At 56.2% G+C, this 55962-nt stretch carries 57 protein-coding genes, 2 tRNA genes and 1 pseudogene (1 of these 60 running past the window's edge); 25 read left to right on the top strand and 35 right to left on the bottom strand.

Features of this window, described 5'->3' with window-relative positions:
* From nusA to HMPREF1024_RS03705, 3 genes are all read right to left on the bottom strand, one after another.
* Positions 1–887: the 5' portion of a transcription termination factor NusA gene (nusA, locus tag HMPREF1024_RS03695; RefSeq protein ID WP_002918252.1), read on the bottom strand. It extends 601 nt beyond the left edge of the window; the window shows 887 of its 1488 coding nt (coding positions 1–887); its start codon is at positions 885–887; the stop codon falls past the left edge of the window.
* Positions 888–914: 27 nt separating this feature from the next.
* Positions 915–1367, bottom strand: a complete 453-nt coding sequence (gene rimP, locus HMPREF1024_RS03700; RefSeq protein ID WP_002918364.1) for a ribosome maturation factor RimP — start codon at positions 1365–1367, stop codon at positions 915–917.
* Between the two features lie 208 nt (positions 1368–1575).
* Positions 1576–1652, bottom strand: a tRNA-Met gene (locus HMPREF1024_RS03705).
* Positions 1653–1959: 307 nt separating this feature from the next.
* Here HMPREF1024_RS03705 and argG point away from each other — a divergent pair.
* The 3 genes and pseudogenes from argG to HMPREF1024_RS0127490 all read left to right on the top strand — a co-directional run bounded on the left by argG (position 1960) and on the right by HMPREF1024_RS0127490 (position 4996).
* On the top strand, positions 1960–3303 hold the full coding sequence (argG, locus tag HMPREF1024_RS03710; protein ID WP_004144895.1) for an argininosuccinate synthase: 1344 nt from the start codon (positions 1960–1962) through the stop codon (positions 3301–3303).
* Positions 3304–3472: 169 nt separating this feature from the next.
* Positions 3473–4102: a winged helix-turn-helix transcriptional regulator gene (locus HMPREF1024_RS03715; protein ID WP_015959057.1), complete on the top strand. Its 630-nt coding sequence runs from the start codon at positions 3473–3475 to the stop codon at positions 4100–4102.
* A 341-nt stretch (positions 4103–4443) separates the two neighbouring features.
* Positions 4444–4996, top strand: a pseudogene (locus HMPREF1024_RS0127490) (YfaZ family outer membrane protein).
* A 41-nt stretch (positions 4997–5037) separates the two neighbouring features.
* Here HMPREF1024_RS0127490 and HMPREF1024_RS31465 read toward each other — a convergent pair.
* The 7 genes from HMPREF1024_RS31465 to rlmE form a co-directional block, all read right to left on the bottom strand.
* Positions 5038–5286, bottom strand: coding sequence for a hypothetical protein (locus tag HMPREF1024_RS31465; protein ID WP_002918368.1), 249 nt, complete (start codon positions 5284–5286; stop codon positions 5038–5040).
* Between the two features lie 297 nt (positions 5287–5583).
* Positions 5584–5670: transfer RNA gene (locus tag HMPREF1024_RS03725), tRNA-Leu, on the bottom strand.
* Positions 5671–5679: 9 nt separating this feature from the next.
* Entirely contained in the window at positions 5680–6009 is a 330-nt protein-coding gene (secG, locus tag HMPREF1024_RS03730; protein WP_002918369.1) for a preprotein translocase subunit SecG, read from the bottom strand.
* A 229-nt stretch (positions 6010–6238) separates the two neighbouring features.
* Entirely contained in the window at positions 6239–7576 is a 1338-nt protein-coding gene (gene glmM / locus HMPREF1024_RS03735) for a phosphoglucosamine mutase (protein WP_002918370.1), read from the bottom strand.
* Positions 7569–8417, bottom strand: a complete 849-nt coding sequence (gene folP, locus HMPREF1024_RS03740) for a dihydropteroate synthase (protein ID WP_009309637.1) — start codon at positions 8415–8417, stop codon at positions 7569–7571. Before folP ends, glmM begins: the two co-directional genes overlap by 8 nt.
* 93 nt (positions 8418–8510) lie before the next feature.
* On the bottom strand, positions 8511–10445 hold the full coding sequence (gene ftsH / locus HMPREF1024_RS03745) for an ATP-dependent zinc metalloprotease FtsH (protein ID WP_002918372.1): 1935 nt from the start codon (positions 10443–10445) through the stop codon (positions 8511–8513).
* Positions 10446–10544: 99 nt separating this feature from the next.
* Positions 10545–11174, bottom strand: a complete 630-nt coding sequence (gene rlmE, locus HMPREF1024_RS03750) for a 23S rRNA (uridine(2552)-2'-O)-methyltransferase RlmE (RefSeq protein ID WP_002918373.1) — start codon at positions 11172–11174, stop codon at positions 10545–10547.
* A gap of 123 nt (positions 11175–11297) precedes the next feature.
* On the opposite strand from rlmE, the gene yhbY reads away from it, so the two are divergent.
* Complete coding sequence (gene yhbY / locus HMPREF1024_RS03755) at positions 11298–11591, top strand: ribosome assembly RNA-binding protein YhbY (protein ID WP_002918374.1); 294 nt, start codon at positions 11298–11300, stop codon at positions 11589–11591.
* A 152-nt stretch (positions 11592–11743) separates the two neighbouring features.
* Here the strand turns inward: yhbY and greA are convergent, their stop codons facing one another.
* Positions 11744–12220 (bottom strand): transcription elongation factor GreA, encoded by a 477-nt coding sequence (greA, locus tag HMPREF1024_RS03760; RefSeq protein WP_002918375.1) that lies wholly within the window; start codon positions 12218–12220, stop codon positions 11744–11746.
* Between the two features lie 235 nt (positions 12221–12455).
* Here greA and dacB point away from each other — a divergent pair, with 235 nt between their 5' ends.
* A complete protein-coding gene (dacB, locus tag HMPREF1024_RS03765; protein ID WP_004149937.1) occupies positions 12456–13889 on the top strand; it encodes a serine-type D-Ala-D-Ala carboxypeptidase in 1434 nt (477 codons plus the stop codon).
* A 51-nt stretch (positions 13890–13940) separates the two neighbouring features.
* Here dacB and cgtA read toward each other — a convergent pair whose 3' ends face one another.
* The 4 genes from cgtA to rplU all read right to left on the bottom strand — a co-directional run bounded on the left by cgtA (position 13941) and on the right by rplU (position 16783).
* Positions 13941–15119, bottom strand: a complete 1179-nt coding sequence (cgtA, locus tag HMPREF1024_RS03770) for an Obg family GTPase CgtA (RefSeq protein WP_002918377.1) — start codon at positions 15117–15119, stop codon at positions 13941–13943.
* 15 nt (positions 15120–15134) lie between these two features.
* The gene (locus HMPREF1024_RS03775; protein WP_004149938.1) at positions 15135–16100 is read right to left on the bottom strand and encodes a DMT family transporter; all 966 of its coding nucleotides are present in this window, start codon (positions 16098–16100) and stop codon (positions 15135–15137) included.
* 93 nt (positions 16101–16193) lie between these two features.
* Positions 16194–16451, bottom strand: a complete 258-nt coding sequence (gene rpmA / locus HMPREF1024_RS03780) for a 50S ribosomal protein L27 (RefSeq protein ID WP_002434222.1) — start codon at positions 16449–16451, stop codon at positions 16194–16196.
* A 20-nt stretch (positions 16452–16471) separates the two neighbouring features.
* Entirely contained in the window at positions 16472–16783 is a 312-nt protein-coding gene (gene rplU, locus HMPREF1024_RS03785) for a 50S ribosomal protein L21 (RefSeq protein WP_002918379.1), read from the bottom strand.
* A 260-nt stretch (positions 16784–17043) separates the two neighbouring features.
* Between rplU and ispB the strand changes: the two genes are divergently transcribed.
* A complete protein-coding gene (ispB, locus tag HMPREF1024_RS03790; protein WP_004144907.1) occupies positions 17044–18015 on the top strand; it encodes an octaprenyl diphosphate synthase in 972 nt (323 codons plus the stop codon).
* Between the two features lie 197 nt (positions 18016–18212).
* Positions 18213–18485 (top strand): DNA-binding transcriptional regulator SfsB, encoded by a 273-nt coding sequence (gene sfsB, locus HMPREF1024_RS03795; protein ID WP_002918381.1) that lies wholly within the window; start codon positions 18213–18215, stop codon positions 18483–18485.
* 55 nt (positions 18486–18540) lie between these two features.
* Here the strand turns inward: sfsB and murA are convergent, their stop codons facing one another.
* From murA to mlaF, 7 genes are all read right to left on the bottom strand, one after another.
* Positions 18541–19800 carry a UDP-N-acetylglucosamine 1-carboxyvinyltransferase gene (murA, locus tag HMPREF1024_RS03800; protein WP_002918382.1) on the bottom strand — a complete coding sequence of 420 codons (1260 nt, stop codon included), beginning with the start codon at positions 19798–19800 and terminating at the stop codon, positions 18541–18543.
* A gap of 53 nt (positions 19801–19853) precedes the next feature.
* Entirely contained in the window at positions 19854–20108 is a 255-nt protein-coding gene (ibaG, locus tag HMPREF1024_RS03805) for a BolA family iron metabolism protein IbaG (protein ID WP_004144910.1), read from the bottom strand.
* 136 nt (positions 20109–20244) lie between these two features.
* Positions 20245–20535, bottom strand: a complete 291-nt coding sequence (gene mlaB / locus HMPREF1024_RS03810) for a lipid asymmetry maintenance protein MlaB (RefSeq protein WP_004144912.1) — start codon at positions 20533–20535, stop codon at positions 20245–20247.
* On the bottom strand, positions 20536–21171 hold the full coding sequence (gene mlaC, locus HMPREF1024_RS03815; protein WP_002918386.1) for a phospholipid-binding protein MlaC: 636 nt from the start codon (positions 21169–21171) through the stop codon (positions 20536–20538).
* A gap of 18 nt (positions 21172–21189) precedes the next feature.
* Positions 21190–21741, bottom strand: a complete 552-nt coding sequence (mlaD, locus tag HMPREF1024_RS03820) for an outer membrane lipid asymmetry maintenance protein MlaD (protein ID WP_002918387.1) — start codon at positions 21739–21741, stop codon at positions 21190–21192.
* Positions 21742–21745: 4 nt separating this feature from the next.
* On the bottom strand, positions 21746–22528 hold the full coding sequence (gene mlaE, locus HMPREF1024_RS03825; protein WP_004150949.1) for a lipid asymmetry maintenance ABC transporter permease subunit MlaE: 783 nt from the start codon (positions 22526–22528) through the stop codon (positions 21746–21748).
* Positions 22529–22535: 7 nt separating this feature from the next.
* A complete protein-coding gene (gene mlaF / locus HMPREF1024_RS03830) occupies positions 22536–23348 on the bottom strand; it encodes a phospholipid ABC transporter ATP-binding protein MlaF (RefSeq protein ID WP_004150950.1) in 813 nt (270 codons plus the stop codon).
* 209 nt (positions 23349–23557) lie between these two features.
* On the opposite strand from mlaF, the gene HMPREF1024_RS03835 reads away from it, so the two are divergent.
* From HMPREF1024_RS03835 to npr, 11 genes are all read left to right on the top strand, one after another.
* Positions 23558–24535 (top strand): calcium/sodium antiporter, encoded by a 978-nt coding sequence (locus tag HMPREF1024_RS03835; RefSeq protein ID WP_009309636.1) that lies wholly within the window; start codon positions 23558–23560, stop codon positions 24533–24535.
* Positions 24536–24549: 14 nt separating this feature from the next.
* Complete coding sequence (gene kdsD, locus HMPREF1024_RS03840) at positions 24550–25536, top strand: arabinose-5-phosphate isomerase KdsD (protein WP_002918399.1); 987 nt, start codon at positions 24550–24552, stop codon at positions 25534–25536.
* 14 nt (positions 25537–25550) lie between these two features.
* Entirely contained in the window at positions 25551–26117 is a 567-nt protein-coding gene (gene kdsC / locus HMPREF1024_RS03845; protein WP_002918405.1) for a 3-deoxy-manno-octulosonate-8-phosphatase KdsC, read from the top strand.
* Complete coding sequence (gene lptC, locus HMPREF1024_RS03850) at positions 26114–26689, top strand: LPS export ABC transporter periplasmic protein LptC (RefSeq protein ID WP_002918413.1); 576 nt, start codon at positions 26114–26116, stop codon at positions 26687–26689. Before kdsC ends, lptC begins: the two co-directional genes overlap by 4 nt.
* Positions 26658–27203, top strand: a complete 546-nt coding sequence (gene lptA, locus HMPREF1024_RS03855) for a lipopolysaccharide ABC transporter substrate-binding protein LptA (RefSeq protein WP_002918415.1) — start codon at positions 26658–26660, stop codon at positions 27201–27203. The genes lptC and lptA overlap by 32 nt, the downstream gene beginning before the upstream one ends.
* A 6-nt stretch (positions 27204–27209) precedes the next feature.
* The gene (gene lptB / locus HMPREF1024_RS03860) at positions 27210–27935 is read left to right on the top strand and encodes an LPS export ABC transporter ATP-binding protein (protein ID WP_002918417.1); all 726 of its coding nucleotides are present in this window, start codon (positions 27210–27212) and stop codon (positions 27933–27935) included.
* Between the two features lie 47 nt (positions 27936–27982).
* Positions 27983–29416: an RNA polymerase factor sigma-54 gene (rpoN, locus tag HMPREF1024_RS03865; protein WP_002918420.1), complete on the top strand. Its 1434-nt coding sequence runs from the start codon at positions 27983–27985 to the stop codon at positions 29414–29416.
* A gap of 22 nt (positions 29417–29438) precedes the next feature.
* A complete protein-coding gene (hpf, locus tag HMPREF1024_RS03870) occupies positions 29439–29726 on the top strand; it encodes a ribosome hibernation promoting factor (RefSeq protein ID WP_002918423.1) in 288 nt (95 codons plus the stop codon).
* Positions 29727–29796: 70 nt separating this feature from the next.
* Positions 29797–30285 carry a PTS IIA-like nitrogen regulatory protein PtsN gene (gene ptsN / locus HMPREF1024_RS03875; protein ID WP_004144926.1) on the top strand — a complete coding sequence of 163 codons (489 nt, stop codon included), beginning with the start codon at positions 29797–29799 and terminating at the stop codon, positions 30283–30285.
* Positions 30286–30330: 45 nt separating this feature from the next.
* Positions 30331–31185, top strand: coding sequence for an RNase adapter RapZ (rapZ, locus tag HMPREF1024_RS03880; RefSeq protein WP_002918428.1), 855 nt, complete (start codon positions 30331–30333; stop codon positions 31183–31185).
* Positions 31182–31454 (top strand): PTS phosphocarrier protein NPr, encoded by a 273-nt coding sequence (npr, locus tag HMPREF1024_RS03885; protein WP_002918431.1) that lies wholly within the window; start codon positions 31182–31184, stop codon positions 31452–31454. The genes rapZ and npr overlap by 4 nt, the downstream gene beginning before the upstream one ends.
* 63 nt (positions 31455–31517) lie before the next feature.
* Here the strand turns inward: npr and mtgA are convergent, their stop codons facing one another.
* The 4 genes from mtgA to uxuA all read right to left on the bottom strand — a co-directional run bounded on the left by mtgA (position 31518) and on the right by uxuA (position 36677).
* Entirely contained in the window at positions 31518–32243 is a 726-nt protein-coding gene (mtgA, locus tag HMPREF1024_RS03890) for a monofunctional biosynthetic peptidoglycan transglycosylase (RefSeq protein WP_009309634.1), read from the bottom strand.
* Positions 32240–32893 (bottom strand): isoprenoid biosynthesis glyoxalase ElbB, encoded by a 654-nt coding sequence (gene elbB, locus HMPREF1024_RS03895; protein WP_009309632.1) that lies wholly within the window; start codon positions 32891–32893, stop codon positions 32240–32242. Before elbB ends, mtgA begins: the two co-directional genes overlap by 4 nt.
* Positions 32894–33126: 233 nt before the next feature.
* Positions 33127–35466, bottom strand: coding sequence for an aerobic respiration two-component sensor histidine kinase ArcB (gene arcB, locus HMPREF1024_RS03900; protein WP_002918444.1), 2340 nt, complete (start codon positions 35464–35466; stop codon positions 33127–33129).
* 146 nt (positions 35467–35612) lie between these two features.
* Positions 35613–36677 carry a mannonate dehydratase gene (uxuA, locus tag HMPREF1024_RS03905; protein ID WP_004174133.1) on the bottom strand — a complete coding sequence of 355 codons (1065 nt, stop codon included), beginning with the start codon at positions 36675–36677 and terminating at the stop codon, positions 35613–35615.
* A 296-nt stretch (positions 36678–36973) separates the two neighbouring features.
* Between uxuA and HMPREF1024_RS03910 the strand changes: the two genes are divergently transcribed.
* A complete protein-coding gene (locus HMPREF1024_RS03910; protein WP_002918451.1) occupies positions 36974–37990 on the top strand; it encodes a Zn-dependent oxidoreductase in 1017 nt (338 codons plus the stop codon).
* Between the two features lie 85 nt (positions 37991–38075).
* Positions 38076–39359 (top strand): MFS transporter, encoded by a 1284-nt coding sequence (locus HMPREF1024_RS03915; RefSeq protein ID WP_004889578.1) that lies wholly within the window; start codon positions 38076–38078, stop codon positions 39357–39359.
* 51 nt (positions 39360–39410) lie between these two features.
* On the opposite strand, the gene HMPREF1024_RS03920 is transcribed toward HMPREF1024_RS03915, so the two are convergent.
* Positions 39411–40343, bottom strand: a complete 933-nt coding sequence (locus HMPREF1024_RS03920; RefSeq protein ID WP_002918455.1) for a TIGR01212 family radical SAM protein — start codon at positions 40341–40343, stop codon at positions 39411–39413.
* A gap of 673 nt (positions 40344–41016) precedes the next feature.
* Between HMPREF1024_RS03920 and gltB the strand changes: the two genes are divergently transcribed.
* Complete coding sequence (gene gltB / locus HMPREF1024_RS03925; protein WP_002918458.1) at positions 41017–45477, top strand: glutamate synthase large subunit; 4461 nt, start codon at positions 41017–41019, stop codon at positions 45475–45477.
* Positions 45478–45486: 9 nt separating this feature from the next.
* Positions 45487–46905 carry a glutamate synthase small subunit gene (locus tag HMPREF1024_RS03930; RefSeq protein WP_002918461.1) on the top strand — a complete coding sequence of 473 codons (1419 nt, stop codon included), beginning with the start codon at positions 45487–45489 and terminating at the stop codon, positions 46903–46905.
* 54 nt (positions 46906–46959) lie between these two features.
* On the opposite strand, the gene HMPREF1024_RS03935 is transcribed toward HMPREF1024_RS03930, so the two are convergent.
* The 6 genes from HMPREF1024_RS03935 to zapE all read right to left on the bottom strand — a co-directional run bounded on the left by HMPREF1024_RS03935 (position 46960) and on the right by zapE (position 51466).
* Positions 46960–47664: an N-acetylmannosamine-6-phosphate 2-epimerase gene (locus tag HMPREF1024_RS03935; protein WP_009309628.1), complete on the bottom strand. Its 705-nt coding sequence runs from the start codon at positions 47662–47664 to the stop codon at positions 46960–46962.
* A gap of 124 nt (positions 47665–47788) precedes the next feature.
* A complete protein-coding gene (sspB, locus tag HMPREF1024_RS03940) occupies positions 47789–48283 on the bottom strand; it encodes a ClpXP protease specificity-enhancing factor (protein WP_009309627.1) in 495 nt (164 codons plus the stop codon).
* 3 nt (positions 48284–48286) lie between these two features.
* On the bottom strand, positions 48287–48925 hold the full coding sequence (sspA, locus tag HMPREF1024_RS03945) for a stringent starvation protein SspA (protein ID WP_002918467.1): 639 nt from the start codon (positions 48923–48925) through the stop codon (positions 48287–48289).
* Positions 48926–49236: 311 nt separating this feature from the next.
* Entirely contained in the window at positions 49237–49629 is a 393-nt protein-coding gene (rpsI, locus tag HMPREF1024_RS03950; protein WP_000829818.1) for a 30S ribosomal protein S9, read from the bottom strand.
* A gap of 15 nt (positions 49630–49644) precedes the next feature.
* A complete protein-coding gene (gene rplM / locus HMPREF1024_RS03955) occupies positions 49645–50073 on the bottom strand; it encodes a 50S ribosomal protein L13 (protein ID WP_002918559.1) in 429 nt (142 codons plus the stop codon).
* Positions 50074–50338: 265 nt separating this feature from the next.
* Positions 50339–51466: a cell division protein ZapE gene (gene zapE, locus HMPREF1024_RS03960; RefSeq protein ID WP_004144945.1), complete on the bottom strand. Its 1128-nt coding sequence runs from the start codon at positions 51464–51466 to the stop codon at positions 50339–50341.
* 190 nt (positions 51467–51656) lie between these two features.
* Between zapE and zapG the strand changes: the two genes are divergently transcribed.
* The 3 genes from zapG (at position 51657) to degS (ending at position 54742) form a co-directional block, all read left to right on the top strand.
* Positions 51657–52055, top strand: coding sequence for a Z-ring associated protein ZapG (gene zapG / locus HMPREF1024_RS03965; protein WP_002918565.1), 399 nt, complete (start codon positions 51657–51659; stop codon positions 52053–52055).
* Between the two features lie 173 nt (positions 52056–52228).
* Complete coding sequence (degQ, locus tag HMPREF1024_RS03970) at positions 52229–53596, top strand: serine endoprotease DegQ (RefSeq protein ID WP_004174125.1); 1368 nt, start codon at positions 52229–52231, stop codon at positions 53594–53596.
* Between the two features lie 87 nt (positions 53597–53683).
* A complete protein-coding gene (degS, locus tag HMPREF1024_RS03975) occupies positions 53684–54742 on the top strand; it encodes an outer membrane-stress sensor serine endopeptidase DegS (RefSeq protein ID WP_002918568.1) in 1059 nt (352 codons plus the stop codon).
* A 25-nt stretch (positions 54743–54767) separates the two neighbouring features.
* Here the strand turns inward: degS and HMPREF1024_RS03980 are convergent, their stop codons facing one another.
* Together HMPREF1024_RS03980 and HMPREF1024_RS03985 are read right to left on the bottom strand one after the other, a co-directional pair.
* Positions 54768–55478, bottom strand: coding sequence for a hypothetical protein (locus tag HMPREF1024_RS03980; protein WP_004181422.1), 711 nt, complete (start codon positions 55476–55478; stop codon positions 54768–54770).
* A gap of 59 nt (positions 55479–55537) precedes the next feature.
* A partial coding sequence (locus HMPREF1024_RS03985; RefSeq protein ID WP_009309626.1) for a sodium ion-translocating decarboxylase subunit beta occupies positions 55538–55962 on the bottom strand: 425 nt, incomplete at its 5' end.

Below are 55962 nucleotides of genomic sequence, written 5' to 3'. Positions count from 1 at the left end.
ATGGACGCGACGTCTGCCGGCGCCATAGCGTTAATCACGAACTGCGCCGGGTTATCATCCCACAGGACGATATCGATGCGTTCACCACCCAGCTCAGTCGACACGGCCTGCACACGCGCACCGCGCATACCGACGCAAGCGCCAACCGGGTCGATGCGCTTGTCGTTGGTTTTCACCGCGATTTTGGCACGAGAGCCCGGATCGCGAGCCGCCGCTTTGATCTCCAGCACTTCTTCACCGATTTCCGGCACTTCGATGCGGAACAGTTCGATCAGCATCTCAGGTTTGGAACGGGTGACGAACAGCTGGGCGCCACGCGCTTCCGGACGGACAGCGTACAGTACGCCGCGAATGCGGTCGCCCGGACGGAAGTTTTCACGCGGCAGCATATCTTCACGCAGGATCACGGCTTCAGCGTTGTTACCCAGATCCAGTGTGATATTGTCGCGGTTCACTTTTTTCACCACGCCGGTGATGATCTCACCTTCGTGCTCGCGGAACTGATCGACCACCATCGCGCGCTCGGCTTCGCGGACTTTCTGCACGATAACCTGCTTAGCGGTCTGTGTGGTGATACGGTCGAAGGTAACAGATTCGATCTGATCTTCGACATAGTCGCCGACGTTCATGCTTTCATCTTCGAAACGCGCTGCTTCCAGCGTGATCTCGCGCGTCGGCTGGGTGACTTCTTCTACAACCAGCCAACGACGGAAGGTATCGAAATCGCCGCTCTTGCGGTCGATTTCAACGCGAACGTCGATCTCTTGTTCGTATTTTTTCTTGGTGGCCGTTGCCAGCGCGCTTTCCAGCGCTTCGAAAATTTTCTCACGCGGCAGCGCTTTTTCGTTGGAAACGGCTTCAACAACAGCCAAAATTTCTTTGTTCATCGGGGCCTTTCACCTCAATCCAGACTGTTAAAAGTGGGGAACCAGGTTCGCCTTCTGGATGTTACTCAGCGCGAACACTTCATCTTTGCCTTCGACGGTTACCGTGATCATCTCACCGTCTACCGCTTTGATAATGCCCTGCCATTTGCGGCGGTTCTGAACCGCCATGCGCAGCACCAGCGCAACTTCTTCGCCGGTGAAACGTTGATAGTGTTCGGCGGTGAACATCGGACGGTCAAGACCAGGCGAAGAGACTTCCAGGTTGTAAGCGACAGTGATCGGGTCTTCGACATCCATGACGGCGCTTACCTGGTGGCTCACATCAGCACAATCATCAACGTTGATGCCATCTTCACTATCAATATAGATGCGCAGTGTGGATGTGCGACCGCGAATAAATTCGATGCCGACCAGCTCAAAGCCAAGCGCTTCAACCGGCGCAGTGAGCATCTCTGTCAATTTTTGCTCTAATGTGGACAAACCCACCCCCAAGACATAAAAAAAGGGCGTATAGCCCAGTTATTCTGAAGTCAGATAACAAAAAACCCCGATAAATCGGGGCTTTAGATAACTGAACCCTGAGATCGCCATGGCGATCTGGAACACCTTCCGCAAGAATTCTTTCAAATTCGGCTACGAAGGACACCTAGTCCTCACAGTATATTTGAAAAAGTACTTAATGGGAAAGTGGTTGCGGGGGCCGGATTTGAACCGACGACCTTCGGGTTATGAGCCCGACGAGCTACCAGGCTGCTCCACCCCGCGCCTGAAACGTGGCATATTTTACTCTTTATGAGCAAAAGACGCAAATACTGCTGGGATTTGGTACCGAAGACGGGACATAAAATCGAGATGAATTGTAACGGTGATTAGTATATTTTGTCAACATGCTTTTTAGCGCCCCCGATTGCCGTTTGTGCTGGTATTTCAGGCTTTTTTAGCAAAAAGATGATGAAGCACTTCCTGTCGCCAGTAAAAGATGGTTAAATGAATACTCACAATTAATGCATAAAAATGCAGTTAAGGTTGTTGGGTCGAACTCACCACAGTCTATCGAGCAGGGTTTTATTTTATGACGACGATTCTCAAGCATCTCCCGGTTGGTCAACGTATTGGTATCGCTTTCTCTGGTGGACTGGATACCAGCGCCGCGCTGTTATGGATGCGCAAAAAAGGCGCCGTGCCTTATGCATATACCGCTAACCTGGGTCAACCGGACGAAGACGACTACGATGCTATCCCGCGCCGCGCGAAAGAGTACGGCGCTGAAGGCGCCCGTCTGATCGACTGCCGCAAACAGCTGGTCGCAGAAGGGATCGCCGCGATTCAGTGTGGCGCTTTCCATAACACCACCGGTGGGTTGACCTACTTCAACACCACGCCGCTAGGCCGCGCGGTCACCGGCACCATGCTGGTGGCGGCGATGAAAGAAGACGGCGTTAACATTTGGGGCGATGGCAGCACCTATAAAGGCAACGATATCGAACGTTTCTATCGTTACGGCCTGCTGACCAACGCTGAACTGCAGATTTACAAACCGTGGCTGGACAGCGACTTTATCAATGAGCTCGGCGGTCGTCACGAAATGTCCGAATTTATGATCGCCTGCGGCTTTGATTACAAGATGTCGGTCGAGAAAGCCTACTCCACCGACTCCAATATGCTCGGCGCGACCCATGAAGCGAAAGATCTCGAATTCCTGAACTCCAGCGTCAAGATCGTCAACCCGATTATGGGCGTGAAGTTCTGGGACGAAAACGTGAAGATCCCTGCGGAAGAGGTCACCGTACGCTTTGAGCAGGGCCATCCGGTGGCGCTGAATGGTAAAACCTTTGCCGATGACGTCGAGATGATGCTGGAAGCCAACCGCATCGGCGGTCGTCACGGCCTGGGCATGAGCGACCAGATTGAAAACCGGATTATCGAAGCGAAAAGCCGCGGCATTTATGAAGCTCCGGGGATGGCGCTGCTGCATATTGCCTACGAGCGTTTGCTGACCGGTATCCATAACGAAGATACGATTGAGCAATATCACGCCCATGGTCGCCAGTTGGGCCGCCTGCTGTATCAGGGCCGCTGGTTTGATTCCCAGGCGCTGATGCTGCGTGATTCGCTGCAGCGCTGGGTCGCCAGCCAGATCACCGGCGAAGTCACCCTCGAACTGCGTCGCGGTAACGACTACTCGATCCTTAATACGGTATCAGACAACCTGACCTATAAAGCGGAGCGTCTGACCATGGAAAAAGGCGATTCCATGTTTACTGCCGAAGACCGTATCGGCCAGCTGACCATGCGTAATCTGGACATCACCGATACCCGCGAGAAGCTGTTCGGCTATGCCCAGTCTGGCCTGCTGAGCGCCTCCTCGGCAACCGGTTTACCGCAGGTTGAAAATCTGGAAAACAAAGGCAAATAATCGCCTGACAATGTTGCTTTCCGCCGGCGGATCACCGCCGGCTTTTTATTTTGAATGACCCACCAACTTAAAAAAAATGCCATGACGCATTTTTTCCTTATCGCCAGACCAGCAAAACTGTTGACTATAATAGCCTCAATTGATTAATTCATATCTGGTGATGCACATCATGAATATTAAACCGCCGATCAGGCCGCAAAAGACCATTGACCGACTGATCGATGTACTTGAGCCACACGCGACCCCCGTTAACGCGATCGCCAGAAAAAGACTGACATGGGAATATAAAGGCAAAACCCAGCTCTTTATTTTTAAAAAAGGCGAGCTGTCGATTATTCGTAATTCCGACAGGCTACTGATGGTGACCGTCTATGAGCCGCATCTTTTCGGCGTGGCGGAAATGCTGCAGCCCAGCCGCAGCCACAGCCTGCGAGCCGAGGTATCATGCGAACTGCTACGGATCGACCATGACCTGGCTTCGGCGCTTTTTCGCCAGCATAACCTATGGGAAGAGGTGACCAGCCTGTTGGCTTATCATACCTCGTATATGGTGTATCGTGACGATCTGGTCCTGCAGCAGCGCACCTATTCGGTCATCCGTAACCATCTGCTGGAGATGATGCTATTAAGCGAAGAGACCCGACAGCGGGTATCTATTCTTGAGTATATTCAGGACAGGACCCTTCTGTCGCGTAGCAGTATTCTCAATGTATTGTCAGCATTAAAGAAAGGCGGTTATATTACCTTTGCCCGCGGCGGTTATTTACAAAATATCGTCTCACTTCCTGAAAAATTCTGACCCGCACTCCTCCTATCATTTATTGTTATTTGCTGCAGCGGGGAAGATGTTTAAATTTAAACCAATAACCGTTACCGCTAAAAGAACAAAAATTTTATGCTAAGCGCCTGGGTTTCCCGGAAGACAATCTATTACTGAGTTCGCCAGCAGACGACCACAAACGGCGTTAACCGCCGGGTCTGCACCGGCTCAGGATATGCCAGCGGAAATCGGCCAGACGTGTGCGGCGGTAGCGAGAGTTGCCCCCTCGCCTGCCGCGACCATAACAATGAGATGCACGAACCCGTTAATTATGCCCGAACGCCCATATCGGGCTTTTTTTTATCTGAAGGAATTTAATAATGAAGTCTATTGCTGCAAAAATGGTTGCCGTAACGATCGCTTTGGGAGCCAGCAGCGCTGCCTGCGCAGCCGTTAACCTGCATGGAGAAGCTGGCGCCGAGTTTACCAATCTGTCCGCCAGCTTTGGCGCCGGGGAACCGGGTATGACGTTCAGTTCTCAGTGGGCTCATAGCGACAACGATGGAGATAGTGTAGGACTGGGAATGGGTTATAACTTTAACCTTGGCCCTTTTCTGATGACCCTGGGCGGTAAGGCGGTCTATCTGAACCCAAAAGATGGTGATGAAGGTTACGCCATCGCCGCCGGTGGTGGCGCTGAACTCCCCCTTGGTCAGTATTTCACGTTTTTTCGGCGAGGGATATTACTCACCGGACTCAATGTCCAGCGGCGTTGAGGATTATGTGGAGGCCAATGCCGGGGTACGCCTTAACGTGCTCCCGTCTCTGAATATCGAAGCTGGCTATCGCTATATTGATATGGCAGGGAAAGATGGCAATCGCGATAACACGCTGGCCGACGGCGCTTACGCCGGGGTTAACTTCCGCTTTTAACTCTTCACAGGGATTGCCGGTCGGCAGTCCCTGTTTCATTCTCAGCTGGTCAGCGGCACGCTTTTCAGGACGCGGTTGATCTCTTGTAGGCCTGCAATATTATTCTCTTTGCGGTAAACCTCATTCATGGACGCCATCTGCTCCAGGCGGGTCAGGGCGCCATACACCTTATACGCCTCGCTGTGTCTGTCGAACACATCGCGGCGCTCCACGTCCTGCAGATAATGACTTTTCAACGAATGGTTAAGGCGACTAATCAGTGCCGTATTGTCCTGGAAATAGCGCCTCACCGCCTGGGCATGATTCGCTGTAGTCCCAGACTCACTGGGCGATACCGGTACGGTTAGCGCATTAATCGTCTCCACCGTTTGGGAGGGCGATGTTGAACTGCACCCAGCTAAACCGAGTACGCCGGCGACGATAAGCAACCCGATCTTGTTCATTGTGTCACTTCACCTCTGTTAATTTGACGAGGCGACTTTAACGACAGTAAAAGGAGGCAACCAGCGAAGAGATGTTTATAAATAAATGTCCAGCGGGGACAAAAACAAAAAAAGACGCTTTTCAGCGTCTTTTTTCTGGAATATTGGTACCGAGGATGGGACTCGAACCCACAAGCCCGTTAGGGCACTACCACCTCAAGGTAGCGTGTCTACCAATTCCACCACCTCGGTACAGAATACTTAGTGCGGGATATCGCTGGTCGGCTGAGCCGGCGCAGTTGGCTGAGTTTGCTCCGTTTTCGGCGCGCTCAGATTATCCCACTCACTTCCTTTACTGGTCTTGTTGCTGTTGATATTACCCAGCGCCAGACTGATGATGAAGAACAGCGCAGCCAGGATGCCGGTCATACGGGTCATAAAGTTGCCAGAACCGCTGGACCCAAACAGTGTGCCGGAAGCGCCTGCACCGAAGGAGGCTCCCATATCAGCGCCTTTACCTTGCTGCAGCATAACCAGACCTACAAGGCCAATCGCTACAATAAGGAAAACAACCAAAAGAGCTTCGTACATAATCAACCTGTTCCTTGCGGATTCGCCGCATACCAAGTGCTTCGACCAATAAAGCGGGACGTTTTAACGTTTCCCACTGAAGCGGGTGTGAATACTAACCAAAGCGAATGACCTTCGCAAGGGCAATTTCGACACATTGTATCAACTGCAGAAAAAAACAGCAAAAAGCCAATTTTCGATCATAAAAAAGGCGGCAAGCGCCGCCTTTTTAACCACTTAGCCGGCAAAGCTAAACGCTTTTTACCGCCTCAGCGATGCGGTGCGCAAACTCGTGCACCTGATCTTCATGCTCGCCTTCCACCATCACGCGGATTAGCGGCTCCGTACCCGATTTACGCAGCAGGACACGGCCGCGTTTTCCTAACGCCGCCTCCACTTCCGCGGTCACCGCTTTGACGTGCTCATTCTCCAGCGGGTTACCGCTGCCCTCGGTAAAGCGGACATTCACCAGCAGCTGAGGGAACATTTTCATCCCGCTGCACAGGTCATGCAGGCTCATGTGGTTGCGGACCATCGCCGCGACCACCTGCAGGCTGGCAACAATGCCATCGCCGGTGGTGGTTTTATCCAGCAGGATCACATGGCCGGAGTTTTCCGCACCGATGCGCCAGCCTTTTTCCTGGAGCATCTCCAGTACATAGCGGTCACCGACCTTCGCGCGGGCAAACGGGATGCCTAACTGCTTGAGCGCCAGCTCCAGCCCCATATTACTCATCAGCGTGCCGACGGCGCCGCCGCGCAGCTGCCCCTGACGCAATCCTTCCCGGGCTATGATATAGAGGATCTGGTCGCCATCGACTTTATTGCCTTCGTGGTCAACCATAATCACCCGATCGCCATCGCCGTCGTAGGCAATACCCAGATCGGCTTTTTCCGCCAGCACGCGCGCCTGCAGCGCCCGCACGTCAGTGGCGCCGACCTCTTCGTTGATGTTGAGACCGTCTGGCTCGCAGCCCATCGCGATAACCTGGGCTCCCAGCTCGCGGAAGACATTAGGGGCGATGTGATAGGTCGCGCCGTGCGCGCAATCCACCACCACTTTCAGCGTTCCCAGGCTCAGTTCGTTGGGAAAGGTACCCTTACAAAATTCAATGTAGCGCCCCGCCGCATCGACGATACGGCTGGCTTTGCCCAGCTCAGCCGAATCCACGCAGGTGAGCTCTTTCTCCATTTCGGCTTCAATCGCCTCTTCGACATCATCCGGCAGTTTGGTGCCCTCAATGGAGAAGAATTTAATGCCGTTGTCGTAGAAAGGGTTATGTGAAGCAGAGATAACAATCCCCGCCTCGGCGCGGAAGGCGCGCGTCAGGTAGGCGATGGCCGGTGTCGGCATAGGCCCGGTGAACGACGCAGAGAGCCCCGCTGCCGCCAGTCCAGCTTCCAGCGCCGATTCCAGCATATAGCCCGAAATACGGGTATCCTTGCCGATGATAATTTTACGCGAACCGTGACGCGCTAACACTTTGCCCGCCGCCCAGCCCAGCTTGAGCACAAACTCCGGAGTGATCGGCGCATCGCCGACGCGGCCACGAATACCATCGGTGCCAAAATACTTGCGGTTACTCATAACGTTTTTTTCCCTTAGCGGCGAGGGTGGCTTCCACCACGCGCAGCGCTTCTACCGTTTCTTTGACATCATGGACGCGGATAATCTGCGCGCCCTGCATTGCTGCAATGACGGCACACGCCAGGCTGCCGTTCAGCCGCTCCGACGGCCCGACGTTCAGCAACTGACCTACCATCGACTTACGTGACATACCGACCAGCAGCGGCAGACCAAAGTGATGAAACTCCCCAAGCCTGGCCAACAGTTGGTAATTGTGGGAGAGATTTTTACCGAAACCGAATCCCGGGTCGAGCAGCAATTTTTCTTTTGCGATCCCCGCCTGTTCGCAGCGCACAATGTGCTCATTAAAAAAACGCTCAACATCGGCGAAGACGTCCTCATACTTCGGCGCCTCCTGCATGGTTTTTGGTTGTCCCTGCATATGCATCAGACACACTGGCAGTCCGGTTTCCGCGGCGGCCTGCAGCGCGCCGGGCTCGGTCAGCGAACGAATATCGTTGATGATATGCGCCCCGGCCCGGGCCGATTGGCGAATAACCTCCGCCTTGGAGGTATCCACTGAGATCCATACCTCAAAGCGCTGGGCAATGGCTTCAACCACCGGTATCACCCGCGCAAGCTCCTCTTCCACACTAACCTCAGCCGCCCCTGGCCGCGTCGATTCACCGCCGATATCAATGATGGTCGCGCCGGCGTTGATCATCAGATTGGCATGCTTCACCGCCTCAATCAGCGAATTATGGGCGCCGCCATCGGAGAAGGAGTCAGGCGTCATATTTAGAATACCCATCACGTGGGGGTGAGAGAGATCGAGGGTTGAGCCCTGGGCTACAAGTTTCATCACAAAATCCCTGAGACTGAAGAGGTTAAAAAAGAAAAACCCCGGAGCGGACGCCCGGGGTTTTAAGGTTAAACAAGCATCAACAGCGGTAGCTTACTTGTCGCCCAGCTGCTCTGACATGGTGTTGCCCGGGTTCGGCGTACGCGGTTCATCAACCGGACGCGGCGCACGAGGCGTGCCATTGTTGTCAGAGTTGTTAGAAGAACCAGGTTCTTCCCAACCCGCTGGCGGACGAACTTCGCGACGAGCCATCAGGTCGTCAATCTGCGGCGCATCGATGGTCTCATACTTCATGAGCGCATCTTTCATCGCGTGCAGAATGTCCATGTTGTCGTTCAGCAGCTGGCGAGCACGACCGTAGTTACGCTCAATCAGCGATTTCACTTCCTGGTCGATGATACGCGCGGTTTCATCGGACATATGCTTCGCTTTCGCGACGCTACGGCCGAGGAAGACTTCACCCTCTTCTTCCGCATACAGCAGCGGACCGAGTTTGTCGGAGAAGCCCCACTGGGTCACCATGTTACGCGCCAGGTTCGTCGCCACTTTAATATCGTTGGACGCACCGGTAGAAACATGTTCCGGACCGTAGATAATCTCTTCCGCCAGACGACCGCCGTACAGGGTGGAGATCTGGCTTTCCAGTTTCTGACGGCTGGCGCTGATTGCATCGCCTTCCGGCAGGAAGAAGGTCACACCCAGCGCACGACCGCGCGGGATAATCGTCACTTTGTGCACCGGATCGTGCTCCGGCACCAGGCGACCAATAATCGCGTGGCCCGCTTCATGATAAGCAGTAGACTCTTTCTGCGCTTCCGTCATCACCATGGAGCGACGTTCCGCACCCATCATGATTTTGTCTTTCGCTTTCTCGAACTCAACCATCGACACAACGCGTTTGTTACCGCGGGCAGCAAACAGCGCCGCTTCGTTGACCAGGTTGGCCAGATCCGCACCGGAGAAGCCCGGGGTACCGCGCGCAATGATTGCCGCATCGATATCCGGCGCCAGCGGAACGCGACGCATATGCACTTTCAGGATCTGCTCACGACCGCGAACATCCGGCAGGCCAACCACCACCTGGCGGTCAAAACGGCCCGGACGCAACAGCGCGGGGTCAAGAACGTCCGGACGGTTAGTCGCCGCGATAACGATGATACCTTCGTTACCTTCGAAGCCGTCCATCTCAACCAGCATCTGGTTCAGGGTCTGCTCACGTTCATCGTGTCCACCGCCCAGGCCTGCGCCACGCTGGCGGCCGACGGCGTCGATTTCATCGATGAAGATGATGCAAGGCGCGGCTTTCTTAGCCTGTTCGAACATGTCACGCACACGAGAAGCGCCCACACCGACGAACATTTCGACGAAGTCAGAACCGGAAATGGTAAAGAACGGTACCTTCGCTTCACCAGCGATCGCTTTCGCCAGCAGCGTTTTACCGGTACCCGGAGGGCCGACCATCAGGACGCCTTTCGGGATTTTACCGCCAAGTTTCTGGAAGCGGCTCGGCTCACGCAGGTATTCTACCAGCTCGCCGACTTCCTCTTTTGCTTCGTCACACCCGGCAACGTCTGCAAAAGTGGTTTTGATCTGGTCTTCCGTCAACATACGGGCTTTGCTTTTGCCGAAGGACATCGCGCCCTTCCCGCCGCCGCCCTGCATTTGCCGCATAAAGAAGATCCAGACGCCGATCAGCAGCAGCATTGGGAACCAGGAGATGAAGATGGAAGCCAGCAGGCTCGGCTCTTCTGGTGGTTCGCCAACAACTTTGACGTTTTTAGTCAACAGGTTATCGAGCAGCTTCGGATCGTTAACCGGAATGTAAGTCGTGTAACGGTTACTATCTTTCTTGGTAACGTTGATCTCACGTCCGTTGATACGCGCTTCGCGAACCTGGTCCTGATTGACCTCTTGCAGGAAGGTAGAATAATCCACCTTGCGGCCATTCGACTCGCTGGGCCCAAAGCTCTGGAATACTGACATCAGCACAACGGCAATGACCAGCCAGAGTATTAGGTTTTTCGCCATGTCACTCAAGGGATTAACCTCTTATTACAACTGTGTTAAAAACAGCGTCAGGATACTCTATATCCAGTTTCTTTCAAACTTTCGTTTGAAATCTGCCGGTTATGGTTTACGCCCGGTCGCTACAATATACACTTCACGCGAACGAGCGCGGGAAGAGTCCGGCTTACGAACTTTGACCTTCGTAAACAGGGAGCGAATTTCTCGAAGATACTCATCGAAGCCTTCGCCCTGGAACACCTTCACTACAAAACTACCACCTGGCGCTAATACATCACGAGACATTTCAAGCGCCAGTTCTACCAGATACATAGCCCGGGGAATATCCACCGCCGGTGTTCCGCACATATTCGGCGCCATATCGGACATGACAACTTGGACTTTACTGTCGCCCACTCGCTCAAGTAACGCTTTCAGGACTAATTCATCACGAAAATCGCCCTGAAGGAAGTCCACACCAACGATTGGATCCATTGGTAAAAGATCGCAAGCGATGATGCGGCCGCTGTTGCCGATCTGCGTGACCGCATACTGCGACCAGCCACCGGGAGCAGCACCGAGGTCGACTACCGTCATCCCCGGCTTAAAAATTTTGTCACTTTGCTGTATTTCATCAAGTTTAAACCAGGCACGGGAACGTAACCCCTTTTTCTGTGCCTGTTGAACATATTTATCGCTAAAGTGTTCCTGAAGCCAGCGGCTTGAGCTGGCAGAACGCTTTTTACCTGTCATTTAACATTCCCGTTCGGGTTCATCGTACTTTACTGCGTAAAAATCGACGCGGTAGTTTGGCGATATATGGGAGATGGCGGTAGAATGACCCGTTTTCAATCCCAACGTAAGCAAAAAAATACGATGAATCTGAGTACTAAACAAAAACAGCACCTGAAAGGTCTGGCACATCCGCTCAAGCCGGTAGTTATGCTTGGCAACAATGGTTTGACCGAAGGGGTACTGGCCGAGATCGAACAAGCGTTAGGGCACCATGAACTCATCAAGGTGAAGATCGCCTCAGAAGATCGCGAAACAAAAGCCTTGATCGTGGAAGCCATCGTACGCGAAACCGGCGCCTGTAACGTACAGGTCATCGGTAAAACGCTGGTTCTGTACCGCCCAACGCCAGAGCGTAAAATCTCGCTGCCACGCTAAGAATATCCTGAATCTCGACACAACTTTGTGTAAAACGAGGGATTTCTGCGGCCAGGCGAGCAAAATGCCATGCTCCTGACGTTGATAAAAGGCCGCTATGCGGCCTTTTTCCTTTCTTTACAATCTATAAACATCGTAGCGGGAAATACGCCTTACAGGTATTCAACCTTGGTAATTTCGTATTCCACTTCCCCACCCGGGGTACGGATAGTCACGACGTCATCCTGCTCTTTGCCGATCAGACCGCGGGCGATCGGCGAGTTCACGGAGATCAGATTCTGCTTAAAATCAGCTTCGTCATCGCCCACGATGCGGTAGGTCTGTTCCTCGTCGGTATCGAGGTTCAGCACGCTGACGGTAGAACCAAAAATCACCCGGCCGTTGTTCGGCATTTTGGTGATATCGATAACCTGCGCGTTAGACAGCTTCGCTTCGATATCCTTGATACGCCCCTCGCAGAAACCCTGCTGCTCACGCGCGGCGTGATACTCGGCATTCTCTTTCAGATCGCCGTGTTCACGGGCCTCAGCAATAGCGGCAATGATTTCAGGACGACGCACAGACTTCAGATAATCCAGTTCTTCGCGCAGTTTTTCAGCGCCACGTAAGGTCATCGGAATCGCTTGCATTAGTTATACCTCTTTATCATTCCTTCAGGGAACGGATAGTTCCGCTCCGCCACCTGTCCTGCCCACCGGCAGGACACGAGCAAAAAGAAACCGACCCGGGAAACACTCCCCAGGTCAGCAGCAATTTTTCATTTGATGGGTATTTTACCCCGAAGTTCATTATGGGTCATCGTTTACTTTACTGGGCGTTGCACCGTAGTATGACGGCCTGGCTTCAGGTTGTTAGCGCGAGATTATGCGATTTCCCAGATTTATCATCGGATTGACCGCCGGTATAGCGCTTAGCGCTCAGGCGGCGAATATTGACGAGTACATCAACCAGCTTCCCGCCGGTGCGAACCTTGCCTTTATGGCGCAAAAGGTCGGCGCATCGACGCCGGAAATCGACTATCACAGCCAGCAAATGGCGCTCCCGGCCAGTACGCAAAAGGTCATCACCGCGCTGGCGGCGCTGCTGCAACTGGGGCCCGATTTTCGCTTTACCACCACGCTGGAAACCAAAGGTTCCCTTGACGGCGGCGTGCTGAAAGGCGACCTGATTGCACGCTTCGGCGGCGATCCGACGCTTAAACGGCAGGATATTCGCAATATGGTGGCGACGCTGAAAAAAGCCGGCGTGCAGCGTATCGAAGGCAATGTGCTCATCGATACCTCGGTCTTCGCCAGCCATGACAAAGCGCCCGGCTGGCCGTGGAACGACCTGACGCAGTGCTTCAGCGCCCCGCCGGCGGCGGCGATTGTCGACCGTAACTGCTTCTCTGTCTCGCTGTATAGCGCGCAGAAACCGGGCGATGTCGCCTTCATTCGCGTTGCATCCTATTATCCGGTCACCATGTTCAGCCAGGTACGAACGCTGGCGCGTGGCTCATCGGAAGCCCAGTATTGCGAGCTCGACGTGGTGCCGGGCGATCTCAATCGCTATACTCTCACCGGCTGCCTGCCGCAGCGTAGCGAGCCGCTGCCTCTGGCCTTCGCCATTCAGGATGGCGCCAGCTATGCCGGAGCGATCCTCAAAGCGGAGCTGGCCCAGGCGGGGATCACCTACAGCGGCACGCTGCTGCGCCAGACGCTGGCCAATGAGCCCGGCACCGTGCTGGCAACCAGCCAGTCGGCTCCGCTGCACGATCTGCTGCGGATCATGCTGAAGAAGTCAGACAACATGATTGCCGACACCGTCTTTCGCACCATCGGCCACGCCCGGTTCGGCGTACCTGGCACCTGGCGGGCGGGCTCCGATGCCGTACGGCAGATCCTGCGTCAACAGGCTGGGGTCGATCTCGGCAACACTATCATCGCCGACGGCTCTGGCCTGTCGCGCCACAACCTGATCGCCCCGGCGACCATGATGCAGGTGCTGCAGTATATCGCCCAGCACGATACCGAGCTCAACTTCATCTCCATGCTGCCGCTGGCGGGCCATGACGGATCGCTGCAGTATCGCGCCGGTCTTCATCAGGCGGGCGTCGATGGTAAAGTCTCGGCGAAAACCGGGTCGCTCCAGGGGGTTTACAACCTCGCAGGCTTCATCACTACCGCCAGCGGACAAAAGGTGGCCTTCGTGCAATATCTCTCCGGCTACGCCGTGGAGCCAGCTGATCAGCGCAATCGCCGCATCCCACTGGTCCGCTTTGAAAGCCGCTTGTATAAAGATTTGTACCAGAACAATTAAAACAAAAGGGCCGCATCAGATGCGGCCCTTTTTGATCCAGAGAAGTCAGGATTAGCGTTTGTAGATGAATTCGACGCCTTCTTCGTCGTCCTCATCCCAGTCGTCATCCCAGTCTTCGTCATCTTCTGCTTCGGCTTCGGCCTCTTCAAGCTGCTGACGGTGATAGTCGTCCCACATAAACTCGACTTTCTCCGGCTTCTGCTCTTCTTCCGCCTGCACGATCGGGTTTTCGATGATGAAGGTCATCACGTCCCAGCACAGCTCTTTCACGCCCTGCTGGCTGGCCGCGGAGATCAGGTAGAATTTCTCTTCCCAACCCAGCGCTTCAGCAATCGCTTTGGCTTTGGCTTCGGCTTCGGCCTTGTCCATCAGGTCAATCTTGTTGAAAACTAACCAGCGTGGTTTGGAGGCTAGCTTCTCGCTGTATTTCTCCAGCTCGCCGATGATAATGCGCGCATTCTCAACCGGATCGGAGCCGTCGATCGGATCGATATCGATGAGGTGCAGCAGTACGCGGCAGCGCTCGAGGTGCTTGAGGAAGCGGATACCGAGGCCTGCCCCTTCCGCTGCGCCTTCAATCAGCCCAGGGATATCGGCAACTACGAAGCTCTTTTCATTGTCCATACGCACCACGCCCAGGCTTGGCACCAGGGTGGTAAACGGATAGTCAGCCACTTTCGGCTTGGCGGCGGAGACCGCACGGATGAAGGTGGATTTGCCGGCGTTCGGCATGCCCAGCATCCCGACATCGGCCAACAGCATCAGCTCCAGCTGCAGGTCGCGTTTATCACCCGGGGTACCCATGGTTTTCTGACGCGGCGTACGGTTAACGGACGATTTGAAACGGGTGTTGCCCAAACCGTGCCAGCCGCCTTTCGCCACCATCAGACGCTGACCGTGTTTGGTCATATCGCCCATGGTCTCGCCGGTGCCCTGATCGATAACCCGGGTGCCGACCGGCACTTTTACCGTCACGTCTTTACCGCGCTTACCGGTACAGTCGCGGCTTTGACCATTCTGCCCACGTTCGGCGCGGAACGATTTTTCAAAACGGTAGTCGATCAGGGTGTTCAGGTTCTCGTCCGCTTCCAGCCAGACATCGCCGCCATCGCCGCCATCGCCGCCATCCGGACCGCCTTTCGGAATATACTTTTCGCGGCGGAAGCTTACGCAACCATTGCCGCCGTCACCTGCTACGACCAGGATCGTTGCTTCATCTACAAACTTCATTTTACTCTCCGTAAATCATTCGCCTGAGCGGGGCAGCGGTACTACCGCCTCTCGCTTACGCCAACGTCCCCAAAGACGATGGCCGATGGCGGAATACATCGCGCCCGCAACCACGACAAACGCACCGAGATAACCAATCAGGTTTAACATCGGTCTGGCGAAAACATCGGGCCAGGCCATTGATAATAAATCAGAAAACAGTAGCGTAAACAGTGGCGTCAAGGTGATTAACGCGCTGACCTGCGCCGCCTGCCAGCGCGCCATGGCTTCCGCCAGCGCCCCGTAGCCGACCAGGGTATTCAGCCCGCAAAAAATCAGGCATGCCAGTTGCCAGCTGCTTAACCGGGAAATCACTCCGGGCTCAGCAAGTGGCAGTAATGCAATCGTACACAAAGTGTACAGCAAAAATAGTATCTGCTGTGATGCCAGACGGCGCAATAACACCTTTTGCGCGACGCCGTAGCTTACCCACACCGTAGCGGCAGCAACGCCGAAAATTACCCCCCACGTGTAGTCCGTCAGGCGGGTAAAGATTTCAATCAGACTGGTATTGAAGAACATCACCAGCCCGCTGAGCAGCATCAACGCGCCCACCACCTGGGTGCCGCGCATGCGCTCTTTCAGAATTACGACGCTAGCCACCATCATCCCCACCGGCGATAGCTGGCCGATGACCTGAGAAGCCGTGGGGCTGAGGTATTGCAGGGAAGAACTAAACAGGATGAAGTTACCGAACAGACCGCCGGTGGCAATCGCTAATAACACCAGCCAGCGCGGCTTGCGAAAAATTCGCATCGGCGGCAGTTTGCCTTTGATCGCGAGGATCGCGCCAAGCCCAATGCTGGCCATCAGAAAGCGATAAAAGACCACCGTAGGCGGCGCCATCACCTCGAGAACCTGTTTCATTGCAATCGGCAACGCTCCCCAACACATTGCGGTGGTAAGCGCCAGAATAATGCCAATCCCAGCCTGCTGCTTCATGCCTGTTTCCCTGCAAAAATTTTCCGGTAGACGAATGTAAAAAGCCCCGCAACGTGTTGCGGGGCTTTCATCCGTTACCGGGACGCGAAAAACTTATTCAGCAACGATGCTGATGAATTTACGGTTTTTCGGGCCTTTAACTTCGAACTTGACTTTACCGTCAGTCAAAGCGAACAGAGTGTGGTCACGGCCGCAACCAACGTTGGTACCAGCGTGGAATTTAGTACCACGTTGACGAACGATGATGCTACCTGCCAGAACTGCTTCACCGCCGAAACGTTTTACGCCCAGACGTTTAGCTTCTGAATCGCGACCGTTACGAGTCGAGCCGCCAGCCTTTTTATGTGCCATTTAAATCTACTCCTCAGGTCTTAGGCGCTGATGCCAGTGATTTTCACATCAGTGAACCACTGACGATGGCCCTGCTGCTTACGATAGTGTTTACGACGACGAAACTTAACGATTTTAACTTTCTCGCCACGACCGTGAGCAACAACTTCAGCTTTGATTACGCCGCCCTCAACGAAAGGAACGCCGATCTTGATTTCTTCACCGTTTGCGATCATCAGCACTTCAGCGAATTCAACAGCTTCGCCAGTTGCGATGTCCAGCTTTTCCAGGCGAACGGTCTGACCTTCGCTTACTCGGTGTTGTTTACCACCACTTTGGAAAACCGCGTACATATAAAACTCCGCTTCCGCGCACCTCTTTATGTGATTCAGAGTGCGCTATAAATATTCACAATAGGGCGCGAATATTACGCAAAACGCGAGCCTTTGACAAGAGCGATTAGCGATCAATGCAGAAAAAAAACACAACTTTCACGACAACGTTTATCTACGGCAATTTTTCAGTACAATCATATCTTCTTTTAATTCTGTCTTAATCCTTCTGTGATCCCACCTGGATTCATGGTAACAGGACATTTGGCCCGGCTTTTGCGATGAATTTAGAAAAAATCAATGAGTTAACCGCGCAAGATATGGCGGGTGTCAATGCGACGATTCTTGAGCAACTCAACTCCGATGTTCAGCTTATCAATCAGTTAGGCTATTACATCGTCAGCGGCGGCGGCAAACGCATTCGCCCGATGATTGCTGTGCTCGCCGCACGCGCGGTGGGCTATCAGGGGAGCGCGCATGTCACCATTGCCGCGCTGATTGAATTTATTCATACCGCCACCCTGCTGCATGACGACGTCGTCGATGAGTCTGATATGCGTCGCGGCAAAGCCACGGCCAATGCGGCGTTTGGCAATGCCGCCAGCGTACTGGTCGGCGATTTTATCTATACCCGCGCCTTTCAGATGATGACCCAGCTGGGCTCACTGAAGATCCTTGAGGTCATGTCGGAAGCGGTGAACGTCATTGCCGAAGGCGAAGTGCTGCAGCTGATGAACGTCAATGACCCGGATATCACCGAAGAGAACTACATGCGCGTTATCTACAGCAAGACGGCGCGCCTGTTTGAAGCTGCCTCGCAGTGTGCGGGACTGCTGGCCGACTGCACTGCGGAAGAAGAGCGCGCGTTGCAGGATTATGGCCGCTATCTCGGCACCGCTTTCCAGCTAATCGACGATTTACTCGATTATAGCTCTGACGGCGAGCGGCTCGGTAAAAACGTCGGTGACGACCTGAACGAAGGTAAACCCACGCTACCGCTGCTGCACGCCATGCACCATGGCACACCCGATCAATCAGCGATGATCCGCGGTGCGATCGAGCAAGGCAACGGCCGCCATCTACTGGATGCTGTGCTGGAAACGATGGCGACCTGCGGTTCGCTGGAATGGACGCAGAAGCGTGCCGAAGAAGAAGCTGACAAAGCCATTGCCGCGCTGCAGATCCTCCCGGACACGCCCTGGCGTGAAGCCTTGATTGGGCTGGCGCACATTGCAGTCCAGCGCGATCATTAATCCCCCCTCCTTTCCCGCGCGACGCGCGGGAAAGTTCCAGTAAAATGTCATTTCTCTCCCTAAACTTCCGAATATCTTGATAGATTCTGAATATTCCGGCGCTTTAACAGAACTTGTTAGAACCCTACATAGTACGCGGGTATAGTGTCTCTATCGCCCATGTGGGACGATCTGGACCTTTAACACCAGGAGAATTTATGGATAAGTTCATCGACTGGCATCCCGCAGATATTGTTGCGGGATTACGTAAACGGGGAACATCGCTGGCGGCAGAGTCGCGACGGCACGGACTAAGTTCTTCAACGCTGGCGAACGCCCTGACCCGCCCCTGGCCGAAAGGCGAATTGATTATCGCCACAGCGCTGGAAACGCAGCCGTGGGTCATCTGGCCGTCACGCTACCACGACCCGGTGACTCATGAGTTTATCGACAGAACGCAGATGATGCGTCAGAAGAAGATCGACAAGTGATGTGATTGCTCGACAGCGCCCCGGAACAACGTCCCGGGGCGCTGTCAGGACGCGGTTACTCGCCCTTCACGCGTTGAATATTGGCGCCCAGGGCCTGCAGTTTATCTTCGATACGCTCATAGCCGCGATCGATATGATAGATGCGATCGACGATGGTGGTCCCTTCAGCGATACAGCCGGCCAGCACCAGGCTCGCCGACGCGCGCAAATCGGTCGCCATCACCTGCGCGCCAGAAAGCTGCTTCACGCCGTGACAGATAGCGGTATTGCTCTCGATCTCCGCGTGCGCGCCCATACGGATCAGCTCCGGAATGTGCATGAAGCGGTTTTCAAAGATCGTTTCGGTGATCACGCCGGTCCCTTCCGCTACCAGGTTAAGCAGCGTGAACTGGGCCTGCATATCGGTCGGGAAGCCCGGGTGCGGCGCGGTACGCACGTTGACCGCTTTCGGACGGTTGCCGTGCATATCGAGGCTGATCCAGTCTTCGCCCGTTTCGATGTCAGCCCCGGCGTCGCGCAGCTTCGCCAGTACGGCATCCAGGGTATCCGGCTGCGCGTTACGGCAGAGGATCTTGCCGCCGGAAATCGCCGCGGCCACCAGGAAAGTCCCGGTTTCAATACGGTCAGGCAGCACACGGTAGACGCCGCCGCCCAGGCGCTGCACGCCTTCGATGGTAATGCGATCGCTACCCTGGCCTGTGATTTTTGCGCCCAGCGCGTTCAGGAAGTTGGCGGTATCGACAATCTCCGGCTCGCGAGCGGCGTTTTCAATAATCGTCGTTCCCTCCGCAAGCGTCGCTGCGCTCATGATGGTTACGGTGGCGCCGACGCTCACCTTATCCATCACAATATGCGCGCCTTTCAGGCGACCGCTGACCGAGGCTTTGACATAACCTTCTTCCAGTTTGATCTCGGCGCCTAGCTGCTCCAGACCGCTAATATGCAGATCGACCGGACGCGCGCCGATAGCGCAGCCGCCAGGCAGAGAAACTTGCCCCTGACCGAAACGCGCCACCAACGGGCCCAGCGCCCAGATAGAGGCGCGCATGGTTTTCACCAGATCGTACGGAGCACAGAATACATCGACCGGGCCGGCGTCAATCCATACCGAACCATTGCGCTCGACCTTCGCGCCCAGCTGGCTCAGCAGCTTCATGGTGGTATCGATGTCTTTCAGCTTAGGTACGTTTTGGATCTCTACCGGCTCTTCGGCAAGCAGCGCGGAAAAGAGGATTGGCAGGGCGGCGTTTTTTGCCCCGGAGATGGTGACTTCACCCTGAAGGCGAGTCGGCCCCTGAACACGGAATTTATCCATTGATTCTGTTCTCTATTAAAAATTCACATACGCTGCAGGGGATCCCCCACAGCTTAGAAGCCATTGAGTTTGCGGTCTCGCGCCCACTCCTGCGGAGTAAAGGCCTTGATCGACAGCGCATGGATGCGGTTGTCGGCAATATATTCCATCAGCGGCGCGTAGACGCTCTGCTGCTTTTTCACCCGACTCATGCCATCGAACATCTCACCCACAGCAATAACCTGAAAGTGGCTGCCATCGCCAGAGACGTGGACTTCCTGGAGGGGGAGTGCGTTCATCAGCACGGTCTGAATTTCATGATTTTCCATGGGCTCAAATTTATCTGATAATGAAAACAGCCCAACATCTTAGAGGAAAGTGGCGCGGTCTTAAACAAGCAAAAAGCCCCGGCGAAAAGATTGCCAGGGCTTTCGGAATAGCTTCAGTGCTAAGGCACTGAAAAGATTATGAGATCAGATCGGCAGGCAGGTTGTAAAGACCGATCAGCGTTTGCAGGTTTTCGCTCTTGCCGACCAGCTGCGCTTCCCGGCCCTGACGGCGAATCAGCGCCATAAAATGCACTAACAGCGCCAGGCCCGCGGTGTCCACGCGCGTGGTCTGACTGAGATCGATGATCGCCGTACCCGCCGTCGCCTGGGCGCGCGCCTCCCAGAGCGGGACCAGCAGATCCTGATCCAGCTCCCCGTGCAGCGCCAGCGTCTCGCCCTCGCGAGTCCAGCTCAGCTGCCCGCTCATTTATTTTTTCTGTTCCAGGGTGATCGGCTGCGCAGAGATCGCTTTCAGCTGCGCGGTCAGGCCATCAACGCCCTTGGTGCGCAGCAGATCGCTCCACTCATTCTGTTTGGTGGTGATCATGCTCACCCCTTCCGCGATCATATCGTAGGCCTGCCAGTTGCCGGTCTGGGTATTTTTACGCCACTGGAAGTCAAGACGTACCGGCGGACGACCGTTCGGGTCGATGATAGTGACGCGGATCGGAACGATGGTTGCGCTGCCCAGCGGCTGCTCCGGAGCAATCTGGTAAGTCTGCCCATGGTACATCGCCAGCGCCTGACCGTAGGCCTGCTTCAGGTATTCACGGAAGGCGGCAAAATAGGCCTCACGCTGCGCAGGGGTCGCTTCTTTGTAATAGCGGCCCAGCACCAGCGCGCCGGCATATTTCACCTGTACATACGGCAATAACTCCTGGTCGACGATGTCGCGCAGATAGTTAGGATTAGCTTTAATCTTCGGCTGTTCATTCTTCAGGCGATCGAAGGTTTTCTGCGCCGCTTCATTCATCAGCTTATACGGATTGGACTGATCTGCAGCCTGGACGGCGGTCAGCGGGGCAATCACCAGCATGGCGACCATGAGTAAGCGTTTAAACATATCGTATTTCTCCTGAAATTAATGCGTCGTGCCGGCTGCCGGCGTCGCGTCAGTATGACCTTCTGCCTCGGCCTTATCATTGCCAGAATTCTGATTGTCGCCGCCCTTACTGTTATAAAGGAACTGACCAATCAGATCTTCCAGCACCATGGCGGACTTAGTGTCCTGGATAGTGCCGCCGTCTTTAAGGATAGTCGTCCCGAGGTCCGGGTCTTCAAAACCGACGTTCAGCGCCAGGTACTGCTCGCCCAGCAGGCCAGAGGTGCGGATCGCCAACGAACTGGTATCCGGGATATGGTTGTATCGCTCATCGATATCGAGCTCCACGCGTGGCAGATAGGTTTTCGGATCGAGCGTAATGTCCGCTACCCGCCCCACTACCACGCCGCCGATGCGCACCGGCGAGCGCGCCTTCAGGCCGCCGATGTTATCGAAAGTCGCATAAAGGCGATAAGTCGGCTCGGTGCGTAGCGAGGTGACGTTCGCCGCCTTCAGGCAGACAAACAGCGCCGCCAGCAGCGCCACCAGTAAGAACACCCCTACCCAGATTTCAGTTTTTTTCGTTTGCATGAACTCAATTCCCAAACATCAGCGCAGTCAGCACAAAATCCAGCCCCAGAACCGCCAGCGACGCATGCACCACGGTACGCGTTGTCGCCCGGCTAATCCCGGCGGAAGTGGGGATAGCGTCATAACCATTAAATAACGCAATCCAGGTTACCGTAATAGCGAACACCAGACTCTTAATCAGGCAGTTCACCAGATCCATTCGCCAGTCGACGGCATTTTGCATCGCGGTCCAGAAAAAACCACCGTCAATGCCTTTCCAGCTCACACCCACCAGCGCACCGCCCCAGATCCCTACCGCGACGAAGATAATCGTCAGCAGCGGCAGCGAAATGACACCGGCCCAGAAGCGTGGGGAAATGACGCGACGCAGCGGATCCACCGCCATCATCTCCATACTGGAGAGCTGTTCCGTGGCCCGCATCAGGCCAATCTCGGCGGTCAGCGCCGACCCGGCGCGGCCGGCAAACAGCAGCGCGGCGACCACCGGCCCCAGCTCACGCAGCAGCGACAGCGCCACCAGCATGCCAAGACTGGTCTCTGCGCTGTAGGTGGTTAACACCAGATACCCCTGCAGCCCGAGCACCATACCGATAAACAAGCCCGATACAATGATAATCAGCATCGACAGGACGCCGACGTTATAGAGTTGACGAACCAGCAGCGGCGCGTGCTTGCGAAACTCTGGTTTGCCGACAACGGCGTTGAAAAGCATTAATCCGGCGCGTCCAAACGTCGCGGTGGTTTTAATACCGCGATGACCTAGCGCGGCCAGCGCATTAAACAGCATGAGTCGCTCAACTCCCTATGCCTAATAAATCATGGTGATAGTCGCCAGCAGGATAACGGAACGGCACCGGACCGTCGGCAATACCATCAATGAACTGACGAACCCGAGGATCGGTATTCTCCCGTAGCGACTGGGCGCTACCGTGGGCGACAATCTTTTTATCCGCCACGATATACGCGTAGTCCGCAATACTAAGCACCTCGGGCACATCGTGCGAAACCACGATGCAAGTGACACCCAGCGTGCTGTTGAGTTCAGAAATCAGCTTCACCAGTACGCCCATAGTGATGGGATCCTGCCCGACGAACGGTTCGTCGAACATAATCAGATCCGGCTCCAGGGCAATGGCTCTCGCCAGGGCGGCGCGGCGCGCCATCCCACCGGAAAGCTCAGAAGGCATTAACTTCGCCGCACCGCGTAGCCCCACCGCTTCCAGCTTCATCATCACCGTCGTATGCAGCAGCGCAGGCGGCAAATGCGTATGTTCGCGCAGCGGATAGGCAACGTTGTCAAAGACATTGAGATCGGTGAACAGCGCGCCAGACTGGAACAGCATGCTCATCCGCTTACGCACCGTATAAAGACGCGAACGCGTCATCTGCGGCACGTTCTCGCCATCAAACAGGATCTCTCCCCTGTCCGGCGGGATCTGGCCGCCGATCAGGCGTAACAGGGTAGTCTTGCCGATCCCCGAAGGTCCCATGATCGCAGTAATTTTACCGCGCGGCACCGACAGCGAGATGTCGTCGAAGATCACACGATCGCCGCGTGAAAAGCGGATACCGCGCACTTCAACTAAATTCGCCTGAGTTTGGCTCATAAAATCATCCTTACTAAACACCTGACGGGCAAGCATGGCCCTTTCTTGCGCCACAATCACAACATTTTTACAGAATCTTACCTGCACAGGTTAGCGAAAGCTGGCATTTGTTTTACTTTTGGCACACATAAAGTCAAAATTAAGAATTCGTTACGCTGCGTAGGGATAACCCAGCGAGGCGACGATTATACCTGAAGAAAGGACTTTAGATGCTCTTAGCGACGGCTCTGTTAATTATTGGTTTATTGCTGGTTGTCTACAGCGCCGATCGTCTGGTCTATGCCGCCTCCATCCTGTGTCGTATGTTGGGGATCCCGCCGCTGATCATCGGCATGACAGTGGTCAGTATCGGCACCAGCCTGCCTGAGATCATGGTCGCCACCGCGGCCTCGCTGCACGGGCAGACCGATCTGGCGGTCGGCACCGCGCTCGGATCTAATATCACCAATATCTTATTGATCCTCGGTCTCGCCGCCTTACTCAGGCCATTTACCGTGCATTCTGATATTCTGCGCCGCGAATTACCGCTAATGTTGCTGGTCAGCGTGCTGGCGGGACTGGTGCTCTACGATGGACAACTGACCCGTCTCGACGGGCTATTTTTACTGGCGTTAGCGCTTCTGTGGCTGCTGTTCACCATCAAAATCGCTCGCCTGGCGGAGCGCCAGGGAAGCGATAGCCTGACCCGCGAACAGCTGGCGGAGCTGCCACGCGAAGGGTCGCTGCCGGTCGCCCTGCTCTGGTTAGGGGTAGCGATGATCGTCATGCCGATGGCGACCCGCATGGTGGTGGATAACAGTACAGTGCTGGCAAACTATTTCGCCATCAGCGAACTGACCGTCGGCCTGACGGTGGTGGCGATAGGCACCAGCCTGCCGGAGCTGGCCACCTCCATCGCCGGGGCGCGGAAAGGGGAAGATGATATTGCCATCGGCAATATCATCGGCGCCAATATCCTCAATATCGCACTGGTGCTGGGTTTACCGGCGCTGATCGCGCCGGGGAGCTTTGCGACCGAAGCCTTCACTCGCGATTATGGCGTGATGCTGCTGGTCAGCCTGATCTTCGCAGTGCTGTGCTGGCGCCGTCAGCAGCAGCCGGGACGACTGGTTGGCGCGCTGCTGGTCGGCGGCTTTGTGGTTTGGTTGGCGATGCTGTTTTGGACAGCACCGCTCTTCGTTGAATGATTCGGGATAACATCATGTCGCAAATAGATTTGCCCACGGATTTTGACTTTCAACAGGCAGGCCGTCAGGTGCTGGAAATTGAACGTGAAGGTCTGGCCCAGCTCGATCAATACATAAATGAAGACTTTACCCATGCCTGCGAAACGATTTTCCGCTGCGGCGGGAAAGTCGTGGTGATGGGGATGGGCAAATCCGGCCACATCGGCCGCAAAATGGCGGCAACCTTCGCCAGTACCGGCACCTCGGCATTTTTTGTCCACCCCGGCGAAGCGGCGCACGGTGATTTAGGTATGGTCACCCCGCAGGATGTGGTAATTGCGCTGTCGAACTCCGGCGAATCGAATGAAATCCTCGCGCTGATCCCGGTCCTCAAGCGCCAGCAGGTGAAGCTTATCTGTATCACCAGCCGGCCGGAGAGCAGCATGGCGCGCGCGGCGGATATCCATCTGTGCGTGAAAGTGCCGAAGGAGGCCTGCCCGTTAGGACTGGCGCCCACGTCGAGCACCACCGCCGCGCTGGTGATGGGTGATGCCCTCGCCGTCGCCCTGCTGGAAGCCCGCGGCTTTACCGCTGAGGATTTCGCCCTGTCGCATCCGGGCGGCGCACTCGGCCGTAAGCTGTTGCTGCGGGTCAATGATATTATGCATACCGGTGATGAAATCCCGCACGTCGGCCTGCAGGCGACCCTGCGCGATGCGCTGCTGGAAATCACGCGTAAAAATTTAGGCATGACCGCTATCTGCGATGACGATATGAACATCATCGGTATCTTTACCGACGGTGACCTGCGCCGGGTCTTCGATACCGGCGTTGATATGCGCGATGCCAGCATTGCCGACGTCATGACCCGGGGAGGTATCCGCATCCGCCCCGGCACTCTGGCGGTGGATGCGCTAAACCTGATGCAATCCCGTCATATCACCTGCGTGCTGGTTGCCGATGGCGACCATCTGCTGGGTGTGGTACATATGCACGATCTGCTGCGCGCGGGCGTAGTGTAAGTAAGGAAAAAATAATGAATAATGCTGATGCTCAGTTAGCGACCTGCTACGGGCCGGTAAGCCAGGCGTTTGTCGATCGCGCGGCGAAGATCCGTCTACTGATCCTTGATGTCGACGGTGTATTATCCGACGGGCTTATCTATATGGGTAATCACGGCGAGGAGCTGAAAGCGTTTAACGTCCGTGATGGCTATGGTATCCGCTGCGCGCTGACCTCGGGTATTGAAGTGGCGATTATTACCGGGCGAAAAGCTAAACTGGTAGAAGATCGCTGTCAGACGCTGGGCATTACGCATTTGTACCAGGGGCAGTCGGACAAGCTGCTGGCGTTCCGCGATCTGACGGACAAACTGCACGTGCGGCCGGAAGAAGTCGCCTACATCGGCGACGATCTGATTGACTGGCCGGTGATGGCCGAAGTGGGCCTTAGCGTCGCCGTCGCCGATGCGCATCCGCTGCTGCTACCGCGGGCGAATTATGTCACGCGAATTAACGGCGGACGCGGCGCGGTACGCGAAGTCTGCGATTTGTTACTATTGGCGCAGGGCAAGTTGGATGAGGCCAAAGGGCAATCAATATGAGTAAAACCAGACGTTGGGTTATCATTTTACTGTCGCTGCTCGCGCTGATCCTTATCGGCCTGAATCTGGCGAATACGGACGACACGGCCCAGCCGGAGGTCAATCCTAACGACCCTACGTATAAAAGCGAACATACCGACACCGTGGTATACAGTCCGGAAGGCGCCCTGAGCTATCGGCTGATTGCCGAGCACGTGGAATATTTTTCCGATCAGGAGGTCTCCTGGTTTACCAAACCGGTGATGACCACCTTTGATACTAACAAGGTGCCTACCTGGTCGGTCAGAGCAGACAAAGCGAAGCTGACGAATGACCGGATGCTCTATCTTTACGGGCACGTTGAGGTGAATGCGCTCGCGCCAGATTCTCAACTGCGCAAAATTACGACGGATAACGCCCAGATAAATCTGGTAACGCAGGACGTTACCTCCGATGACATGGTGACGTTATACGGCACCACATTTAATTCCAGCGGCCTGAAAATGCGTGGAAACCTTCGCAGCAAAAATGCCGAGCTGATTGAAAAGGTGAGAACCTCTTATGAAATTCAGAACAAACAAACTCAGCCTTAAGATTGCGCTCGCCGGCGCGTTACTGGCCGCCAGCCTGCCGGCCCTCGCCAAGACGGGCGATACCGATCAGCCGATCCATATCGAATCCGATCAGCAGTCGCTGGACATGCAGGGCAATGTCGTCACCTTCACCGGTAACGTGGTCGTGACCCAGGGGACGATCAAGATTAACGCTGATAAAGTGGTGGTCACCCGTCCAGGCAACGAGAAAGGCAAAGAGGTGATCGAAGGTTTCGGTAACCCGGCTACTTTCTATCAGATGCAGGATAACGGCAAGCCGGTAAAAGGCCGGGCGTCGAAAATGCGCTACGAGCTGCAGAACGATTACGTCGTGCTGACGGGCAACGCTTATCTGGAACAGCTCGACAGCAACATCAAGGGCGACAAGATCACCTATCTGGTGAAAGAGCAAAAAATGCAGGCCTTCAGCGACAAAGGTCGACGCGTCACCACCGTTCTGGTGCCGTCCGAGCTGCAGGACAAAAGCGGCAACCAGCAAAAGAAGAGTAACTAATCCGTTATGGCAACCTTAACTGCGAAGAATCTCGCTAAAGCGTATAAAGGCCGCCGCGTGGTGGAAGATGTCAGTCTCACCGTTAACTCGGGCGAGATTGTCGGCTTGCTCGGCCCGAACGGCGCCGGTAAAACGACCACCTTCTACATGGTGGTCGGGATTGTGCCCCGCGACGCAGGCAATATCATCATCGATGACGAAGATATCAGCCTGCTGCCGCTGCACGCGCGCGCGCGACGGGGCATTGGCTATCTGCCGCAGGAAGCGTCGATTTTCCGTCGCCTCAGCGTCTATGACAACCTGATGGCGGTCCTGCAGATCCGTGACGATTTAACCAGCGAGCAACGGGAAGATCGCGCTAAAGAGCTGATGGAAGAGTTTCATATTGAGCACCTGCGCGACAGCCTCGGTCAGGCGCTCTCCGGTGGTGAACGCCGCCGCGTCGAAATCGCCCGCGCGCTGGCGGCGAATCCGAAATTTATTCTTCTGGATGAACCCTTTGCCGGCGTGGATCCGATCTCCGTTATCGATATTAAACGCATCATTGAGCACCTGCGCGACAGCGGTCTCGGCGTTCTGATTACCGACCATAACGTCCGTGAGACCCTCGCGGTCTGCGAACGCGCGTATATTGTCAGTCAGGGACACCTTATCGCTCATGGTACACCGCAGCAGATCCTCGAAGATGAGCAGGTTAAGCGCGTGTATCTTGGGGAAGACTTCAGACTCTGATAGGGTAGAGGTTACAGACGTTTTAGCCGGAGATATTTACCCTGAACATGAAGCAAGGTTTGCAATTAAGGCTTAGCCAACAGCTTGCCATGACGCCGCAGCTGCAGCAGGCGATTCGTTTGCTGCAGTTGTCCACGTTAGAACTCCAGCAAGAGCTCCAGCAAGCGCTGGAAAGTAACCCGTTGCTTGAGCAAACCGATCTTCACGACGAGGTAGAGGCAAAAGAGGTGGAGGACCGCGAGTCCCTCGATACCGTCGATGCGCTTGAGCAAAAAGAGATGCCCGACGAACTGCCTCTCGATGCCAGCTGGGATGAAATCTATACCGCTGGCACGCCGTCGGGTAACGGCGTCGACTATCAGGACGACGAGCTTCCCGTCTATCAAGGCGAGACCACCCAGACGCTGCAGGACTATCTGATGTGGCAGGTTGAGCTGACGCCTTTCACCGACACCGACCGCGCTATTGCCACCTCTATCGTCGACGCCGTCGACGATACGGGCTACCTCACGATTCAGATTGAAGATATTGTCGACAGCATCGGCGATGACGAGATCGGCCTGGAGGAGGTGGAAGCGGTCCTCAAGCGAATCCAGCGTTTTGATCCGGTTGGCGTCGCAGCGAAAGATCTGCGCGACTGCCTGCTGATCCAGCTGTCGCAATTTGCTAAAGAGACGCCGTGGCTGGAAGAGGCGCGGCTGATTATCAGCGACCATCTTGATCTGCTGGCCAACCATGATTTCCGCACTCTAATGCGAGTCACCCGCCTGAAAGAAGAGGTGCTTAAAGAGGCGGTCAACCTGATCCAGTCCCTGGATCCTCGCCCTGGCCAGTCCATTCAGACCAGCGAACCGGAATATGTCATCCCGGATGTGCTGGTGCGCAAGGTGAGCGGCCGCTGGACCGTCGAGCTCAACGCCGACAGCATTCCACGGTTGAAAATAAATCAGCAGTATGCGGCAATGGGCAACAGCGCCCGCAATGACGCCGACGGCCAGTTCATTCGCAGCAATCTGCAGGAAGCCCGCTGGCTGATTAAAAGTCTGGAAAGCCGCAACGATACCCTGCTGCGCGTCAGCCGCTGCATCGTAGAGCAGCAGCAGGCTTTTTTCGAACAGGGTGAAGAGTATATGAAGCCGATGGTGCTGGCCGATATCGCCCAGGCCGTCGAGATGCATGAATCGACGATTTCCCGTGTCACCACGCAAAAATATCTGCACAGTCCGCGCGGTATTTTTGAACTGAAGTATTTCTTCTCCAGCCATGTGAATACCGAAGGCGGAGGCGAAGCCTCGTCGACGGCTATTCGCGCGCTGGTGAAGAAGCTCATCGCCGCGGAAAACCCCGCGAAGCCGTTGAGCGACAGTAAGCTCACCTCCATGCTGTCCGAGCAGGGTATTATGGTGGCGCGCCGCACTGTCGCGAAGTACAGAGAGTCTTTATCCATCCCGCCGTCAAACCAGCGTAAACAACTGGTCTGACATAACCGATAAGGAAGACACTATGCAGCTCAACATTACAGGACACAACGTCGAAATTACGCCTGCGATGCGCGAATTCGTTACGGCGAAGTTCAGCAAGCTGGAGCAATTTTTCGACCGGATCAATCAGGTCTATATTGTGTTAAAAGTAGAGAAAGTGACGCAAATTGCGGACGCGAATCTGCATGTCAACGGTGGCGAAATCCATGCCAGTGCGGAAGGGCAGGATATGTATGCGGCTGTCGATGGTCTTATCGACAAGCTGGCAAGACAGTTAACGAAGCACAAAGATAAACTAAAACAACACTAATTGTCCGGGCCCCCTTGCGCCCGCCGCTGGATATCATCGGCGACGGGCGCGGGGGCGCTCAGGTGAAATTATGATGAACAACGATTCGGCTCTACAACTGAGCAACGTCCTGAACCAGGAATGTACCCGTAGCCAGGTGCACTGCCAGAGCAAGAAGCGTGCTCTGGAAATCATCAGCGAACTGGCCGCCAAACAGTTAAGTTTGCCGCCGCAGGTGGTGTTCGAAGCGATCCTCACCCGCGAAAAAATGGGCAGTACCGGGATCGGCAATGGTATCGCCATTCCCCACGGAAAACTGGAAGAGGATACGCTGCGTGCTGTCGGCGTTTTTGTCCAGCTGGAAACCCCCATCGCCTTCGACGCGATCGACAATCAGCCTGTCGACCTGCTGTTCGCGCTGCTGGTGCCGGCCGACCAGACAAAAACTCACCTGCATACGCTCTCCCTGGTGGCCAAACGGCTGGCGGACAAAGCGATTTGTCGTCGCCTGCGCGCGGCGCAGAGCGATGAAGAGTTGTATGAGATCATCACCGAAGCAGGAAGCAGCGATGACGCATAACGGCAGTCGCACCTTATCCTTTATCGTACTGAGGAGAAACGGTACATGGTACTGATGATCGTCAGCGGCCGCTCGGGCTCGGGTAAATCCGTCGCTCTGCGAGCGCTGGAAGATATGGGCTTTTACTGCGTGGATAACCTGCCGGTCGTGCTGCTGCCCGACCTGGCGCGGTCGCTGGCTGACCGTAATATCTCCGCGGCCGTCAGCATCGACGTGCGTAACATGCCGGAATCCCCGGAGATCTTCGAGCAGGCGATGCAGAATCTGCCGGAATGTTTTTCTCCGCAGCTGCTGTTCCTTGATGCCGACCGCAATACCCTGATCCGCCGGTACAGCGATACCCGTCGCCTGCACCCGCTCTCCAGCAAGAATCTGTCGCTGGAAAGCGCCATCGACGAAGAGAGCGATCTGCTGGAGCCCCTGCGCTCCCGCGCCGATCTGATCGTCGATACGTCGGAAATGTCGGTGCATGAGTTGGCCGAGATGCTGCGTACCCGACTGCTGGGTAAACGCGAGCGTGAACTGACGATGGTCTTCGAATCCTTCGGCTTCAAGCACGGTATTCCGATCGATGCCGATTACGTCTTTGACGTGCGCTTTCTGCCCAACCCGCACTGGGATCCGAAACTGCGTCCAATGACCGGCCTGGATAAACCAGTGGCCGCCTTCCTCGATCGGCACACTGAAGTGCACAACTTTATTTATCAGACCCGAAGCTATCTTGAGCTATGGTTACCGATGCTGGAGACCAACAATCGCAGCTATCTGACGGTGGCCATTGGCTGTACCGGCGGTAAACATCGTTCGGTTTATATTGCTGAACAACTGGCTGACTACTTCCGCTCGCGCGGCAAGAACGTGCAGTCTCGTCATCGGACGCTGGAAAAACGTAAATCATGACCGTAAAGCAGACCGTTGAAATCACCAATAAGCTGGGCATGCACGCCCGCCCGGCGATGAAGCTGTTCGAACTGATGCAGAATTTCGATGCCGAAGTACTGCTGCGCAACGATGAAGGCACGGAGGCGGAAGCCAACAGCGTGATTGCCCTGCTGATGCTGGACTCGGCGAAAGGGCGACAGATAGAGGTGGAGGCCAGCGGTCCGCAGGAAGTTGAAGCCCTCGCCGCGGTGATTGCCCTGTTTAACGCTGGCTTTGACGAAGACTAAACGTGACGCTTCCCGGCGACGGACGACTGGCGACTGTACCAGCCCCGGCGCCGGAGTAACCTGCTAATAGAGCTTATGCTCGCGCATGAACCCTTCCCCGCCCAGCTGTCGCATCTGGCGTAAGATCCAGGCCTGACGACTGCGCACATAGCCTGACGGCGCATCGGCGCGATAGCGGATCGGGTTCGGCAGCACCGCGGCCAGCAGAGCCGCTTCCCCCGGCGTCAGCTGACTGGCGGGTTTATGAAAATAGCGCTGGGCGGCCGCTTCCACACCAAATATCCCATCGCCGAACTCGGCAATATTCAGGTAGACGGTCAGGATCCGCTTTTTACTCCACACGGTTTCGATCCCGACAGTCAGCCCGGCTTCCAGCCCCTTACGCAGCCAGCTGCGGCCATCCCATAAAAACAGGTTTTTCGCCGTCTGCTGCGACAGCGTTGACGCGCCGCGGATGCGGGTCTCGTGACGTTCATTGTGCGCCAGCGCTTTCTCAATCGCCGACACGTCGAACCCCCAGTGTTCCGGGAACTTCTGATCTTCGGCGGCAATCACCGCCAGCCCCATCCATGGAGAGATCTTATCCATGGCAACCCAGTCGGAATGCGCCAGATAATGGAAATCGCCGGACAGCCAGGCGCTCACCTGCCGCTCAAGCATCACCGCCGAAAACGGCACCGGCAGCACGCTAAACAGCGCGATCCCCCCGCCCCAGAGGACGGCGGCGATCAGCAGCAGACGCAATGCCAGACGTTTCAGCAGCGCAAAGGGCGCAATGCGGAGCCTCATGCGCTCAGCGCCAGCACGCGGGCCACCAGCTTCTCAATTCCGGTGGCGGCTTGCGCAATGTCCTCCGCCAGCATATACGCCGGAGTGGTGACCACTTTGTTGTCTTCATCCACCACGATGTCGTCGACCGGGCAAGGCACGTGCTCTGCCCCCATCTCTTCCACCACATCGGCGGTATCAAGATCGGTCCCAATGGTCATCCGCAGCGGAAACGCAAAGATCTTCGGCAGCATCGCCGGGGCAATGCACATAAAGCCCAGCGGCTTGCCGGCCTGATGCATCGCCAGCGCCAGGTCCCGCAGCTCGGGATCCACCTGGCATTCGCTGCCCTCGGCGGCGAAGCTGCTTAAATTTTTCGCCGCGCCGAAGCCGCCAGGGACGATCAGCGCGTCCAGCGTCTCCGCACGCGCCTGCGCCAGCGGCAGGATGTCGCCGCGGGCGATACGCGCTGCTTCCACCAGCACATTGCGCTGCTCTGGCATCGCCTCCCCGGTCAGATGGTTGATGACATCGCGCTGCGGTTTATCGGGCGCAAAGCACACTGCCTGCGCGCTGTTGCGCGCGATCGCCAGCAGGGTAATCACCGCCTCATGGATTTCACTGCCGTCGTACACGCCGCAGCCGCCCAGTACCACACCAATTTTTTTCATCGCTTTCGCTCCTCCATGCAACTCGCTGAAACCAGTCAAAAATGTCGATTAACTCGCTATGCTTCACATATTTTACTGATTCATGTAACAAATTAGTTAAGCTTTGCTATCTTAATGAGCGAGCAATCCACTTCTTCGGTTGCGCCACGTAACAACATCACTCAAACAACACTGGCTCAACCACCAGTTCCCTGGTGTTGGCGCAGTATTCGCGCACCCCGGTCTGTCCGGGGTCATTTTTTGCTGGCTTTCGCCACCCACGCCTTCAGTACCGCTACATCGTTTTGCCACTCGGATTTCATCTCTTCAACCCATTCAGCGACATTATCAGACCAGGCAGGCAGATCCGGAGTCTGGATCTGCTGGCCCAGCTGCTGGATGTGGCGCAGTCCGATAGAACCAGCCGCCCCTTTGATCTTATGCCCCTCTTCGACAATCCCTTTTTGGTCGCGGGCGGTCAGATTAGACTCCAGAACGGACATGTAGCCCGGCATCATCTTCTCAAACACCGCGAGACCATCATTGATAAGCTTCGGTCCCACCAGCTCGATATATTGCTCCAGCATATCGGTATCCAGCACCGCGTCGGCTTTATGCAGATCGGCCGCCGGCGCTTCCTGCGCTTCCTCATCCGGTGCATCCCAGAATTTCTTGATCATGGCCGTTAGCGCTGGCACCGATAGCGGCTTACTCAACACATCGTCCATCCCGGCGTCGAGATACTCTTTTTTATTCTTCAGCACGTTGGCGGTCAGGGCGACCAGCGGCGGTAGCTCGTCAGCGGCAAAGCGCTGTTTCAGTTCCCGGGAAATATCCAGTCCGGTCATGTCCGGTAACTGAATATCCAACAGCACAAGGTCATATTCGCCTGGCTCAAACATCTCCAGCGCGGCTTTCCCGGTCATCGCCACATCAACGCTGTTACCCAGTTTTTCCAGCACTGAACGGGCCACAATAACGTTGAGCTCAATGTCCTCAACCAGCAGCACGTTGAGCGCCGGTAATGGCATGTCGTCTTCCGCCAGCGTATCTTCCACTTCTTCCGCAATGGCAGGCGCATGGACGGTAAGCGTAAAGGTCGCCCCTTTACCCGGCTGGCTGGTAACGCTGATATCACCGCCCATATTACGCGCCAGGCGACGCGAGACGGCGAGACCAATCCCGGTTCCGGTGGCCGGTTTGCCGCCGTGGCTGTCTTTGACCTGGTAATACATGGCGAAAATTTTGTCCTGTTCCGCTTCAGGAATACCAATTCCGGAGTCTTCCACTTCGAAGTGCAGGATATCGCCTTCGTCATAGCGTACGCGGACGTTCACCCCTCCGCCCTGCGGGGTAAACTTCACGGCGTTACTGATAAGATTCCACAGGATCTGCCGCAGGCGGGTCCCATCCGTGATTACCTTATGCGGCAGCGGCAGGCTCGGCTCCAGCACAAAGCGCAGCCCCTTCTGCTGTGCCTGCAGGCCGGATAGGTTTTCAAGGTCGGCAAGGAAGCTGGTGAAGTCCACCGGCTGGTTATCGAGCTGCACCTTGCGGCGCTCCATTTTGTCCATGTCGATAATATCATTGAAGATATTCCCCAGCGTCACCGCCGATACATGGATAGTTTTCAGGTATTTTTCCTGTTCGCTGGTCAGTTCGGTATCCAGCAAAATTCGGCTCAGCCCGACGATCCCGTTTAGCGGGGTACGCAGCTCATGACTGATGGTGGAAATAAAGGTGGTTTTATCCCGGCTGGCGCGCTCAAGAGCGTCCTGATAGCGTTTACGTTCGGTGATATCGCGGCCGAAGCCCATCAGGCCGCGACGCTTACCGACGCGATCGTAGTAGGGGACCTTGCGGATTTCAAAGCACGCTTTGCGGCCATCGGGATAGTCCAGCCACTGCTCATAGGTCAGCGATACATTATGGCGGAACACCTTCTCGTCGGTCTCCAGTACCTTTTCCGCCGCCTCTTCGCTATAGACGTCCTGCGGTTTGAGGTGGATCAGCTGTTTCTCGCTTTTGCCGGTCAGCAGCTCCATCGCCCGGTTACAGCCTGAAAACTCCTTATCCTCATTGCGATAGAAGACCAGGTCCGGGGAAGCATCAAGGAAAGAGCGCAGAAAGGAGGATTGCTGTTCGAGCTGGATCTGTGTCTCTTCACGCTCTTTCATCTCAATCTTCAACTGCTCGAGGGTGGTCTCGCGCTCGGCTTCCGCTTTTTCACGTTCGCCAATCTCCTGATTCAACTGCGCGATGTTATCTTTCAGTTGGACGTTCAGCTTTAGATCGCGCTCACGCATCTCCTCCAGCTTGTCCACCAGCCGCGAAAGACGCTGACGGGACTCTTCGAGCTGCTCCACCACCACCGAGAGAAAGTAGACCGCCCAAGGCGTGATCAGCAGGCCAAAGAAGATAGAGCGGATAACGTCGATACTTTCAACCTGGCCATGCAGCACCATGGTAACCGCCATCTGTACCACGATGGCCAGCACCACCAGCGCAAGAGCCAACAGCATCGAAAAGCGGACCAGACCCAGCTTCATCATCAGGTCGACATAATACTGCGCCAGCATACGAATTTGCTTCATAGGGGATTCCTTCACGACAACTCCGCACAATAATACTCAATTCTGAGCAATGCGCTGTAAGTTGTGCAAAAAATGCGGGCAGGAGTCGATACGGCGGCCGGCCGCTGAGGCGAACCAGCCGCAAAAGAGGGGGATCAGGAGAGGGATTAACGCTTGCTTAACGCCTCCCAGAGTCCTTTCAGGTAGGTCACGCCGAGGGCGCGGTCGAACAAGCCATAGCCCGGCCGTCCGGTCTCTCCCCAGATAAAGCGACCATGATCCGGGCGAATATAGCCGTCGAATCCGTTGTCATACAGCGCTTGCATCACTTTGTACATATCCAGGGAGCCGTACTCTGACGGATGGGCGCACTCGTAAAAGTCTTTATCCTGCATCAGCTTTATATTGCGGACGTGGGCAAAATGAATTCGCTTACGCCGCGTAAATTCGGCCAGGATGGCGTACACGTCATTATCAGGATCTTCGGCAATCGAGCCGGTGCAGAGCGTAATGCCGTTGGCGGGTGAATCGACGGCCCGGCAGATCCAGTCCAGATCGTCGCGGTTTTTGACCACCCGCGGCAGGCCAAAAATGGAGTACGGCGGGTCGTCCGGGTGGATCGCCATTTTCACCCCAACCTCTTCGCAAACCGGGATCACCGCCTGCAGAAAATAAACCAGGTTCTCCCGCAGCTTCTGATCATCCACCGCGCTATATTTGGCAAACAGGGTCTGCACCTCCGCCAGCCGTTCCGGCTCCCAGCCCGGCAAGGCGAAGCCGTTTGAATTCTCAAGCACCTCCTTCACCACGTCTTCCAGCCGCTTATCGATATCTTTCTTCTCAAACGCCATCGTCAGCGAGCCATCCGGCAGGACGTAGTTCATATCCGTCTTCATCCAGTCGAAAACCGGCATGAAGTTATAGCAGATGACTTTAACGCCAAAGCGGGCAAGGTTGCGGATGGTCTGCTGGTAGTTGGCAATATAGCGGTCACGGGTAGGTAGGCCGATTTTGATGTCGTCATGGATGTTGACGCTCTCGATCACCTCCATTTTCAGGCCTGCGGCATGGGCCTGACCGACCAGACGCTCAATTTTATCCACCGGCCATACTTCGCCCACCGCGACGTCGTAGAGCGCGCCGACCACCCCCTCAACGCCAGGCACCTGGCGAATATGTTCTAATGAAATCTTGTCTTCCTCTGGTCCAAACCAGCGCATTGTCATCTGCATTGTCTTCACCTGCTCAACTTAGTTTAATTTACCCTACTACCATACCAGTAATCATAGATGATTGAGCGTTGGCTGTCGTGATAGCGATCACATTCCTGCCGACCGGCTCGCCAGCGGTGAATGCGTCGGCGCATTCATAATTTTTTTCAATTTATTTCAATAGATTAATCATGCCATGGCTTTTTCTGCCGAGCTTTCTCAAATGTGATCCAGGCCTGATTATGATCTTTTGCATACTTGTATGGTAATAAAAGTAGCGTAATTTGTTCAGAAAAAAGACAATGGAAGGAATCAAAATGAGAAGCGTCGTCGTCAAAGAGCCAGGCCAACTGAACATTGAATCACGTCCGGTTCCAGTTCCGGGCGCCCATGAAGTACGGGTGAAAATTGCTTTTGCTGGGATCTGTGGTTCCGATGTACACATCTATCACGGCCACAACCCTTTCGCGAAATATCCCCGCGTCATCGGCCATGAATTCTATGGCATCATCGACGCCGTCGGCGAGCAGGTATCTCCGGCACGCATCGGCGAGCGTGTCGCGGTGGACCCCGTTGTCAGCTGCGGCCATTGTTATCCTTGCTCGGTAGGAAGGCCGAATGTCTGTACGCAGCTCCAGGTCATAGGAGTTCACCGCGACGGGGGATTTAGCGACTATGCCTGCGTGCCGGCGAAAAATGCCTGGCGCATCCCCGAGGCTATCAGCGACCGTCAGGCAACGATGGTTGAGCCTTTTACCATCGCGGCAAATATTACCGCCCAGCTGCAGCCCACGGCGCAAGATATTGCCCTGGTTTACGGCGCTGGCCCGATGGGGCTGACGATCATTCAGGCGCTAAAGGGGGTATATGGCGTTAAGCAGGTGATCGTCGTGGATCGCATTGCCGAACGTCTGCAGATGGCCCGGGAAAACGGCGCCGATCTGACGCTCGATAACACTGACCAGCCGCTCGCGGAACAGCTGGCGCAGCGGCAGCTTGCCCCCACGCTGGTCATTGATGCCGCCTGCCACCCGGCGATCCTGCAGGAAGCCATTCTCCTCGCCTCCCCCGCCGCCCGCATCGGTATACTCGGTTTCTCCGGCGAGGCCTCGACCCTCACTCAGCAAAGCATCACCAGTAAAGAAATTTCTATTTTCTCCTCCCGGCTGAACAGCGGGCGTTTTCCGCTGGTCATCGACTGGATGGAGAAAGGCCTTATTCGTCCGGAGGCGTTAATCACCCATTGTATGCCGCTGGAGCAGGTGAAAGAGGCCATGGAGATTTTTGCTAACGACCGTAAGACCTGCTGCAAAGTGCTGCTGCAGCTGGGTTAAACCGGCATCGTATAGAATAACGGCCGACGGATATCTGCATATCCGCCGCGCCTGATATAAATAATATAATGAGCATGGTGTTATCATGGGAAAAAATATCCGCTGGATTATCGTCCTGTTATTATTTTTAGTATATATGATAAATTATCTGGACCGGGTGGCATTATCCATTACGGTCCCGATGATTGAAAAGGACCTTGCACTTAACGCTGAACAATTCGGTATTATTTTCGGCAGCTTTTTCTTCGGCTACGCGTTATTTAATTTTATTGGCGGTTTGGCCGTGGATAAGTTTGGCGCAACGCTGGTAATGGGCCTGGCGGTCGGTCTGTGGTCGCTGTTTTGCGGCTTAACCGCGGTAGCCACCGGCTTTTATTCCATGCTGGTGCTGCGGGTGCTTTTCGGGATGGCGGAAGGCCCGATCTGCGCATCGGCGAACAAGATGATCAACGGCTGGTTTCCTAAAAAGCAAGCGGCTACCGCCGTCGGCTTTCTCAGCGCAGGCTCTCCGCTGGGCGGCGCGGTCGCCGGCCCCATCGTCGGTTACCTGGCCCTGGCATTCGGCTGGCGCCCGGCTTTTATGATTATTTTCGCTATCGGTATTGTATGGATGATAGCGTGGTTTTTCATTGCCGCTAATTCGCCCGAAAAGCACAAAAAAGTCAGCCAGGAAGAACTTAAGCTGATTAATAAAATGAAAGAAGAAGAAGTCGCGCTGGAAACAATAGAAAATCAAACAGCTCACTCGCTGGGTTATTATTTGAAACAGCCAATTATTCTGGTAACGGCCTTTGCCTTCTTCTGCTACAACTATATTCTGTTTTTCTTTCTCAGCTGGTTCCCGTCCTATCTGGTACAACAGCACCATCTGGATATTAAACAGATGAGCCTTACCACTATGATCCCATGGATAGTCGGCTTTGTCGGTCTGGCGCTTGGGGGCTATATTTCCGATAAAATTTTTAAACTCACCGGGCGCCTGCTGCTGTCGCGCAAAATTGTGCTGGTGGTATGCCTGCTGATGGCCGCTATCTGCGTGGGACTGGCGGGTACCGTCAGCAGCGTCGTGCCTGCCGTTCTGCTGATGTCGGTCTCCATCTTTTTCCTCTATGTAACCGGGGCGATCTACTGGGCGATTATCCAGGACGTGGTGCATAAATCCCGCGTCGGCGGCGCCAGCGGCTTTATCCATCTTATCGGCAGCGTCTCCGGCATCGTGGGGCCGATTGTTACCGGCTATATCGTGCAGTCTACTGGTAAATTTGACAGCGCTTTCGTACTCGCCGGCACTATCGCCGCGCTTGGCGCCCTGCTGGTGCTGTTCGTGATCAAAACTCCGCGTGTGACGATGAAAGCCAGCCAGGCATAAATGGCAGGAGCGCGATGTCCGGCATTGTTCCGGACATCACGCTCGTACTTCTCACTCAGCCTGGGGAGCAACCCAGCTACGGCCCAGCGCCGAGCCCTGAGCGCCCTGCTGATTCAGATAACGATCCAGTTCAACCATGCCGGTCCAGCGATTTTCACACCACAGCGGCGCCAACAGCGTGGGCCGACGGGCGCTGGCGGAAATACGGTGGTAGATCACCTCCGGCGGCGTATGGCGGATCATCTCTCCAGCGGTGACGGTATACGCCTCCAGCTCAATGCCATCGAGACGCCCGGCCTGCCACGCTTTGGCCATAATGCTGCCTTTCACAATATGCAGTGGATGCAATTTGATCCCATCCACGCCGGTCGCCACTACCTGCTCCAGCGTCTGCAGACAATGCCCCTGGCTCTCTCCGGGCAGACCGACGATCAGATGCGCACAGACTTTCAGCCCCCGCTCTCGCGCCAGGCGCGCGGTACGCTGATAACAGGCGAAATCGTGTCCACGGTTAATGCGATGCAGGGTCTTATCATGAGCAGTTTGCAGCCCCAGCTCCAGCCATACCTCATACCCTTGCTGATGGTATTCACTCAGCAGGTCAAGGACCGCCTGCGGAACGCAGTCCGGGCGGGTGCCGACGCACAGGCCAACGATATTTGCGGCACTGACGGCCTGGCGATACATTGAACGGAGCACCTGTACTTCAGCGAAGGTGCTGGTGTAGGCCTGAAAATAGGCCAGATAGCGCTTCGCCCGGTTGACGAGCTGCGCCTGATGAGCGAGCTGTTCGGCGATAGAGCGATGCTGCTGCGCCTCATCGGCAAACGATGCCACGTTACAGAAAGTGCAACCGCCGCGGCCCAGCGTGCCGTCGCGGTTTGGGCAGCTAAAACCGCCGTGCAGCGTTAGCTTATGGACCTTTTCGCCATAGCGACGCATAAGATCCCCACCAAACATATTGACTAATTTCTGTAACTGCATAATCTGATAGACCGCCCTCAACAAAGGGGGCCAAGCCTGCCACTTTTCGTCACCGACGGCGATGACCTGGATCAATCGTCAGCGCGGCGACCAACCCTATTGCATAAACAATCAAGATTACTGCAATTTCATTCAACCACCAGGTGATGAGTTTTCCTTATATTTTATCTTCGCATTGCCCTAATCTGCTTTCTGGTAAAAAACGGTATTAATGTCCAGTAGTTAAAAATATTGCAGTCAAATATGCTAATAATGAAATATATTTCAGCGCATATTGGTAATGCAAAGCCGCGTGCACAGTGAGACAGATCACACTAGCCGCACCACCAGCAGGCGTATTCAAAGCGTAAAAATTGCCATTATTTTCTTTAATAACAATTAGTTAACTTGTGTATAGCACATTTTTGTATTAATAAGATTGCCATTTGACGTAAGTGTGGATTCCCGATAAGTTGGGAATCCGCTGGAAGCTTTCTGGATGAGCACTCTGCTCATCATATTTATGCAGTAATTGAGATTCCCTCTTAACAGCAAGTCCTCAAACTTGTGTACCGATGCGAAAAGGATTTAAAGAGGGCGAATGCGAGGTGTAAACCCCGTCGCCATGCTCTTTCTGTGCCTGTGCGCAATCGGTATCGGAGGGTGTCCGTAGAGCCTGGGGAGGTTCACTGATATGTTGTACGACAAATCCCTTGAGAGGGATAACTGTGGTTTCGGCCTGATCGCCCACATAGAAGGCGAACCTAGCCACAAGGTAGTGCGAACCGCAATACACGCACTGGCCCGCATGCAGCACCGTGGCGCAATCCTTGCCGATGGTAAAACCGGCGACGGTTGCGGTCTGCTGCTGCAAAAACCCGATCGTTTCTTCCGCATCGTTGCCGAAGAGCGCGGCTGGCGTTTAGCCAAAAACTACGCCGTTGGGATGCTGTTCCTGAATAAAGATCCTGAGCTGGCTAAAGCGGCGCGCCGCATCGTTGAAGAAGAACTTCAGCTTGAGACCCTGTCGATTGTCGGCTGGCGCGATGTGCCGACCAACGAAGGCGTGCTCGGTGAAATCGCCCTCTCCTCGCTGCCCCGTATTGAGCAAATCTTTGTCAACGCCCCGGCTGGCTGGCGCCCGCGCGATATGGAGCGCCGTCTGTTTATTGCGCGTCGTCGCATTGAAAAACGCCTGCAGGAAGACAAAGATTTCTACGTTTGTAGCTTGTCCAATCTGGTCAACATCTATAAAGGTCTGTGTATGCCGGCGGATTTGCCGCGCTTCTACCTGGACCTCGCGGACCTGCGCCTGGAGTCGGCTATCTGCCTGTTCCACCAGCGCTTCTCCACCAACACCGTACCACGCTGGCCGTTGGCGCAGCCGTTCCGCTACCTGGCGCACAACGGTGAAATTAACACCATTACCGGCAACCGCCAGTGGGCCCGCGCCCGTACCTATAAGTTCCAGACCCCGCTGATCCCTGACCTGCACGACGCCGCGCCGTTCGTTAACGAAACCGGCTCCGACTCCAGTTCTATGGACAACATGCTGGAGCTGCTGCTGGCCGGCGGGATGGACATCGTGCGCGCCATGCGTCTGCTGGTGCCGCCAGCCTGGCAGAACAACCCGGATATGGATCCGGAGCTGCGTTCGTTCTTCGACTTTAACTCCATGCATATGGAGCCGTGGGACGGCCCGGCGGGCATCGTCATGTCAGATGGCCGCTACGCGGCCTGTAACCTCGACCGTAACGGTCTGCGCCCGGCGCGCTACGTCATTACCAAAGATAAGCTCATCACCTGCGCCTCCGAAGTCGGCATCTGGGATTACCAGCCTGACGAAGTGGTCGAGAAAGGCCGCGTGGGCCCGGGCGAGCTGATGGTTATCGATACCCGTGCCGGACGCATTCTGCACTCAGCGGAAACCGATGACGATCTGAAGAGCCGCCACCCGTATAAAGAGTGGATGGAGAAAAACGTTCGTCGCCTGGTGCCGTTCGAAGATCTGCCGGACGAAGAGGTTGGCAGTCGCCAGCTGGATGACGACACGCTCGCCAGCTACCAGAAACAGTTTAACTACAGCGCGGAAGAGCTGGACTCCGTCCTGCGCGTGCTCGGCGAAAATGGCCAGGAAGCAGTCGGTTCGATGGGCGATGACACGCCTTTCGCCGTGCTCTCCAGCCAGCCGCGCATTATCTACGATTACTTCCGTCAGCAGTTCGCCCAGGTGACTAACCCGCCGATCGACCCGCTGCGCGAAGCGCACGTCATGTCGCTGGCTACCAGCATCGGTCGCGAAATGAACGTCTTCTGCGAAGCGGAAGGCCAGGCGCATCGTCTGAGCTTCAAATCGCCGATCCTGCTGTACTCCGATTTTAAACAGCTGACGACGATGGAAGAAGAGCACTATCGCGCCGACGTCCTCGATATCACGTTCAACCCGGCAGAGGCCTCCCTCAGCGAGACGGTGAAAGCGCTGTGCGATAAAGCGGAGCAAATGGTGCGCGACGGCACCGTGCTGCTGGTGCTCTCTGACCGCAACATCGCCAAAGACCGTCTGCCGGTACCGGCGCCGATGGCCGTTGGCGCGATCCAGACCCGTCTGGTCGATAAAAGCCTGCGCTGCGATGCCAACATCATCGTTGAAACCGCCAGCGCCCGCGATCCGCACCACTTCGCCGTGCTGCTCGGCTTTGGGGCGACGGCTATCTATCCATACCTCGCCTACGAAACGCTGGCGAAGCTGGTCGACAGCAAAGCCATCGATAAACCGTACCGTGCGGTGATGCTGAACTATCGCAACGGTATCAATAAAGGTCTGTATAAGATCATGTCCAAGATGGGGATCTCGACCATCGCCTCCTACCGCTGCTCGAAGCTGTTCGAAGCGGTCGGTCTGCATCGCGATGTCTCCGAGCTCTGCTTCCAGGGCGTGGTCAGCCGCATCGGCGGCGCCAGCTTCGACGACTTCCAGCAGGATCTGCTGAATCTGTCGAAACGCGCCTGGCTGGCGCGTAAGCCACTGGCCCAGGGCGGTTTGCTGAAATATGTGCACGGCGGCGAATATCATGCCTACAACCCGGACGTGGTGCGCACCCTGCAGCAGGCCGTGCAGAGCGGCGAATACAGCGATTATCAACAATACGCGAAACTGGTTAACGAACGTCCAGCGGCCACGCTGCGCGACCTGCTGGCGCTCAACCCAGGCGAAGACGCCATCAGCATCGACGAAGTAGAGCCGGCGAAGGAGCTGTTTAAACGCTTCGATACCGCGGCGATGTCGATCGGCGCCCTGAGCCCGGAAGCGCACGAGTCGCTGGCGGAAGCGATGAACAGCATCGGCGGCTTCTCCAACTCCGGTGAAGGCGGTGAAGACCCGGCGCGCTACGGCACTAATAAAGTGTCGCGCATCAAGCAGGTCGCGTCCGGCCGCTTCGGCGTCACGCCAGCCTACCTGGTCAATGCCGACGTCATCCAGATCAAAGTCGCCCAGGGGGCGAAACCGGGTGAAGGTGGCCAGCTGCCGGGTGATAAAGTCACCCCGTACATCGCCAAACTGCGCTATTCGGTACCGGGCGTCACGCTGATTTCCCCGCCGCCGCACCACGATATCTACTCTATCGAGGATCTGGCGCAGCTGATTTTCGACCTCAAGCAGGTCAATCCGAAAGCGATGATTTCGGTCAAACTGGTTTCTGAGCCGGGCGTTGGCACCATCGCCACCGGCGTGGCCAAAGCCTATGCCGACCTGATCACCATCGCCGGCTACGACGGCGGCACCGGGGCGAGCCCGCTCTCTTCGGTGAAATATGCCGGCTGTCCGTGGGAGCTCGGCCTGGTGGAAACCCAGCAGGCGCTGGTCGCTAACGGTCTGCGTCATAAGATCCGTCTGCAGGTGGATGGCGGCCTGAAAACCGGTCTTGATATCATCAAAGCGGCGATCCTCGGCGCGGAGAGCTTCGGTTTCGGTACCGGCCCGATGGTCGCGCTGGGCTGTAAATACCTGCGTATTTGCCACCTGAACAACTGCGCTACCGGCGTGGCGACCCAGGATGACAAACTGCGTAAGAATCACTATCACGGTCTGCCGTTCAAAGTGACCAACTACTTTGAATTTATCGCCCGTGAGACCCGCGAGCTGATGGCCCAGCTGGGCGTCAAGCGTCTGGTGGATCTGATTGGCCGCACCGATCTGCTCAAAGAGCTGGATGGGTTCACCGCCAAGCAGCAGAAACTGGATCTGGGTAAACTGCTGGAGACCGCAGAGCCGCATCCGGGCAAAGCGCTGTACTGCACCGAGAACAACCCACCGTTCGATAACGGCGTGCTCAACGCCCAGCTGCTGCAGCAGGCGAAACCGTACGTGGATGAAAAGCAGAGCAAGACGTTCTGGTTTGATATCCGTAACACCGACCGCTCCGTGGGGGCCTCGCTGTCCGGGTATATCGCCCAGACCCATGGCGACCAGGGACTGGCGGGCGACCCGATCGTCGCTCACTTTAGCGGCACCGCGGGCCAGAGCTTCGGCGTGTGGAACGCCGGCGGCGTGGAACTGCATCTGACTGGCGACGCCAACGACTACGTCGGGAAAGGCATGGCGGGCGGTCTGCTGGCCATTCGTCCGCCGGTGGGCTCTGCGTTCCGCAGCCATGAAGCCAGCATTATCGGCAACACCTGCCTGTACGGCGCGACCGGTGGTCGTCTGTACGCCGCAGGCCGCGCGGGCGAGCGTTTCGCCGTGCGTAACTCCGGCGCCATCACCGTGGTGGAAGGCATCGGCGACAACGGCTGCGAATATATGACCGGCGGCATCGTCTGCGTGCTCGGAAAAACCGGCGTCAACTTTGGCGCAGGGATGACCGGCGGCTTTGCCTATGTCCTGGATGAAGATGGCGACTTCCGCAAACGCGTGAACCCGGAGCTGGTGGAAGTGCTGGACGTTGATTCTCTGGCCATCCATGAAGAGCACCTGCGCGGTTTAATCACCGAGCACGTACAGCTTACCGGTTCGCAACGCGGCGAAGAGATCCTCGCCAACTGGCCGGCCTTCTCCGCGAAGTTTGCGCTGGTTAAACCAAAGTCCAGCGATGTTAAAGCACTGTTGGGTCACCGTAGTCGTTCCGCAGCTGAGCTGCGGGTGCAGGCGCAGTAAGGGGTTAAGATGAGTCAGAACGTTTATCAATTTATCGACCTGCAGCGCGTTGATCCGCCAAAGAAACCGCTGAAGATCCGTAAAATTGAGTTTGTGGAAATTTACGAGCCGTTTTCAGAAGGCCAGGCCAAGGCGCAGGCGGATCGCTGCCTCTCCTGTGGCAACCCGTACTGCGAATGGAAGTGCCCTGTGCATAACTACATCCCGAACTGGCTGAAGCTGGCCAACGAGGGGCGTATTTTTGAAGCGGCCGAGCTGTCGCATCAAACCAACACTCTGCCGGAAGTCTGCGGGCGCGTCTGCCCGCAGGACCGCCTGTGTGAAGGCTCCTGTACGCTGAACGATGAGTTCGGCGCGGTGACCATCGGCAACATCGAACGCTATATCAACGATAAGGCATTCGAGATGGGCTGGCGTCCGGATCTCTCCGACGTGAAGCCGACCGGTAAAACCGTCGCGATCATCGGCGCTGGCCCGGCGGGCCTCGCCTGCGCCGACGTGCTGACCCGTAACGGCGTCAAGGCGGTGGTATTTGACCGCCATCCGGAAATCGGCGGCCTGCTGACCTTCGGTATCCCGGCGTTCAAGCTGGAAAAAGAGGTGATGACCCGCCGCCGGGAGATCTTCACCGGCATGGGCATTGAGTTCAAACTCAATACCGAAGTGGGCCGCGACGTGCAGCTCGATGACCTGCTGAAGGAGTACGATGCGGTGTTCCTCGGCGTCGGGACCTATCAGTCGATGCGCGGTGGACTGGACAACGAAGACGCCCCGGGTGTTTACGACGCGCTGCCGTTCCTGATCGCTAACACTAAGCAGATCATGGGCTTTGGTGAAACCGCCGATGAGCCCTATGTCAGCATGGAAGGCAAACGCGTGGTGGTGCTCGGCGGTGGCGACACCGCGATGGACTGCGTACGCACCTCCGTCCGTCAGAATGCGGCGCACGTGATCTGCGCCTATCGCCGTGACGAAGAGAACATGCCCGGCTCAAAACGCGAAGTGAAAAACGCGCGCGAAGAAGGCGTTGAGTTCCAGTTTAACGTCCAGCCGCTGGGCGTGGAAGTGAATGCCAACGGTAAGGTTTGCGGCGTGAAGATGGCGCGCACCGAAATGGGCCAGCCGGATGCGAAGGGCCGCCGCCGCGCGGAGATCGTCCCCGGCTCTGAGCACGTGGTGCCGGCTGACGCCGTAGTCATGGCGTTTGGCTTCCGTCCGCACAGCATGGAGTGGCTGGCGAAGCACAGCGTCGAACTGGACTCCCAGGGCCGTATTATCGCCCCGGAAGGCAGCGAAAACGCCTTCCAGACCAGCAACCCGAAAATCTTCGCCGGTGGCGATATCGTTCGCGGTTCCGATCTGGTGGTCACCGCGATTGCCGAAGGTCGTAAAGCGGCGGACGGGATCCTCAACTACCTTGAAGTCTGATTAGGTCCGGAGCCTCACGCATAAAAGCCCGATGGTTAACGTCATCGGGCTTTTTTATTGCTCATCCGCCGGGCAAACCGCCGCTTTCAGCGCCGTATTATACCAGCCGCAGATATGCTCCAGGCGGGTAATCGCCGAGCCGACGGTCACCGCCCACGCGCCGCAGCGCATCGCCTCCGCCGCCTGGGCAGGCGTGTTATAGCGCCCTTCGGCAATCACTCTGCAGCCCGCCGCGCTCAGGCATTGCACCAGCGCCAGATCCGGCTCATCCGGCGTCTCCTCTGCGGTATAGCCGGAGAGAGTCGTGCCGACAATCTCAGCCCCCAACTGCCAGCACTCGAGGGCATCGTCGAGAGATGAGCAATCGGCCATCGCCACTTTCCCCAGCTGATGAATTTCTGCTAATAGCGCCGACACTGACGCCGGACGCTGACGCTGGGTGCCGTCAATAGCAATAATATCCGCTCCGCCCTGCGCCAGCGCGTCGATATCTTCCAGCCATGGCGTAATACGCACCGGGCTATCGGGCAAATCGCGTTTGATCAACCCAATAACGGGCACCGTCACTAACGGACGAACGGCCTGCAGGTTGGCCAGGCCTTCGATGCGCAGCGCTACCGCTCCCGCCTGCTCAGCCGCCAGCGCCATTGCCGCGACGATAGCGGGATTATCCAGCGGACTGCCCGGCACCGGCTGGCAGGAGACAATTAATCCGCCATGATGACGGATACGCTGGTCCAGTTGTGCGAGTAAAGACATGTCTGCTCCCTAAAAACTACCTGTGGCGATGACGATACCAGCCATGGGACGCCTCGTTTGTGGCAGAGTTAACAAAGCGGACAGACAAAAAAACAGGCCCCGCAGGGCCTGTCAGAGAAGGGATTTACTTCACCACGCGCAGCGCCGGGCGACCACCGCGCGGCGGCGGCGTGTCGTCAGGATCGTCGTCGTGATTATCCGGCTTATCGCCATCGATCACCGACATCACCGTTTCGCTTTCACTCTCCGGCGCGACGTCATCATCGTTGAGGCAGCTGACGTCTTCGTCATAGGCCGCTTCCGGTTCGAACATCGTACCAGCGCCGTTCTCACGGGCGTAGATGGCGAGTACCGCAGCCAGCGGGACAGACACGTTGCGTGGTACCCCGCCAAAGCGCGCGTTGAAGCGCACTTCGTCGTTCGCCAGCTCGAGATTGCCTACCGCACGCGGGGCAATATTGAGAACGATTTGCCCATCGCGCGCGTACTCCATCGGCACGAGCACGCCCGGCAGCGTCACATCCACCACCAGGTGCGGCGTCAGCTGGTTATCCAGCAGCCAGTCATAAAACGCCCGTAACAGATACGGGCGACGCGGCGTCAGCTGTGATACATCCATTATTTAGCCCCGACCGAGGCGCATTTCACGCTCGGCTTCAGTTAAAGAAGCGAGGAAGGAATCACGCTCAAATACGCGAGTCATATAGCCTTTGAGCTCTTTCGCGCCAGCGCCAACCAGCTCCACACCAAGAACCGGCAGACGCCACAGCAGCGGCGCCAGGTAGCAGTCCACCAGGCTGAACTCATCGCTCAGGAAGTAAGGTTTCTGGGTGAAGACCGGCGCGATGGCCAGCAGTTCTTCACGCAGCTGCTTACGCGCAGCATCAGCTTGCGCTGCGGTACCGCTCTGGATGGTGTTCATCAGCGAATACCAGTCCTTCTCGATACGTTGCATATACAGGCGGCTTTCACCACGCGCCACCGGATAAACCGGCATTAACGGCGGGTGCGGGAAACGCTCATCCAGATACTCCATAATGATGCGGGATTCCCACAGAGTGAGCTCACGATCCACCAGCGTCGGTACGCTTTGATTCGGGTTGAGGTCAATCAGATCCTGAGGCGGGTTATCCTTCTCCACGTGCTCTATCTCAAAACTGACACCCTTCTCGGCCAGCACAATGCGGACCTGATGGCTATAGATGTCAGTAGGACCAGAAAACAGCGTCATTACCGAACGTTTGTTGGCAGCGACAGCCATGAAAACCTCCAGGTATATTCAGAATTTTGTACTGCTGCCGGCCACTCATGACCAGCCAGATGTAAAAACCCCATTAGCGCGATGTCACCTTCGTTCACGAATAAAACAAAAAATGAACAATCACCAGCATTTGGGCAGAAAATTGGATGATAGTTTACCAGATTTTGAAGACGTTGTGGTGAGGGGATTCTGGAAATGCTGAAAAAGTGGCAAGAACCGGCGCTATGCTTGTGGATAACAGCCGTTTTATCCATAAAAAAACCCGCCGAAGCGGGTTTTTTCGCAAATTGTTCTGCGTGAGCAGAAAACAATTAACGTTTGGAGAACTGCGGACGACGACGTGCTTTACGCAGACCGACTTTCTTACGTTCAACCTGACGAGCGTCACGAGTAACGAAGCCAGCTTTACGCAGTTCGGAACGCAGGGACTCGTCGTACTCCATCAGAGCGCGGGTGATACCGTGACGGATCGCACCAGCCTGACCAGAGATACCACCACCTTTAACAGTGATGTACAGATCCAGTTTCTCAACCATGTCGACCAGTTCCAGCGGCTGACGAACTACCATGCGGGCAGTTTCACGACCGAAGTACTGTTCCAGAGAACGCTGGTTGATAACGATTTTACCGTTGCCCGGTTTGATGAAAACGCGAGCTGCGGAACTTTTGCGGCGACCAGTGCCGTAGTATTGATTTTCAGCCATTGCCTATAATCCCGATTAGATGTCAAGAACTTGCGGTTGCTGTGCCGCGTGGTTGTGCTCGTTACCCGCGTAAACTTTCAGTTTACGGTACATAGCACGACCCAGCGGGCCTTTTGGCAGCATGCCTTTAACCGCGATTTCAATCACACGCTCAGGACGGCGGGCAATCATCTCTTCAAAGGTCGCTTCTTTGATACCACCGATGTGGCCGGTGTGGTGGTAGTACATTTTGTCTTCGCGCTTGTTGCCGGTAACAGCAACTTTTTCTGCGTTCAGAACGATGATGTAATCACCGGTATCAACGTGCGGAGTGTATTCCGCTTTGTGCTTACCGCGCAGGCGACGAGCCAGTTCAGTAGCCAGACGGCCCAGAGTTTTACCGGTCGCGTCAACAACATACCAGTCGCGTTTTACGGTTTCTGGTTTAGCTGTAAAAGTTTTCATTAAAAGCTTACCCAAATAATAAGTTACACGTTGGTGAACACCCAAACGTTTAGTCAGTTGAGGTTCACACGACATTGTCCAGCAAACCTACCCCTTCGAATAGCCTATGCCGGCGCATAGAAAGTTTCGGGAAAAAAACCTTCTCGTAACGTGGGGTCGCAAGATTATAGAGAAGTCGGGGTCAAAGATCGACCCCTTTATGAGATTTTTCAGGCCGCGCCCGGGGCGGCCTTGCGGCCCTGAATCCGCCTGAAAAAGTCACCTGTCAGGGCATATGCGGACGTTTGAGGTACTCTTCGCTCTGCATCTCCTGCAGACGCGAGAGACAGCGCTGGAACTCAAACTTCAGCCGCTCGCCCTGGTAAATGTCGTACAGCGGCACTGCCGCGCTGACCACCAGCTTTACATGGCGCTCGTAAAACTCATCCACCAGAGCGATAAAGCGGCGGGCCTCGCTCTCCAGCTGCGCGGTCATCACCGGCACGTCGAACAGCATCACCGTATGGAACAGTCGGGAGAGCGCGATATAGTCATGCTGGCTGCGCGCATCCACGCATAGCGTGGCGAATGACGCCGCCAGCGTCTGGTTTTCTACGCCGAGGGTAGGCAGCTCGCGATGGTTAATCTCCAGCGTCGGCCCGGCAGCGCGCGGCGCGCCCGCCAGCGCGAGCCACAGTTTATCCATCTGTTCGCGGGTGTCGTTATTCAGCGGCGACAGCCACAGGTGCGCCTGCGTCAGGGTACGCAGTCGATAATCGATGCCGGCATCGACGTTCATAATATCGCAATGCTGCTTGATGGCGTCGATTGCCGGCAGAAAACGGGCCCGCTGCAGGCCATTGCGATAGAGTTCATCCGGCGGAATATTGGAGGTCGCCACCAGGGTGATGCCGCGGGCGAACAGGGCTTTCATCAGCCCGCCCAACAGCATGGCGTCGGTAATATCGGAGACAAAAAACTCGTCGAAACAGAGCACGTCGGTTTCCGCTTTAAAGCGGTCGGCGACGATCTCCAGCGGGTCGCTATGTCCCTGCAGGGTGGTCAGCTCTTCGTGTACGCGCAGCATGAAACGATGGAAATGCAGGCGCTGTTTACGCTCGCCCGGCAGGCTCTGGTAAAACAGGTCCATCAGCCAGGTTTTGCCTCGCCCCACGCCGCCCCACATATACAGGCCGCGGACAGGTGCCGTCCCGGCAGCCGGCTCGCGCTTACCCAGCAGTTTGCCGAATTTCGCGCGCAAACCGCCGCCTGACGCGACCGGCGCGGGCTGCGTCTGCAGTTCCTGGTAAATGGTATCAAGGCGGCTCACCGCTTCTTGCTGGACGTCGTCGGGTTGATGGCTGCCCTCTTTCAGGGCTAAAAGGTAACGCGATGTTGGAGACAGGCTTTGCATGATCTAATTGTTATTCCTTGAAAACCGTAATGCCGAAGCTCACGATTGACGAAAAAAAGGCCGTTCTACACTACGCGATGATACGCCAGGATTCCACTTCTGTGGAATTAGCGGTTATAGTGGCACTATCGGGCGCAGGCGGAGAGCCTAAGAGCCACCCTACGGAACCACAATACAACGGGAGATGTTCATGACCTGGGAATACGCGCTAATTGGGTTAGTCGTCGGTATCATCATTGGTGCCGTCGCCATGCGTTTCGGCAACCGCAAACTGCGCCAACAGCAGGCGCTGCAGTACGAACTGGAAAAGAATAAAGCCGAGCTTGAAGAGTACCGTGAAGAGCTGGTGAGCCACTTTGCGCGTAGCGCCGAACTGCTGGATAACATGGCGCACGACTATCGTCAGCTATATCAGCATATGGCGAAAAGCTCTAACAACCTGCTGCCGGACTCGATGGCAGACGCCAACCCGTTCCGCAACCGTCTGGAAGAGTCTGAAGCCAGCAACGATCAGGCGCCGGTCCAGATGCCGCGCGACTACTCCGAGGGCGCATCCGGTTTACTGCGCGGAGGCGCAAAACGCGATTAAGCCTCGCTGCGATTAAAATATTCTCCGGGCGCGCCCGTCGCGCCCGCTCCTTCCCCCACTTCCCGGCTACAATTTAAACCAGTCCCCACGTTGTTACCTGTGCAAAAATTCAATAACATCAGGTTATTCAGGACATTTTTCCATACACCTCAGGTTACGAGAGCCAGCATCTAATGAAGAAACAGACTTTGCTGTTGAGTGCGTTAGCGTTAAGCATTGGGTTATCGTTGTCGGTCCTGCCTCCGGCAGCGGCATCCTTACCGACTCAGGTGCCCGGCCAGGGCGCGTTACCAAGCCTGGCGCCGATGCTGGAAAAGGTTCTGCCGGCGGTAGTTAGCGTACAGGTGGAAGGCACCGCCTCGCCGACGCTCAATATGCCGGAAGAGCTGAAAAAATATTTTGGCGATAACGCCCCGCAGGAGCAGGCGCAGCCGTTTGAAGGGCTCGGCTCCGGCGTTATCATCGACGCGGCGAAAGGCTATGTGCTGACCAATAACCACGTCATCAATCAGGCGCAGAAGATCAGCGTCCAGCTGAACGATGGCCGTGAGTTCGATGCCAAACTGGTCGGGAGCGATGAACAGAGCGATATCGCTCTGCTGCAGCTGATTAAGCCAGACCACCTGACGCAAATCGCCATTGCTGACTCCGATAAACTTCGCGTCGGCGACTTCGCCGTCGCCGTCGGCAACCCGTTCGGCCTTGGCCAGACCGCCACATCCGGCATTATCTCTGCCCTTGGCCGCAGCGGCTTGAACCTTGAAGGGCTGGAGAATTTCATTCAGACCGACGCCTCGATTAACCGCGGCAACTCCGGCGGCGCGCTGCTGAACCTCAACGGCGAGCTTATCGGGATCAACACCGCGATCCTCGCGCCGGGCGGCGGCAGTATCGGCATCGGCTTTGCCATTCCAAGCAATATGGCGAAAACCCTCGCCGACCAGCTTATTCAGTTTGGCGAAATCAAGCGCGGCCTGTTGGGCATTAAAGGCATGGAAATGAGCGCCGACATCGCCAAAGCGATGAATCTCAACGTTCAGCGCGGCGCCTTCGTCAGTGAAGTCCTGCCAAACTCCGGCTCCGCCAAAGCGGGGATTAAATCCGGGGACGTCATCGTGAGTCTGAACGGCAAACCGCTGAACAGTTTCGCCGAACTGCGTTCGCGGATCGCCACCACCGAGCCGGGTACCAAGGTCAAACTGGGCCTGCTGCGCGACGGAAAGCCGGTCGATGTCGAAGTGACCCTGGATAAGAGCACCTCCTCAACCGCCAGCGCGGAACTGATTATCCCGGCGCTGCAGGGGGCCTCGTTCAGCGACGGCCAGATGAAAGATGGCACCAAAGGAGTGGTGATCGATAATGTGGATAAAGGCAGCGCCGCCGCCCAGGTCGGTCTGCATAAGGATGACATTATCATTGGCCTTAACCGGCAGCGTATTCACTCGATTGCCGAACTGCGCAAAGCGCTCGAAGGCAAACCGCCGGTCATCGCCCTGAACGTGATCCGCGGCAACGAAAGCATCTATCTGCTGCTGCGCTGATTGTCTCTCCGGGCATCGCCGCCATGTGCGATGTCCGGACAACTCATGCTATGCTGCGCCTGACCATTCATTAACGATATCTGCATCATGCCTGGAAAGTTATTACGTTCAGTACTCATCGGTTTGCTTGTCGGGGGTCTGCTGCTGGCCCTGATGCCCTCGCTGCGCCAGTGGCAGTTGGCGCCGACTACCCAGAACGATACGGCAGACGACTCCCCGGCGAGCTATAACGCCGCGGTGCGCCGCGCGGCGCCCGCCGTGGTGAACGTCTATAACCGCGCCCTGAACAGCACCAGCCATAATCAGCTGACGCTTGGCTCAGGGGTGATTATGGATCAGCGCGGCTATATCCTGACCAACAAGCATGTTATCAACGATGCCGATCAGATTATCGTCGCCCTGCAGGACGGCCGCGTCTTCGAAGCGCTGCTGGTAGGATCCGATTCCCTCACCGATCTCGCCGTGCTCAAGATCAATGCTACCGGCGGGCTGCCGGTGATCCCGATCAATCCGAAACGCACGCCGCACATCGGCGACGTGGTGCTGGCGATTGGCAACCCTTATAACCTGGGGCAGACCATCACCCAGGGGATTATCAGCGCCACAGGGCGCATTGGCCTCAATCCGACCGGCCGCCAGAACTTCCTGCAGACTGACGCCTCGATCAACCACGGTAACTCCGGCGGGGCGCTGGTGAACTCCCTCGGCGAGCTGATGGGGATTAACACCCTCTCCTTTGACAAGAGCAATGACGGCGAAACGCCGGAAGGCATTGGCTTTGCGATCCCGTTCCAGTTAGCGACCAAAATTATGGATAAACTGATCCGCGATGGCCGGGTGATCCGCGGCTATATCGGCATTAGCGGCCGGGAGATCGCCCCGCTGCACGCGCAGGGCGGAGGGATCGATCAGATTCAGGGGATCGTCGTTAACGATGTGGCTCCGGACGGTCCAGCGGCGCAAGCCGGGATCCGCGCCAACGACGTAATCATCTCCGTGAATGACAAACCCGCCGTCTCGGCGCTGGAGACGATGGATCAGGTGGCCGAGATCCGCCCGGGATCGGAAATTCCGGTGGTCATCATGCGTGATGATAAGAAAATCACGCTCCATATCGCCGTCCAGGAATACCCGGCCACCAACTAAACGGCTCCCCGTTTGGGGAGCCACGTTAATCGCTAAATACCGGACCGGCCGGGAATCTGACCAGAAACCCGGTCACCGCCAGCAGCGATCTCAGCGCGGGCCAGACTATCTGTCGCTCGCGAAGCTCATCATCCAGCGTCAGTAGCGCAAATTCCCCCTTCTCACCCAGCACGCCACCCTGCCAGAGCAGACGCTGCGCCTGCTGCCGCGCCCAGGGCGACTCACTCTTCCAGGCCAGCAAATGCAGCAGCGCCTGCTGTAGACAGACGCTGTGAGAATGGTTATCCCGCCGCAGCCGCCGGTAGACGGGCAGGGACACGCTGCGCACGGTATAAAATCCACTGCCCGCCTCTTCATCGCCTTCAGGGATAGCGCGGGCGAACTGCCCCGCCACGTCACACAGCCGGTTGTGCGTCAGTGGAAGTTGCCGGGCGCTGAGCGCCCCGGCCGCCATGCACAGCAGACCGCTGCGCTGCAGCGAGGGCGTCGCAGAGCGCACGACCGCCGCCGGTAAGGCGCTCACCGCCCGTGTTGCCTCGTCAGCGTTGTGGTCAGCGCCGGCCTCATAACAGCTGGCCAGCAGCGCTTCACCAGGCGTGGCGTTCAGCGGGGGCGAAAGCAGGTTCAGCGCCGGCTGCAGTTGTGCAAGTTCATCGCCTGACGCCAGCATGGCGTCAACCACCGCCTCCCGTGTTGATGTCCGGTTTTCCGGACAGCATGCTATGCCTTCATTCATCACCGTCTCCTTATGAGAAATCTCCGCGGCCGGCTTGCCAGCCGCGGGAACAGGCTGGCTTACATCGCCAGCACGTACTTGAGCATCACCCCGGCGGCGATCGCCGAGCCGATCACCCCGGCCACGTTCGGGCCCATCGCGTGCATCAGCAGGAAGTTCTGCCCGTCCGCTTCCAGACCCACCTTGTTCGACACCCGCGCCGCCATCGGCACCGCCGACACCCCCGCCGAGCCGATCAGCGGGTTGATTTTGTGCCGGCTGAACACGTTCATCAGCTTCGCCATCAGCACCCCGGCGGCGGTCCCCACGCAGAAGGCGATCACCCCCAGCACCAGGATCCCCAGCGTCTGCGGCTGCAGGAACTTGTCCGCCACCAGCTTGGCCCCCACCGACAGCCCGAGGAAGATGGTGACGATGTTGATCAGCGCGTTCTGCACCGTATCGCTCAGCCGCTCCACCACGCCGCTCTCGCGCATCAGGTTGC

It is taken from the genome of Klebsiella sp. 4_1_44FAA, assembly GCF_000238715.1.
GTDB classification, from domain to species: domain Bacteria; phylum Pseudomonadota; class Gammaproteobacteria; order Enterobacterales; family Enterobacteriaceae; genus Klebsiella; species Klebsiella pneumoniae.
This window is presented reverse-complemented; position numbering and strand designations above follow the sequence as displayed.

Excerpts from the sequence above, each read along its gene's own strand:
- argG (WP_004144895.1), top strand. The coding sequence starts at position 1,960 with ATGACGACGATTCTCAAGCATCTCCCGGTTGGTCAACGTATTGGTATC.
- HMPREF1024_RS03715 (WP_015959057.1), top strand. The coding sequence starts at position 3,473 with ATGAATATTAAACCGCCGATCAGGCCGCAAAAGACCATTGACCGACTG.
- secG (WP_002918369.1), bottom strand. The coding sequence starts at position 6,009 with ATGTACGAAGCTCTTTTGGTTGTTTTCCTTATTGTAGCGATTGGCCTT.
- glmM (WP_002918370.1), bottom strand. The coding sequence starts at position 7,576 with ATGAGTAACCGCAAGTATTTTGGCACCGATGGTATTCGTGGCCGCGTC.
- folP (WP_009309637.1), bottom strand. The coding sequence starts at position 8,417 with ATGAAACTTGTAGCCCAGGGCTCAACCCTCGATCTCTCTCACCCCCAC.
- ftsH (WP_002918372.1), bottom strand. The coding sequence starts at position 10,445 with ATGGCGAAAAACCTAATACTCTGGCTGGTCATTGCCGTTGTGCTGATG.
- rlmE (WP_002918373.1), bottom strand. The coding sequence starts at position 11,174 with ATGACAGGTAAAAAGCGTTCTGCCAGCTCAAGCCGCTGGCTTCAGGAA.
- yhbY (WP_002918374.1), top strand. The coding sequence starts at position 11,298 with ATGAATCTGAGTACTAAACAAAAACAGCACCTGAAAGGTCTGGCACAT.
- greA (WP_002918375.1), bottom strand. The coding sequence starts at position 12,220 with ATGCAAGCGATTCCGATGACCTTACGTGGCGCTGAAAAACTGCGCGAA.
- dacB (WP_004149937.1), top strand. The coding sequence starts at position 12,456 with ATGCGATTTCCCAGATTTATCATCGGATTGACCGCCGGTATAGCGCTT.
- cgtA (WP_002918377.1), bottom strand. The coding sequence starts at position 15,119 with ATGAAGTTTGTAGATGAAGCAACGATCCTGGTCGTAGCAGGTGACGGC.
- HMPREF1024_RS03775 (WP_004149938.1), bottom strand. The coding sequence starts at position 16,100 with ATGAAGCAGCAGGCTGGGATTGGCATTATTCTGGCGCTTACCACCGCA.
- rpmA (WP_002434222.1), bottom strand. The coding sequence starts at position 16,451 with ATGGCACATAAAAAGGCTGGCGGCTCGACTCGTAACGGTCGCGATTCA.
- rplU (WP_002918379.1), bottom strand. The coding sequence starts at position 16,783 with ATGTACGCGGTTTTCCAAAGTGGTGGTAAACAACACCGAGTAAGCGAA.
- ispB (WP_004144907.1), top strand. The coding sequence starts at position 17,044 with ATGAATTTAGAAAAAATCAATGAGTTAACCGCGCAAGATATGGCGGGT.
- sfsB (WP_002918381.1), top strand. The coding sequence starts at position 18,213 with ATGGATAAGTTCATCGACTGGCATCCCGCAGATATTGTTGCGGGATTA.
- murA (WP_002918382.1), bottom strand. The coding sequence starts at position 19,800 with ATGGATAAATTCCGTGTTCAGGGGCCGACTCGCCTTCAGGGTGAAGTC.
- ibaG (WP_004144910.1), bottom strand. The coding sequence starts at position 20,108 with ATGGAAAATCATGAAATTCAGACCGTGCTGATGAACGCACTCCCCCTC.
- mlaB (WP_004144912.1), bottom strand. The coding sequence starts at position 20,535 with ATGAGCGGGCAGCTGAGCTGGACTCGCGAGGGCGAGACGCTGGCGCTG.
- mlaC (WP_002918386.1), bottom strand. The coding sequence starts at position 21,171 with ATGTTTAAACGCTTACTCATGGTCGCCATGCTGGTGATTGCCCCGCTG.
- mlaD (WP_002918387.1), bottom strand. The coding sequence starts at position 21,741 with ATGCAAACGAAAAAAACTGAAATCTGGGTAGGGGTGTTCTTACTGGTG.
- mlaE (WP_004150949.1), bottom strand. The coding sequence starts at position 22,528 with ATGCTGTTTAATGCGCTGGCCGCGCTAGGTCATCGCGGTATTAAAACC.
- mlaF (WP_004150950.1), bottom strand. The coding sequence starts at position 23,348 with ATGAGCCAAACTCAGGCGAATTTAGTTGAAGTGCGCGGTATCCGCTTT.
- HMPREF1024_RS03835 (WP_009309636.1), top strand. The coding sequence starts at position 23,558 with ATGCTCTTAGCGACGGCTCTGTTAATTATTGGTTTATTGCTGGTTGTC.
- kdsD (WP_002918399.1), top strand. The coding sequence starts at position 24,550 with ATGTCGCAAATAGATTTGCCCACGGATTTTGACTTTCAACAGGCAGGC.
- kdsC (WP_002918405.1), top strand. The coding sequence starts at position 25,551 with ATGAATAATGCTGATGCTCAGTTAGCGACCTGCTACGGGCCGGTAAGC.
- lptC (WP_002918413.1), top strand. The coding sequence starts at position 26,114 with ATGAGTAAAACCAGACGTTGGGTTATCATTTTACTGTCGCTGCTCGCG.
- lptA (WP_002918415.1), top strand. The coding sequence starts at position 26,658 with ATGAAATTCAGAACAAACAAACTCAGCCTTAAGATTGCGCTCGCCGGC.
- lptB (WP_002918417.1), top strand. The coding sequence starts at position 27,210 with ATGGCAACCTTAACTGCGAAGAATCTCGCTAAAGCGTATAAAGGCCGC.
- rpoN (WP_002918420.1), top strand. The coding sequence starts at position 27,983 with ATGAAGCAAGGTTTGCAATTAAGGCTTAGCCAACAGCTTGCCATGACG.
- hpf (WP_002918423.1), top strand. The coding sequence starts at position 29,439 with ATGCAGCTCAACATTACAGGACACAACGTCGAAATTACGCCTGCGATG.
- ptsN (WP_004144926.1), top strand. The coding sequence starts at position 29,797 with ATGATGAACAACGATTCGGCTCTACAACTGAGCAACGTCCTGAACCAG.
- rapZ (WP_002918428.1), top strand. The coding sequence starts at position 30,331 with ATGGTACTGATGATCGTCAGCGGCCGCTCGGGCTCGGGTAAATCCGTC.
- npr (WP_002918431.1), top strand. The coding sequence starts at position 31,182 with ATGACCGTAAAGCAGACCGTTGAAATCACCAATAAGCTGGGCATGCAC.
- mtgA (WP_009309634.1), bottom strand. The coding sequence starts at position 32,243 with ATGAGGCTCCGCATTGCGCCCTTTGCGCTGCTGAAACGTCTGGCATTG.
- elbB (WP_009309632.1), bottom strand. The coding sequence starts at position 32,893 with ATGAAAAAAATTGGTGTGGTACTGGGCGGCTGCGGCGTGTACGACGGC.
- arcB (WP_002918444.1), bottom strand. The coding sequence starts at position 35,466 with ATGAAGCAAATTCGTATGCTGGCGCAGTATTATGTCGACCTGATGATG.
- uxuA (WP_004174133.1), bottom strand. The coding sequence starts at position 36,677 with ATGCAGATGACAATGCGCTGGTTTGGACCAGAGGAAGACAAGATTTCA.
- HMPREF1024_RS03910 (WP_002918451.1), top strand. The coding sequence starts at position 36,974 with ATGAGAAGCGTCGTCGTCAAAGAGCCAGGCCAACTGAACATTGAATCA.
- HMPREF1024_RS03915 (WP_004889578.1), top strand. The coding sequence starts at position 38,076 with ATGGGAAAAAATATCCGCTGGATTATCGTCCTGTTATTATTTTTAGTA.
- HMPREF1024_RS03920 (WP_002918455.1), bottom strand. The coding sequence starts at position 40,343 with ATGCAGTTACAGAAATTAGTCAATATGTTTGGTGGGGATCTTATGCGT.
- gltB (WP_002918458.1), top strand. The coding sequence starts at position 41,017 with ATGTTGTACGACAAATCCCTTGAGAGGGATAACTGTGGTTTCGGCCTG.
- HMPREF1024_RS03930 (WP_002918461.1), top strand. The coding sequence starts at position 45,487 with ATGAGTCAGAACGTTTATCAATTTATCGACCTGCAGCGCGTTGATCCG.
- HMPREF1024_RS03935 (WP_009309628.1), bottom strand. The coding sequence starts at position 47,664 with ATGTCTTTACTCGCACAACTGGACCAGCGTATCCGTCATCATGGCGGA.
- sspB (WP_009309627.1), bottom strand. The coding sequence starts at position 48,283 with ATGGATGTATCACAGCTGACGCCGCGTCGCCCGTATCTGTTACGGGCG.
- sspA (WP_002918467.1), bottom strand. The coding sequence starts at position 48,925 with ATGGCTGTCGCTGCCAACAAACGTTCGGTAATGACGCTGTTTTCTGGT.
- rpsI (WP_000829818.1), bottom strand. The coding sequence starts at position 49,629 with ATGGCTGAAAATCAATACTACGGCACTGGTCGCCGCAAAAGTTCCGCA.
- rplM (WP_002918559.1), bottom strand. The coding sequence starts at position 50,073 with ATGAAAACTTTTACAGCTAAACCAGAAACCGTAAAACGCGACTGGTAT.
- zapE (WP_004144945.1), bottom strand. The coding sequence starts at position 51,466 with ATGCAAAGCCTGTCTCCAACATCGCGTTACCTTTTAGCCCTGAAAGAG.
- zapG (WP_002918565.1), top strand. The coding sequence starts at position 51,657 with ATGACCTGGGAATACGCGCTAATTGGGTTAGTCGTCGGTATCATCATT.
- degQ (WP_004174125.1), top strand. The coding sequence starts at position 52,229 with ATGAAGAAACAGACTTTGCTGTTGAGTGCGTTAGCGTTAAGCATTGGG.
- degS (WP_002918568.1), top strand. The coding sequence starts at position 53,684 with ATGCCTGGAAAGTTATTACGTTCAGTACTCATCGGTTTGCTTGTCGGG.
- HMPREF1024_RS03980 (WP_004181422.1), bottom strand. The coding sequence starts at position 55,478 with ATGAATGAAGGCATAGCATGCTGTCCGGAAAACCGGACATCAACACGG.